This window comes from Cardinium endosymbiont cBtQ1 of Bemisia tabaci (assembly GCF_000689375.1).
Classification (GTDB): domain Bacteria; phylum Bacteroidota; class Bacteroidia; order Cytophagales; family Amoebophilaceae; genus Cardinium.
In genome coordinates this window covers 403,700-461,370 of record NZ_CBQZ010000001.1, presented here as the reverse complement: position 1 = coordinate 461,370, position 57,671 = coordinate 403,700, and the positions used below count along the sequence as shown (strand labels likewise).

General features: G+C 37.0%; 46 protein-coding genes, 1 tRNA gene and 2 pseudogenes (2 of these 49 running past the window's edge). 28 read left to right on the top strand and 21 right to left on the bottom strand.

The features are described from left to right. The 6 genes from CHV_RS02065 to CHV_RS02040 all read left to right on the top strand — a co-directional run. A protein-coding gene (locus CHV_RS02065) for a CPBP family intramembrane glutamic endopeptidase (protein ID WP_223245665.1) crosses the window boundary here: on the top strand, positions 1-173 show its 3' portion. Its footprint begins 469 nt before the window's first position; only the last 173 of its 642 coding nucleotides appear in the window; the start codon falls outside the window, past its left edge; its stop codon occupies positions 171-173. A 191-nt stretch (positions 174-364) separates the two neighbouring features. Then, positions 365-1,462, top strand: a complete 1,098-nt coding sequence (rlmN, locus tag CHV_RS02060) for a dual-specificity RNA methyltransferase RlmN (RefSeq protein ID WP_034576795.1) — start codon at positions 365-367, stop codon at positions 1,460-1,462. Positions 1,463-1,584: 122 nt separating this feature from the next. After that, the gene (locus CHV_RS02055; RefSeq protein WP_034576794.1) at positions 1,585-2,868 is read left to right on the top strand and encodes a malic enzyme-like NAD(P)-binding protein; all 1,284 of its coding nucleotides are present in this window, start codon (positions 1,585-1,587) and stop codon (positions 2,866-2,868) included. 36 nt (positions 2,869-2,904) lie between these two features. Then, entirely contained in the window at positions 2,905-5,304 is a 2,400-nt protein-coding gene (pheT, locus tag CHV_RS02050) for a phenylalanine--tRNA ligase subunit beta (protein ID WP_034576793.1), read from the top strand. Further along, positions 5,285-5,572, top strand: coding sequence for a hypothetical protein (locus CHV_RS02045; RefSeq protein WP_034576791.1), 288 nt, complete (start codon positions 5,285-5,287; stop codon positions 5,570-5,572). Before pheT ends, CHV_RS02045 begins: the two co-directional genes overlap by 20 nt. Positions 5,573-5,576: 4 nt before the next feature. Beyond that, positions 5,577-5,864 (top strand): cell division protein ZapA, encoded by a 288-nt coding sequence (locus tag CHV_RS02040; protein WP_034577093.1) that lies wholly within the window; start codon positions 5,577-5,579, stop codon positions 5,862-5,864. Positions 5,865-6,083: 219 nt separating this feature from the next. Here the strand turns inward: CHV_RS02040 and mltG are convergent, their stop codons facing one another. Then, positions 6,084-7,079, bottom strand: coding sequence for an endolytic transglycosylase MltG (gene mltG, locus CHV_RS02035; protein ID WP_034577090.1), 996 nt, complete (start codon positions 7,077-7,079; stop codon positions 6,084-6,086). A 122-nt stretch (positions 7,080-7,201) separates the two neighbouring features. Continuing rightward, positions 7,202-8,320, bottom strand: coding sequence for an HD domain-containing protein (locus CHV_RS02030; protein ID WP_034576790.1), 1,119 nt, complete (start codon positions 8,318-8,320; stop codon positions 7,202-7,204). Positions 8,321-8,636: 316 nt separating this feature from the next. Here CHV_RS02030 and rsmH point away from each other — a divergent pair, with 316 nt between their 5' ends. The 5 genes from rsmH to CHV_RS02005 all read left to right on the top strand — a co-directional run bounded on the left by rsmH (position 8,637) and on the right by CHV_RS02005 (position 14,098). Continuing rightward, positions 8,637-9,557 (top strand): 16S rRNA (cytosine(1402)-N(4))-methyltransferase RsmH, encoded by a 921-nt coding sequence (gene rsmH, locus CHV_RS02025; RefSeq protein WP_034576789.1) that lies wholly within the window; start codon positions 8,637-8,639, stop codon positions 9,555-9,557. An 88-nt stretch (positions 9,558-9,645) separates the two neighbouring features. Then, entirely contained in the window at positions 9,646-10,302 is a 657-nt protein-coding gene (locus CHV_RS02020; RefSeq protein ID WP_165393814.1) for a ZIP family metal transporter, read from the top strand. Positions 10,303-10,360: 58 nt separating this feature from the next. Next, positions 10,361-12,361, top strand: a complete 2,001-nt coding sequence (gene ligA / locus CHV_RS02015; RefSeq protein WP_034576785.1) for an NAD-dependent DNA ligase LigA — start codon at positions 10,361-10,363, stop codon at positions 12,359-12,361. Next, positions 12,358-12,912, top strand: a complete 555-nt coding sequence (locus CHV_RS02010) for a DUF6913 domain-containing protein (RefSeq protein ID WP_034576784.1) — start codon at positions 12,358-12,360, stop codon at positions 12,910-12,912. The genes ligA and CHV_RS02010 overlap by 4 nt, the downstream gene beginning before the upstream one ends. A 61-nt stretch (positions 12,913-12,973) precedes the next feature. Next, positions 12,974-14,098 carry a cysteine desulfurase family protein gene (locus CHV_RS02005; RefSeq protein WP_034576781.1) on the top strand — a complete coding sequence of 375 codons (1,125 nt, stop codon included), beginning with the start codon at positions 12,974-12,976 and terminating at the stop codon, positions 14,096-14,098. A gap of 27 nt (positions 14,099-14,125) precedes the next feature. Here CHV_RS02005 and CHV_RS02000 read toward each other — a convergent pair whose 3' ends face one another. The 4 genes from CHV_RS02000 to CHV_RS01985 form a co-directional block, all read right to left on the bottom strand. After that, positions 14,126-17,611, bottom strand: coding sequence for a sodium:solute symporter family transporter (locus CHV_RS02000; protein WP_223245664.1), 3,486 nt, complete (start codon positions 17,609-17,611; stop codon positions 14,126-14,128). Positions 17,612-17,780: 169 nt separating this feature from the next. Next, entirely contained in the window at positions 17,781-18,398 is a 618-nt protein-coding gene (locus tag CHV_RS04735) for a ComEA family DNA-binding protein (protein ID WP_051602155.1), read from the bottom strand. After that, positions 18,346-19,416, bottom strand: coding sequence for an RluA family pseudouridine synthase (locus CHV_RS01990; protein WP_034576775.1), 1,071 nt, complete (start codon positions 19,414-19,416; stop codon positions 18,346-18,348). The genes CHV_RS04735 and CHV_RS01990 overlap by 53 nt, the downstream gene beginning before the upstream one ends. Positions 19,417-19,468: 52 nt before the next feature. Next, on the bottom strand, positions 19,469-19,882 hold the full coding sequence (locus CHV_RS01985; protein WP_034576774.1) for a hypothetical protein: 414 nt from the start codon (positions 19,880-19,882) through the stop codon (positions 19,469-19,471). 317 nt (positions 19,883-20,199) lie between these two features. On the opposite strand from CHV_RS01985, the gene CHV_RS05790 reads away from it, so the two are divergent. The 9 genes and pseudogenes from CHV_RS05790 to CHV_RS05735 form a co-directional block, all read left to right on the top strand. Then, positions 20,200-20,322, top strand: a complete 123-nt coding sequence (locus CHV_RS05790) for a hypothetical protein (RefSeq protein ID WP_255346406.1) — start codon at positions 20,200-20,202, stop codon at positions 20,320-20,322. A gap of 211 nt (positions 20,323-20,533) precedes the next feature. Then, positions 20,534-21,250 carry an outer membrane protein assembly factor BamD gene (locus CHV_RS01980; protein WP_034576772.1) on the top strand — a complete coding sequence of 239 codons (717 nt, stop codon included), beginning with the start codon at positions 20,534-20,536 and terminating at the stop codon, positions 21,248-21,250. Between the two features lie 118 nt (positions 21,251-21,368). After that, positions 21,369-21,674: a DNA-directed RNA polymerase subunit omega gene (locus CHV_RS01975; protein WP_034576771.1), complete on the top strand. Its 306-nt coding sequence runs from the start codon at positions 21,369-21,371 to the stop codon at positions 21,672-21,674. A gap of 151 nt (positions 21,675-21,825) precedes the next feature. After that, the gene (locus CHV_RS01970; protein WP_165393813.1) at positions 21,826-22,530 is read left to right on the top strand and encodes a DUF4292 domain-containing protein; all 705 of its coding nucleotides are present in this window, start codon (positions 21,826-21,828) and stop codon (positions 22,528-22,530) included. Between the two features lie 385 nt (positions 22,531-22,915). Next, complete coding sequence (locus CHV_RS01965; RefSeq protein WP_051602154.1) at positions 22,916-23,794, top strand: IS256 family transposase; 879 nt, start codon at positions 22,916-22,918, stop codon at positions 23,792-23,794. A gap of 453 nt (positions 23,795-24,247) precedes the next feature. Continuing rightward, positions 24,248-25,558 carry a group II intron reverse transcriptase/maturase gene (gene ltrA / locus CHV_RS01960; RefSeq protein ID WP_051602132.1) on the top strand — a complete coding sequence of 437 codons (1,311 nt, stop codon included), beginning with the start codon at positions 24,248-24,250 and terminating at the stop codon, positions 25,556-25,558. A 132-nt stretch (positions 25,559-25,690) separates the two neighbouring features. Then, positions 25,691-25,987, top strand: a pseudogene (locus CHV_RS01955) (transposase); the annotation flags it as partial. A gap of 71 nt (positions 25,988-26,058) precedes the next feature. Then, the gene (locus CHV_RS01950) at positions 26,059-26,934 is read left to right on the top strand and encodes an IS982-like element ISCca4 family transposase (protein WP_034576767.1); all 876 of its coding nucleotides are present in this window, start codon (positions 26,059-26,061) and stop codon (positions 26,932-26,934) included. A 6-nt stretch (positions 26,935-26,940) separates the two neighbouring features. Next, positions 26,941-27,123 (top strand): annotated as a pseudogene (locus CHV_RS05735) (IS256 family transposase); the annotation flags it as partial. Between the two features lie 42 nt (positions 27,124-27,165). On the opposite strand, the gene CHV_RS01945 reads toward CHV_RS05735, so the two are convergent. The 8 genes from CHV_RS01945 to CHV_RS05850 form a co-directional block, all read right to left on the bottom strand. Then, positions 27,166-27,585 carry a single-stranded DNA-binding protein gene (locus CHV_RS01945; protein WP_034576765.1) on the bottom strand — a complete coding sequence of 140 codons (420 nt, stop codon included), beginning with the start codon at positions 27,583-27,585 and terminating at the stop codon, positions 27,166-27,168. An 80-nt stretch (positions 27,586-27,665) separates the two neighbouring features. Further along, complete coding sequence (locus CHV_RS01940; protein ID WP_034576762.1) at positions 27,666-28,541, bottom strand: IS982-like element ISCca1 family transposase; 876 nt, start codon at positions 28,539-28,541, stop codon at positions 27,666-27,668. A gap of 186 nt (positions 28,542-28,727) precedes the next feature. Then, positions 28,728-30,128 (bottom strand): D-alanine--D-alanine ligase family protein, encoded by a 1,401-nt coding sequence (locus CHV_RS01935; protein ID WP_034576760.1) that lies wholly within the window; start codon positions 30,126-30,128, stop codon positions 28,728-28,730. 151 nt (positions 30,129-30,279) lie between these two features. Then, positions 30,280-31,545 carry an ATP-dependent Clp protease ATP-binding subunit ClpX gene (gene clpX, locus CHV_RS01930; protein WP_034576758.1) on the bottom strand — a complete coding sequence of 422 codons (1,266 nt, stop codon included), beginning with the start codon at positions 31,543-31,545 and terminating at the stop codon, positions 30,280-30,282. Positions 31,546-31,564: 19 nt separating this feature from the next. After that, entirely contained in the window at positions 31,565-32,242 is a 678-nt protein-coding gene (locus CHV_RS01925; protein ID WP_034576757.1) for a ClpP family protease, read from the bottom strand. 136 nt (positions 32,243-32,378) lie between these two features. Further along, positions 32,379-33,314, bottom strand: a complete 936-nt coding sequence (miaA, locus tag CHV_RS01920; RefSeq protein ID WP_034576755.1) for a tRNA (adenosine(37)-N6)-dimethylallyltransferase MiaA — start codon at positions 33,312-33,314, stop codon at positions 32,379-32,381. A gap of 188 nt (positions 33,315-33,502) precedes the next feature. Then, a complete protein-coding gene (locus tag CHV_RS01915; protein WP_034576753.1) occupies positions 33,503-34,741 on the bottom strand; it encodes an MFS transporter in 1,239 nt (412 codons plus the stop codon). Positions 34,742-34,879: 138 nt separating this feature from the next. Beyond that, entirely contained in the window at positions 34,880-35,005 is a 126-nt protein-coding gene (locus CHV_RS05850; RefSeq protein WP_084303095.1) for an ankyrin repeat domain-containing protein, read from the bottom strand. Positions 35,006-35,351: 346 nt separating this feature from the next. On the opposite strand from CHV_RS05850, the gene CHV_RS01910 reads away from it, so the two are divergent. From CHV_RS01910 to CHV_RS01895, 4 genes are all read left to right on the top strand, one after another. Further along, complete coding sequence (locus tag CHV_RS01910; RefSeq protein WP_165393812.1) at positions 35,352-36,737, top strand: transglycosylase SLT domain-containing protein; 1,386 nt, start codon at positions 35,352-35,354, stop codon at positions 36,735-36,737. Positions 36,738-36,822: 85 nt separating this feature from the next. Continuing rightward, complete coding sequence (locus tag CHV_RS01905) at positions 36,823-37,116, top strand: DciA family protein (protein ID WP_051602153.1); 294 nt, start codon at positions 36,823-36,825, stop codon at positions 37,114-37,116. Positions 37,117-37,350: 234 nt separating this feature from the next. Next, positions 37,351-38,658, top strand: a complete 1,308-nt coding sequence (gene eno / locus CHV_RS01900; RefSeq protein ID WP_034576749.1) for a phosphopyruvate hydratase — start codon at positions 37,351-37,353, stop codon at positions 38,656-38,658. A gap of 426 nt (positions 38,659-39,084) precedes the next feature. After that, a complete protein-coding gene (locus CHV_RS01895; protein WP_034576747.1) occupies positions 39,085-40,425 on the top strand; it encodes an ankyrin repeat domain-containing protein in 1,341 nt (446 codons plus the stop codon). 271 nt (positions 40,426-40,696) lie between these two features. Here the strand turns inward: CHV_RS01895 and CHV_RS01890 are convergent, their stop codons facing one another. Further along, positions 40,697-41,995, bottom strand: a complete 1,299-nt coding sequence (locus CHV_RS01890) for an aminopeptidase P family protein (RefSeq protein WP_034576744.1) — start codon at positions 41,993-41,995, stop codon at positions 40,697-40,699. Positions 41,996-42,147: 152 nt separating this feature from the next. Next, positions 42,148-43,944: a DNA mismatch repair endonuclease MutL gene (gene mutL / locus CHV_RS01885; RefSeq protein WP_034576742.1), complete on the bottom strand. Its 1,797-nt coding sequence runs from the start codon at positions 43,942-43,944 to the stop codon at positions 42,148-42,150. A gap of 727 nt (positions 43,945-44,671) precedes the next feature. Between mutL and CHV_RS01880 the strand changes: the two genes are divergently transcribed. After that, the gene (locus CHV_RS01880) at positions 44,672-45,472 is read left to right on the top strand and encodes a hypothetical protein (protein ID WP_130721320.1); all 801 of its coding nucleotides are present in this window, start codon (positions 44,672-44,674) and stop codon (positions 45,470-45,472) included. 1,235 nt (positions 45,473-46,707) lie between these two features. On the opposite strand, the gene CHV_RS01875 is transcribed toward CHV_RS01880, so the two are convergent. The 5 genes from CHV_RS01875 to CHV_RS01855 form a co-directional block, all read right to left on the bottom strand. Continuing rightward, the gene (locus tag CHV_RS01875; RefSeq protein ID WP_034576736.1) at positions 46,708-47,583 is read right to left on the bottom strand and encodes an IS982-like element ISCca1 family transposase; all 876 of its coding nucleotides are present in this window, start codon (positions 47,581-47,583) and stop codon (positions 46,708-46,710) included. Positions 47,584-47,881: 298 nt separating this feature from the next. After that, on the bottom strand, positions 47,882-51,319 hold the full coding sequence (gene dnaE / locus CHV_RS01870) for a DNA polymerase III subunit alpha (RefSeq protein ID WP_034576735.1): 3,438 nt from the start codon (positions 51,317-51,319) through the stop codon (positions 47,882-47,884). Positions 51,320-51,533: 214 nt separating this feature from the next. Beyond that, positions 51,534-51,609, bottom strand: a tRNA-His gene (locus CHV_RS01865). A gap of 245 nt (positions 51,610-51,854) precedes the next feature. Then, positions 51,855-52,802: an Rpn family recombination-promoting nuclease/putative transposase gene (locus CHV_RS01860; RefSeq protein WP_034576733.1), complete on the bottom strand. Its 948-nt coding sequence runs from the start codon at positions 52,800-52,802 to the stop codon at positions 51,855-51,857. Between the two features lie 374 nt (positions 52,803-53,176). Then, positions 53,177-53,653 (bottom strand): hypothetical protein, encoded by a 477-nt coding sequence (locus CHV_RS01855; protein ID WP_156933589.1) that lies wholly within the window; start codon positions 53,651-53,653, stop codon positions 53,177-53,179. Between the two features lie 599 nt (positions 53,654-54,252). Here CHV_RS01855 and rfbD point away from each other — a divergent pair. The 3 genes from rfbD to CHV_RS01835 form a co-directional block, all read left to right on the top strand. Then, a complete protein-coding gene (gene rfbD, locus CHV_RS01845; protein WP_034576729.1) occupies positions 54,253-55,125 on the top strand; it encodes a dTDP-4-dehydrorhamnose reductase in 873 nt (290 codons plus the stop codon). A gap of 248 nt (positions 55,126-55,373) precedes the next feature. Continuing rightward, positions 55,374-56,684, top strand: a complete 1,311-nt coding sequence (gene der, locus CHV_RS01840) for a ribosome biogenesis GTPase Der (protein WP_034576727.1) — start codon at positions 55,374-55,376, stop codon at positions 56,682-56,684. A 150-nt stretch (positions 56,685-56,834) separates the two neighbouring features. Beyond that, a protein-coding gene (locus tag CHV_RS01835) for an MlaD family protein (protein ID WP_034576726.1) crosses the window boundary here: on the top strand, positions 56,835-57,671 show its 5' portion. 60 nt of this gene lie beyond the right edge of the window; the window shows 837 of its 897 coding nt (coding positions 1-837); the start codon lies at positions 56,835-56,837; its stop codon lies off the right edge, out of view.

Genomic DNA, 57,671 nt, shown 5'->3' with positions numbered 1-57,671 from the left:
TAGTACATTTTAAAGGAGGATTTATATATATGGGACTCGCAGCTATAGCTGGTTTTGTGTATGGATATGTGTATTACAAAACAGGTAAAGTAGTATGCGCGATGATCGTCCATTTTGGTGTAAATCTACTGCACTTTTTACTGTTTACCTATCCCATGGCAATGGCTAAATAAGATTGCTTTTTCTAAGGATACAAAGCCTAACGATGGATTTGGCCGTTTAACGCTAGTGTTTATCCGATGCATGTATGATATTTTGCATAAAATATTTCCAAACCATTAAAATGTTTTCTAATGCTTATTTTCTGATTATATAGCATAACTAATATGCTATATAATTTTAATACTTTATTTTAACCAATTTTATGTCAGCACCTTTAAGCAGCTGTTTGCCCAAGCCATCTATCCATAATTTAACTGAAAAAGAATTGATGCTTTGGTTGACAGAACAGGGTGAAAAACCTTTCCGTAGTGGCCAAATTTGGAAATGGATCTACCAAAAACGGGTCAATAGCTTTGGTGCAATGAGTGACTTAAGTATAGCCACTCGATCGCTGCTGGATAACCACTTTTCATTGACCTCCATAGTAGAAGATAAGATTCAATATGCTAAGGATGGAACGATTAAATGTTTACTGAAACTGCATGATGGCCATTTAATTGAAACCGTTTTAATGGAACATAGCTATGGGCTATCCATTTGTGTTACCACACAAGTGGGTTGTAATATTGGTTGTACATTTTGTGCCAGTGGTCTCCTACCCAAAAAAAGAGATTTAACAGCAGGCGAAATAGTAGCGCAATTGCTCCATATGCAAAAAAAGTTGGATACAGCGCCTGGGCAAAAAAGAATTAGCCATATCGTCGTCATGGGTATTGGAGAACCATTCGATAATTATGATCATCTTTTGCGTTTTATACATATTGTCAACCATGCGAAAGGTCTTGCTATTGGTGCACGACATATTACGGTTTCTACCAGTGGACTAGATCGGAAAATAAAAACTTTTGCAGATGAAGGTCTACAAGTGAATCTTGCCCTTTCTTTGCATGCAGCCAACAATATACTACGTACACAGATTATGCGGCTCAATAAAGCCATTCCCATAGAAAAACTTATGGAAGCGATAGATTACTACTTGGAAAAAACAAATAGGCGTGTAACGTTTGAATACATTCTATTAAAAGATGTGAATGACTCAGAATCATGTGCTTTTGAGTTATCCAATTTAATTTTGGCACGCAAGCAACGCCACTTGATTCATGTAAATCTTATTCCTTATAACCCAGTAAATGAATTAGTCCATTACAAACGTAGTCTGCCCAAAACCATTTATCATTTTATTTCTACCCTGCGTGCACAGGGCATTTATGCAATCGTGCGTGGAGAACATGGTACAGATATTGACGCCGCTTGTGGACAATTACGGAGTAAACAACTACAGTACAAAACAAGCCATTAATTCATGTAGCAACTTTTAGTATAAATAATTTAAAAATGGTAACTTGATAGGTCTGCTACTGATTAGCAATCAAATATTTATATTAATATGTCCAAGATTTTTTACCTAAATATCGAAATATTATGAATAAAACATCTGTTACTAAGGAACAAATTTTAGCCTATCATGCGCAATTTCCTGCTGGTAAAATAGGTACCTGTGTTACCAAATCCCTTCATACACCCCGTGATATCATTACAGCTTATACACCTGGTGTGGGTATAATTTGCGAAGAAATTGCTTCCTGTAGTGAACGTATTTACCAATATACCAATAAAGCCAACTTGGTAGGTGTGCTATCGAATGGTACAGCTGTATTAGGTTATGGACATATGGGACCTTTAGCTGCTAAACCAATTATGGAAGCAAAGGCAATGATTTTAAAAAGGTTTGCTGGCGTGGATGCCTTTGATGTGGAAATTGATGCAACTGATCCTGAGGAAGTAATACGGATTATTAAAGCATTGGCGCCTACTTTTGGTGCCATTAACCTAGAAGATATTAAAGCACCTGAATGCTTCCAGATTGAAGCATCTTTAATAGATCAATTGGATATACCGATTATGCATGATGACCAACATGCTACGGCTATTGTGGTAGCTGCTGCTTTATTAAATGCTTTATTAATTGCAAATAAAGCTATTACAGAGGTACAAATCGTTTTTAGTGGAGCTGGTGCAGGAGCCATTGCAACGGCAAAACTTTTGATTGCTTTAGGCGCCAATCCAGCGCAGATTATTATGTGTGATAGAAAAGGAGTGATTCGTCAGGATAGTGATACACTTAATCCTATTAAAGCAGCCTTTGCTACAGACCGCCCCGTGCATACCTTACATGATGCAGTAGTCGGAGCAGATGTTTTTATAGGACTCTCTTCTGGGAACATATTAATGAGCCAAAGTGTAGAGCGAATGGCTAAGGATCCTATTATTTTTGGGTTAGCCAATCCTTTACCAGAAATTTCTTACCGGGATGCTGTGGCTACTAGACCAGATGTTATCTTTGCCACAGGACGTAGCGATTTCCCGAACCAAGTAAATAACTTAATCGCTTTTCCTTACATTTTTAGAGGTGCCTTAGATGTAGGTGCTTCTGCTATTAATGGAGCCATGCAACAAGCTGCTGTACAAGCTATTCAAAAATTGGCACAAGAAGAAGTACCCGTTGGTATTCGTAAATACTATGGTGAAACCATCCATTTTGGTAAAGCATACATACTCCCCAAACCGATGGATACCCGTTTGCTTTCTACTGTTTCTATAGCTGTTGCACGCGCTGCTATGGATTCTGGCATAGCTAGACATCCTATTAATGATTGGGATGCTTATGCAGCCCAATTATTAAAACGCGTAGATCACCCAAACTAAAGGCAAGCTATTGATAGACCTGTTTATTTTTGCACTATGAAGATATCACTAAATTGGCTAAGGTCTTATATAAATTTTTCATTAAACGCTTTAGAATTGGCCCCCCTTTTAACCCAAAGGGGGCTAGAAGTAGCGCACATACACCCTACCATTAAGGGTGGTTTAGATGGGCTTATAATAGGTGAAGTGCGATCCTGTCTACCCCATCCTAATGCAGATAGATTACAGCAAACTTTAGTGGATATTGGATCAGATAGGCCGTGCACTATTGTTTGTGGTGCCCCTAATGTAGAAGCTGGGCAGAAGGTAGTGGTTGCACCAGTCGGTAGTACCATTTACAATTATGTAGACCAAACCCCTTTTCAAATTAAAAAAGTTAAAATTAGAGGAGTCTGGTCTGAGGGAATGATTTGTTCAGAAGATGAGATTGGCATCGGACCAGCACATGGTGGCATTATAGTATTATCCACTATGTTACCTGCTGGAACACCGGCCAAAGATTACTTTAAAGATCTACTAGATGAAATTTTAGAAATCGAAATTACACCCAATAGAGCAGATGCTTGCTCACACCTAGGTATAGCCAGAGAGCTAAAAGCTATTTTACACCTTCCTACGACACTTCCTTCCATAGAGGCTTTTCATACGGTGCGATCTGATCGGCCATTAAAAATAGACCATATAGATCCTATACTATGTTCACGTTATACAGGACTCTTGCTTAAGCATAATGCTATTCAACCCTCTCCCGAATGGCTTCGGGCTAGATTATTGGGCATTGGTGTAAAACCGATTAATAATGTAGTAGATGTAACCAACTTTGTATTGCATGAATTGGGACAACCCTTACATGCTTTTGATTATGATACCATTATCGGTCAGTCTCTGATGGTGCAGCTATGTCCTCCAGGTACTTTATTTACAGGATTAGATGGAATAACCAGGACACTGGCTGGTCATGAACCAATGATTTGCGATGAAGCGGGTCCTATAGCAATGGCTGGGATTATGGGTGGATACAATACACGTATTACAGAAACCACCCAACATATTTTTATAGAAAGTGCTTATTTTCATCCAACTGCTATACGTTGCGCAGCGCAACACCATCATATTAAAACGGATGCTTCTTTTCGATTTGAACGTGGAACAGACCCTAATCTTCCCCTTTATGCACTAAAAAGAGCAGTGCTATTGTTACAAGAACTGGTCCCGTCTGTAGAAGCATGTGACGTAGTAGAATATTATCCAAGTCCATTGGCACATTTTAATATTCCTATTGCTTATGCAGATATTACGCGATGTCTGGGTAAAGCAATTGAGCCAACTACCATTAAACAAATTATAACAGACTTAGAAATAGCTGTTGAAGCAGAAACTGAGCAAGGGTTTACTGCAAAAGTACCACCTTACAGAGTAGATGTAACTAGAAAAGCTGATCTAATTGAAGAAATTGCACGAATATATGGCTATGACCGGATCCCTAACCATTTAACTGCTGCTTATTTCGCTCCTGAAAGTACAATAGATAAGACCCATAAGGTGGCAGAAGAAACTAGTAAAATGTTGGTAGCCAATGGGTATTATGAAATATGTACCAATTCTTTAACCAAAGAAGCCTATACAAGTATAAGCGCTACAAAAAAAATAATCTCTATTCTTAATCCACTGAGTGCGTCTATCAATACATTACGGTCTAGTTTGCTCTTTAGTGGACTAGAAGTGATTGCCTATAATCTTGCACGCCGTCACCACGATTTAAAACTATTTGAATTGGGTACCATTTATCACCAAGATGGCAGATCATATAATGAAGAAAAAAGATTAGCCCTTTGGTTGACTGGTGAAATAGAGCTGGTAAATCAGATAAGCCAGAGAAGTCCTATAACGTTACAAAATGTTCGGGCTACTATAGAGCAACTTGTCCAAAAGTTGGGTATTATAGATGTATCGTATAAAGCTGTTACCCATCCATTCTATACACAGGGCGTTGAAGTCGTAGACAGCGGTAAATTAGTGGCAACTTTTGGCCAGGTTCATCCATCTATTACAAATTATTTTTCGTTGGAGCAACCTGTTTTCTTTGCAGATATTTGTTGGAATCAATTGTTAAAAATTAGTAGACTACATAAAATTTATCAACCTATTTCTAAATTTCCTGCCGTTAAAAGAGACCTATCGTTGATAGTAGATAATGGAGTTTGTTTCCAAGACATAAAAGATTTAATTTTAAGGAAGGGGCATAAAAACATTCAATCCATCCGTCTTTTTGATGTCTACAAAGGCCCAAATTTACCAGAAAATAAAAGCGCTTATGCCATTACTTTTACGCTTCAGGATATTGAAAAAACACTAAATGACAAAACTATTGATCAAATTATGGATCAACTGATGCAAACTTTTGAAAGTGAACTCCATGTCATTATTAGAAGATAATTCATCTAAAGAGGATCACCTCATCATAGCACGATTTGAAAAAACAGTTGCAAAGCTATTACAAGTCCATGCAAACTACCAAAAAAAAATTCTAGATTTAACAGAGGAAAATCAAATATTAAAGTCTTCACTAGAAGCGTCAAAAAGAAACCCTAGTGGACCTACAGCAAACCATCATTCCCTTCGATTGGGTCATCATTTAGTCCATCAGATTAATCAGTATATTAAAGAGATAGATCTCTGTTTGGCCTATTTTGAACAAGTCTAATACCATGGAATCACTTTCTATAAAAATTAAAATCAGTGACCGAATCTATCCTATGAAGGTACAACCAGAAGATGAAACCTTTGTAAGAAGGGCCGGTAGCATCTTAGGAGAACGGATTAGAGGATATCAGAAAAAACTTGGCATTCAGGATCAGCAAGACCTGTTAGCTATGGTGGCATTTGATTGCCTAGTAGCCTATTTAAAAGTGCAAGAAGCCGCTGGTACAAAAACCAATGAGCTGATACAAAAAATAGAATGTTGGAACGATTCTATTGAAAAAGCATTACAGTAGATAGATCGGTTCTGTTGAGCCTGTAAATCATTTTGTCTATAGTAGCCTGAAAAAATCGGACAAATTTTTATAAATTTTGTTTTCTAGTTTTGTCCATTTTCTAGCTTTCATTTTTTAAATCACTAAGATAGACTTTCATAGGTTTCTGATGGTTAATGCTAGGAAACCTTTGGTAATTGTATACTGCCGAACAGATATAAAGGATGGCGCTACTTGGCCTCAGCGCATAATTTTTAGCTTATCCAGTGCTTTGGTATATTTATGGCTATTTTTTAAATGTTCTCTATAAGAATAGGCAAAGTAATGTAACCCTGAAAAATCTTCTTTTGCTGAAAAAAATAGGTAATCATGTGGTATGTAATTCAATACCGCATCAATCATTGCCACGCTAGGCAATCCAATAGGTCCAGGTGGTAACCCTTTTCTACGATAGGAGTTATAGGGAGAATCTATATAGGTATCCTTTTCCAAGACTCTTTTAATACCAGATCCCTTTTGTTTGAGTGCATAGATAAGCGTTGGACAAGATTGAAGGGGCATATGACGTTTGAGTCTATTTAAATAGACGCCTGCAATCCTAGCGGCTTCTTCTGGGTCGTTTGTTTCTGCTTGAACGATAGAGGCTAAAATAGAAACATCTATTGCACTTAAGCCTATTTTTTTAGCTTTATTCAGACGTGTTGTATGCCAAAAACGTTGGTAAGCCAGATGGATTTTCGATAGCAACTGTTCTGCTGTAATCGTCCAGTATATTTCATAGGTATCTGGAATAAACATGGTTAATACATTTTCTGGCGTAAAGCCATAGATGGATAACTTTTCTGCATCATTTAACAGCGCCCATAATGGTTCCTTGGTGATACCTACAGAACGGACGAGCTGATCTATTAAGGAAGCCTTATTGGCCGCAGTAGAAAAAGTAAGCTTAACGGGGTGTTGGATGCCACCACGTAGCATTCTAATCATCTGCCAATTATCCATATGGTCCATTATGCTATATTGACCAGGCCTATTTTCAGGATGATACCTCAATAAATAGCTTGCCCATAAAAAAGTAGTTCCATTTTTTATGTAGCTTTCATTTTTTAGTTTTTCTTTGAGTTGGTAACGGGTACATCCCCTTGGAACCACCAGCAAACGATTGGGTGTGTTTGTGTTAGGAAAGGCCAGTATGCCATATAAGCTAACGCAAATTAAAGAACCAACTCCAATCATCCATTGCAGCTTTTTTTTTAACCAAAAAAATGGGTAAACGAAAGAAAGATTTACCATAGATGGGTTATTCATTCATAAAATAGCTGGAGTATCAAATCCTATGCACCTCGTTTGATAGGTAATTATAGGCTGGTATACTTGTATTTCCAGTGTGCTGCCTCACCATATTCTGCTATATAGTCCATGCGTTCTGTACGTATTTGTATCTCTAGTTGCCCATATTTATAGGTTTCAAAGGTGAGATGGAGCGACTCATATCTACTATCTCTTGGTATACTGATCCAATCCCTCATAATATTACATATTGGTTTATAGAGATTGCTAATGATACTAAGTATTTTCCAACAAGCTATTTTTTCTTCTTGTAATGTTTTACCATCCATATTGGTTAAAATGATTCTAATAGCCGTAAGGTCATGGACTTGATCAAAATCAATCTTTAGTTTTTGAATTTTATGCCAAATAGAATAAACCGACTTAATCCGTTTTTTTATAATAAAATCAATACCGCGTTCTTTCACAGCTGCTTGCACTTCTTCAGCAACAAGATTTAATTTTTGCTGCCTTGTTATTTTAGTCATGCCAAGCTTAGCCGTAATGGCATAGTAACTCAATGTGTCTGTATGCTTTAACCAAAAATCTGCCAACTTGGTTTGAATATCATATAAGCGCATTCTATGCGATAATGGGATATAAAAATGTTTGAGCTCAAGTAACAGTTGGGTATTGGAAGGGATCAATTCTGCATCCAGATTTTCGAATGTTACGCCACTACAATGTACGTGAATAATGTCACAAATTTGTAGCAAAATGGCTAAAATATCGTGGCAATCTATGTCAGGATAATTCGGATAGTTACGAATGGTATCGTTACGTAATCTGTAATCCTTTAACATGGCCAGTTCCTGTAGTATGGAAGCTGTTTTTAAACCAAATTGTTTTTCAATAGCTTCTTTTCCAATAAATTTTGCTAAAAAAGCTGGTGCTAAGAGGGGAACTATAACGGTAGGAAGATCTAAAAACATCTCTGTAGCAGCAATGATGGCTACTTGTAGTGAATCTTTTATACAACGTTTGCATATTGCTTTGTCCATTTTTTGTTCAACCTGCTCTGCCCATATATAGGCTGCTTGAATGGTAGACCAAGCTTGTTGGGTATCGTTTGGGTCTTTACTTACTGCTCTTGCAAGCTGATGTAAATTCCAATTGTTTACATCAGGAATTTCATGTTTTTTTATCATTTGATAGAATCAAAAAATTGTCAGGTTAACCGAATCTATAAGCTTATCTTTTTAAGATTACTGTTTACCCTCAGAGTAAATTTTCTGTTCTTAAAGTTACGAACTTATCGTGCCAGGCCCAAAAATAAATACCTATAGCAATAGCAACCTTTCAAAAACATGCATATCAATTGCACAATAAACTATATATACATTAATACAAAATAATTACTAATATTGCAAAAAGTAGTTTTTTTAAGTTTGTTAGTAGTTTATTTGTATTTTTAAAGGGTCTAATTATTTTTGTAAAGCATTTAAAGTGTACAATCTTTGATATATGGTTACAACTGTTTCAGAGTGCTATCATATACCAGTGATGGCAGATCAGGTGGTGCAAGGCTTGTCTATCGTACCAACAGGCCACTATGCTGACCTTACTTTTGGGGGAGGGGGCCATGCAAAAAGAATAGTCGAATTGCTATCTAGTGGCCATTTATTTGCCTTTGATAAGGACCCAGCGGCTGCTAAAATGGCCCAATGGTTTACTGGTAAACCTTTAACCTTCATTAGGGCACCATTCCGGTTTGTAAAGGAATTTATAAATTTTTACGGTGTTGCACAACTAGATGGTATCTTAGCAGATTTAGGCACTTCTTCTTACCAAATAGATACGCCAGAACGTGGTTTTTCTACTCGTTTTGATGGTAAATTGGATATGAGGATGGATCCAAATTCCCTTTATTCGGCCCAGCACATAGTAAATAGCTATACGGTAGAGCAATTGGCCCATTTATTGAATGGCTATGGGGAAGTAGCGGGCGCAATGGCCATTGCTGAAGCCATTATACAGGCACGCAAGTGTGCACCTATTGTAACGACCCATCAGTTAAGAACTATTCTTGAACCATTTGCGCCTAAAATAAAAGTAAATCAGTATCTTGCAAAGGTGTTTCAAGCCATTCGTATTGAAGTAAATAATGAGCTTGTTGCATTAGAAGAACTACTAAAGCGCAGTGTTGAATGTATTAAACCTAAAGGGCACCTGGCCATTATTGCCTATCATTCTTTAGAGGATCGATTGGTTAAAAACTTTTTCAATACGGGTAATGTATTGGGCAAAATTAAACAGGATGGTTATGGCAATCTATTGCGTCCTTTTGTTCCACTACAAAAAAAACCCTTTATGCCCTCTGTAGAGGAGGTAAATAGAAACAATCGTGCGCGAAGCGCACGGTTACGGATAGCGGTTCGTTTTTAACTATCATGGATTGATAATGATTATCGAGTTTTTTGCACTTTTTCTTTCCGCATTACTAGGTGGCCTTTTGGTGGTTACACAGTGTTCAATGCGCATTTTGCCACGTTTGCTAACTTTTTCAGGAGGTTACTTATTGGCCAATACTTTCTTGCATTTAATGCCTGAGCTTTTTCTGTCTAAGGTAGCGCCCCTGTATGTAGGTGGTTGTATGATGGTTGGATTTTTTTTGCAGCGTTTTATTGAAACCTTTACCGCTGGTGTGGAGCATGGCCATTCTATGGCGCCAACTTCAGGTCATGCTTGCCTAAAGAACTATAAAATGTTTTCCTTTTTAAGTTCTATTGCGTTGCATGCGCTATTAGATGGCACCCTTTTGGCCCATGGTCATTCCGGTCATGCTACCCAAAAAGGGCTTTTACTGGGTATGATGCTCCATAAGTTTCTAGAAGCTTTTGCTTTAACTAGTGTGTTGCGTGGTTTTAACTTGTCTATTACACACATCCTACGCTATTTGGTGCTATTTGCTTTGGCTTCTCCCGTAGGGTTGTGGCTGAGTAGCTATGCCCATCATTATATTTCTGATGGTGGTAGTGTGGTATTATGTGCTATTGTAACCGGTAATTTTTTGTACATTTCGGCTACTATGCTTTTTGAGGCGAGTCCCAACCATCATTCGAACCAGTTTACTTTGTGGGTTAGTTTACTTGGGGCTGGGTTGGCGGCATTGGTTGAATGGCTATTATAGTGGGTTGGTTTGCCTCTACAAAAAATAGGTTCAGTTTATAATATAGAGTGAATAGTCTATGGAGCCATCTGATATCAGTAAGGAGATCAAACGTTTGGTAGATTTAATTCGGTACTACAATGAATGTTATTTCCAAAAGGGGATTTCTGAAATTTCTGATTATGCATATGACCAATTATTGGAACAGTTAACCCGATTGGAGGAGGCCCATCCCCATTTAAAATGGCCTAACTCTCCAACTGAAGTGGTTGGAGAACGACCTTCAAAGGGTTTTGAAGTGGTTTATCACCAGACGCCTATGCGTTCTTTGGCTAAAACCTATTCAGCAATAGAGGTGGTGCAATTTGTGGAAAGGGTAAAAAAAATGTTTCCTGGTGCAACGATAGATTTTATATGTGAACCTAAAATAGATGGTGTGGCACTAAGCATCCTTTATGAAAAGGGGAGATTGGTACGTGTGGTGACACGGGGTGATGGTGAAAAAGGCGATGATGTCACACGCCATGTGGCCCAATGTTTGCCCTTACCCCAAAACATTCAAGGCGCGCCATGTGATGCATTTGAGGTGCGCGGCGAAGCCTTTATGTCCAAGGCAGTTTTTAAAGCATTAAATAGTGCACGCAAGGCAAAAGGTGAACCTTTATGGGCCAACCCCCGTAATATTACAGCTGGTACATTAAAGGCATTGGATGTAGCGGGGGTTAAAGATCGTCAGCTGGCATTTTATGGGTATGGTTTTTATGGGCCATCTTATACTTGTCCTACCCAACAAGCGGCGTTGGTGTTACTGGCTGCGTTGGGTTTTGCTGTGCCACCTACCTACAAGGTATGCCATAATGGTATGGAAATAATGGAGTATGTCGATTATTGTGCGTGGCATAAAAAGAATTTACCGGTTGAGGTGGATGGAGTGGTGATCAAGGTAAATAAGTTGGATCAACAAGATAGAATGGGCACAACTGCCAAATCGCCACGCTGGGCCATTGCCTATAAATATCAGCCACAAAGTGCATCCTCTATCTTAGAAGGCGTAACTTTCCAGCTAGGCAGAACGGGAATAGTGACTCCGGTTGCCCATTTTAGTCCAGTTCCATTGGCGGGCACTATGGTCCGTCGTGCTTCTTTGTACAATGCAGATGCGTTGGCTAGGCTTGATCTTTGTTTGGGTGATACGATTTTTGTTGAAAAAGGTGGAGAGATTATTCCCAAAGTCGTGGGGGTAGATAGAGCCCGCCGCCATACGGATGGCCAGCCTATTCGTTTTATCTCTTCTTGCCCTGCTTGTGGGACATTACTCCACCGGGCAGCAGGCGTAGTTGCCTACTACTGCCCCAATAAGCAGCGCTGTTTGCCCCAGTTAAAAGGAACTTTACTCCATTTTGCCCATCGCAAAGCGATGGATATTGATACCTTAGGCCCTCAAACGGTTGATGCTTTATTGGAGGCTAAATTGGTCCAAACGGCAGCAGATCTTTATACATTGCGTTATGATGCGGTCAATGGCTTAGAGGGCTTTCAAGCGCTATCTACGCAAAAACTATTGGCTCATATTCAAGCCTCCAAAACAAGACCTTTTGATCGGGTATTGTTTGCTTTAGGTATTCAGCATGTTGGGGAAACGGTAGCTAGGAAACTAGCGCTACACTTTAGGTCTATGGAGCGGTTGAAAGGGGCTAGTGAAGCGGAGCTATTGCAGCTACCAGATATTGGAGAGAAGATTGTGCAGGGTATACTGGATTACCTCCAAGATCCTTACCAACAAACCATTCTTAATGGGCTTGAAGCTGCGGGTGTGCAGTTTGCCTTGCCGGAGCCTGTTGATGTTTTATTACCCTTTGCTTCAAAAAACTTTGTTATATCGGGTACTTTTCAAAAGTTTACAAGGGCAGAATGTACTAAATTAATAGAGGAAGCAGGAGGCAGGGTATTGCCTGCTATTTCTACTAAGGTGGATTACTTCGTAGCAGGCAGCAAGGTTGGTCCATCTAAGTTGGCCAAGGCCATCCAATGGGGTATTCCCATTTTGGAGGAAGATGAGCTTATAAAGATGATGGCATGATGCGTTTATACTTCACTGTAAAGCTTTTTATTTTAGCCATTGTGGCCCGATTGGCCTCAAAAAATAAGACAGTCGCACGCAGCAATGTAGGCTTGAACCAAGCAACCACTATAGGTGTACTCTATAGTTATGAAAGTCCTGCCAAGCATGAGGTGGTACAACGTTTTATTCGAGATTTAAAAAATTTGGATAAGCAAGTGGGTGTGCTTTGTTACACTACAAAGAAAGATCGTATCCATACCAGTAGTCATTTGCGTTATGCTTTTGACCATCATGCCATTACTATTTTAGGGAAGGCAAAAAGTGACCGCATACAAAAATTTATAGAAACTTCTTTTGATTATTTGTTTTACTTAGATTGGACCGTCCATCCAGTGTTCGCATCTATTCTAGCCCAACATCATGCCAAATGCCGTGTGGGGCATTTTGATCCTACCTGCAAAAATTTCTTTGAAGTAATGGTTAAAGTAAATCAGACCACTCCGATTGAAGACATCAAAAGATTGGCCAGCCAGATGTTGCACTATACGGGATGTATGGAAGGCCAATGATAGGGTTGGATAATAGGAGGTACCATTCATTGACTCACCCACCTGGCTTATACACTTTATTATGGATATCTACTTAGATCATGCTGCTACTACACCATTAGATCCAGAAGTATTGAATAGTATGCTGCCTTATATGGCCCATTTTTGTGGCAATCCTTCTTCTGTGCATCGTTATGGTTGTCGTGCGAAAGCAGCAGTTGAAAAAGCTAGAAAAAAAATAGCTACTTTATTTGGTGTGGCCCCTTCTGAAATATTTTTTACTTCTGGTGGTACAGAGGGGAACAATATGTTGTTAAGGGGTGTTATAGAGGCGATGCAAATCGCCCATGTGTTGACTTCTCCATTGGAGCATCTTTCGGTTCGGATGCCTTTAGAAATCTTGGCCAGACAGGGTAAGATTAACTTATCCTATGTACAGGTGGACCAAAGTGGGGGCTTTATGTTGGATGAAATAGAAGAATGGTTAAAAGACCATCCCCATGCTTTGGTGAGCTTTATGCGGGTCAACCATGAAATAGGGAATATAACAGATGTCGTAGCCATCGGAGCGCTTTGTAAGGCATATGAGGCATGTTTTCATTCCGATACCATTCAAAGCATCTATTGCGGCCTTGCTGATTTCCAGTCTTGCCACCTTGCCCTTGGTTCTGCCCATAAAATACATGGGCCCAAAGGGATTGGCTTTGTCTATATAGATGCTAAAGCATCGGTTGCACCACTGATTACGGGGGGGAGTCAAGAGTTAAATATGCGCGGAGGGACTGAAAATGTGGCCTATATTGTTGGAATGGCCAAGGCATTGGAAATGGCTTTTGAGCATAAGACACAAGTGGTGGCACATTTATTAGCCATTAAGCAGTATATGATCGGGTTATTGAAAACAGATATGCCCGATGTAACCTTTAATGGACAGAGTGCAAGCTTAACCCAAAGCAGCCCCAACCTATTAAATATTTCATTGCCTGACTGGGATGGGCGTGATATGGTTGTCTACCATTTAGATATTCATGGTATAGCTGTTTCTGCAGGCAGTGCCTGTACAAGTGGTAGCGCTATAGGTTCATCGGTTCTATCGGCTTTGCAAAAGGGAGACAACCATGCAATACGTTTCTCTTTTAGTAAAAATACTACTTTTTCGGAAGTGGAAAAAACAGTTGATTTGCTCAGGCAGCTTTATACAAAGTAAGGTGATATGGGGAGAGGGAGGGGAGTACTAACCAACTGTATGGTGGTTTTTCTCCGATGGGTGATTGGCACAAATGGCTAGTGCAGCTTTGGCGGCTTCTTCTAAAGCTGCGCCTATCTCTGGGTTTAAGTATTTATTAGCTAATTGCACATCTATGGTCAAGGTTTCTTGTGCCATATGGTGTACCTCTGGTAGATGCACATAGCCGGCTGCATGGCGCAAATCATAGAGCCGTTCGGCTAGTTTGATAAATAGAACGGAAAGCTGTACATGCTCTTCCTTGATCGCTGCTTGCAAGCGGTTCTGTACATAAAGCAAAGAAGGATGATCTAATGCTTCTCGTTTGTCTGTATTTACTACATTCCATACAAATCCATAGACCCCTAAATTATAATGTTCCCTTACGTAAGAAAGGGGCAAACAGGTATGGCGTACCAGGTCATAGAGCAAAGAGGCATAAATCACTTTAGGAGAGTGAAAAGCCCATTCTACCACTAGTGTGGCAATCCCTACTGCCCGTACATAAAATAATTGACCTGACCCATGGCGCTTGCTGCCAAAGCGTTGCCGCAGCAGTAGCAGCAACCCTGAAAGGGTAACTAGATCGATGGGATCATTTTCATAAGCAGATTTGCAGACATAGTCATGGAATTGCATTAAAGCCATCATGGAATCGGCTTCCTCCTTAGGGCTGATAGGACCCTCTTTCGCTAAAGCATCTATAGGTAGCCCAGCTGTCATATGATTCAGAATTTCAGTAACATCAGTAGGCAATACCAGCAAGATAGTTGGTGGTATTCTATGCAGAGCAATTTCTGTGTAACCATAGTGGGCAGCTACAATAGTGGAGATGGTGGCTTGCTGAAGGTCTATCGATGGTGGACATTGCTGCTGCACTTGAGGTCCTATAGGATCTACCCTGTCATCATAGCATTTTTTTACTTTAGGAAGTGCTTCAAAAGGGGTAGCCGCTTTGCTTATTACCCAGGCAGTAGCTTCAAAAAGAATCGATAGCGGGTAATGGCTTTCAACAGCATCTGCTTGTTTAAATTGTAAAGCGGTAGTCTGGAGTTGTAGGCGGATGATAGGGGCATTCGCTAGGCTACCCACCCGTAAAACAACCTGAGTCAATAAGTAGACTACTTGGTTGATATCACATATGATATGGGGGCATAATGGCCCCATATCATTTATTTTTTCTACCAGTAGCCTAGGCGGGTCAGCCATCTCTTGAGACAAGGCAAATTCTACCTTATGGATCAGTTGGTCTATATCAATTTTAGTAGGCTGGAGCAGTGCATGCTTTTTGGCCTTTTCTCTTCTATTAAAATAGGCTACCCAATCATAAAGCCTATGGATAATACTTTGAAAATCTTGCTTATAAAGTGGGGTATTTTGATCTAAAAAAGAGATGGATTCTTCCATTTTACGAATAACTTGCCCTAGAATAGCGCCATAGCCCTTGCACTGGCCAGCTGAAGCAGCTGGTATTATAGCAGCATCATATAAAGAAGCTTTTAGTTTTTCCGCTTCTTTAAGCTGTTCTCTTTTTTCAAAATAAAGAATTTTAGTGGTAGAACGGCTTAATCTGACTTTAAAGTAAATAATAATGGCAAATATAAATAGTATCGCTATGCATAGCGGAAGTAGCGCAACTAATTCCGGCAAAGCGCATCCAATGGCCGTAGAGGCCATCAATAAAGTGGTCGCTGCTACAACTTTTGTACCTAGGTAGAGGGGTAATATCGATAAAATAATGGCGCAATGGGTCAAAGATAAGGATGCAGTAAAAGTTGGGTCTAATGCATACCAACAGTGCCAAAGCAAATCTAACGGCAAATAAATCGTTAGTGCGGTAAGTGCACCTAGGCCAATCGACCAGTTGGGCAGCATTTTGCTAAAGAAGGTTTTAGAAGCTATAAAAAGCGCACCTATACAAACTTGGCTGATGGCCCAAGAGATGCCAGTGGGTTGCATAAACCAATAATCTACAATAGAAGTAACCACCATATAGAGTCCCATTAAGCGTAGCGTAGCATCACCAGGAGCCAGCTTACCCAAGGTTACTTTTCTGTTGGCCCACGCCATTTTAATCGCTGCTCTTCGTTCCGCACGCTTCCGCGCTTGCGCTTGCCGCATTTGCTGGAACTCGTCATCTGGTTTAGACCAGCCCGCCCCTTCTGGTTGTTTGAATAGATAATGGGCCGCTACCATGGCCAAGCCATTGGCCAACATAGAGACAAAAGAACCATCCATCCCTGTGGAGGGCTTAACCCACTTGTTCCAGGCTAAAATAGTGCATGCACCGGTAGTCATACCGATTAAAGCGGTACGCGAAGTACCTCGAAAACCAAAAATAGCTAAGATAAAGGGAGCCGTTACAATAGGTATATAAAAAGCATAAGCTAAAAATAGTAATTGCAATAAATCCTTGTAATGAAAGGCTAGTACCATAGCTATTAGTCCCACCGTCAACGTGGTCCATCTAGCTATTTTAAGTTGATCTGCGTCAGAAATTTCTTTTTTGTTTTGAACGGTTTTTAGAACATCATGGCTGACCATAATCGCACAAGCATTTAAGTAAGAATCAGCGGTAGACATCGTCATAGCGAGTAAGCTAATAGTAAGCAGTCCTTTAAAAAAAGATGGAACATGAGTTACTATATATCCGAATACTGCTTCTTTTGGTAGACTTGGTGCACCTGTAAAAACAAATATGGCAATTAGAATTATAAAGAAAGTTATAATAATCTCAAAAATATTTGCATAGGCAAAAACTTTTTTAGCTTGAATAGGACTAGAACTCATATACACCCGCTGTATTACTGTAGGGTCAATAAGAGTGACTATACCAGTTAAAATTAGTAGTAACAGACTGACTAGCTGTTTATCTTTAAATAAACTAGCACATTGAAACTTAGGGTAGTTTTGGATGATAGGTATGATTTCAGCAACTGGCTTTCCTACCTGTACAAACATAAGCCAAGCTAAAAAGGGAATAATAATGGCAAAAGTTATAAACTGGAGTACGTCTGTATAAGTAATAGCCCTAATACCTCCAAAGGTAGAGTAGAAAATAAGCAGTGAGGTACAAACTATAGGTATTACGTAGGAGTTATTTAATTCGATACACATGTTAATAGCCAAAGACATTACTTTGATTTGCGTTATAATAACGAAAATAGAAAAGCAAATACCACCTAGTATAGCCATAACTTTTGGGTACTTACCATAGATATGACCTATCGTTTCTTGCATAGAGAGGTGATGCATAAATGAGCCCATACGTAATGTTAATCTACTGAAAATCCAAAGATGACAAGAATTTTTTATAAGTTGATACATTATCCACCATAAACCAAGGTCATACACACACTCTATATTACGCACTAGTCCTCCTCCTCCAAAAAACGTCGCTAATACCGTAGCCACTAAAGTAGCCGTAGCAAATTGTTTATTCCCAATTGCATATTCCCGAAAAGTAGTTCTTTTTCTACTAAAATAAATACCCATTAGAAAGGTTAGTCCCAAAAAAACTGCCACTATATATAACGGCATATTAAAATATATCATAAGATCAAGCCGTTAAAAAGTTAATAAATAGGTATAGCAGTAGTGCTACACTTTATAATACGCATTCTTATTTAGAAATCAAAAAAGGGGGAGCTGTTGTAATGGATGGCTAAAGGGAGAGATAGGGCATTATTTTTTTTCCCCAATCTGGATGGTAGCCTGGTAGGTTTTCAATGGCACGCAAGGTAGTAAATTTTCCTTTGCGTTTTCTGTAATCTATAATGGCTTGGGCCATATCATATGAAATATAGGGATGGGCGGCCAAGCGCTTAAAGGTTGACTGGTTTAAGGATATTTTTTTAGGTGGATACCCTTTTCGTATGGTGGTCTGCTCCATCAGTTTGATGCGCAGTCGGCCAGATAGGCCATATACTTCTTTGTATTGGTCCACAGAAACAAAACCGCCTAATTTGTCTCTATACCGTAGGATTTTACCGGCAAGTTGCTCGGTCATCTCTTCTATGGCTTGTAATGGTTCTGCTGTAGCACTGTTTATATCGAATGGGACCAATCTATCGGCATTTGCTTGCAATAACGCCAGCTGTTTGTCCAATAAGGCGGTGTCTGCGCAATGGTCTGGTTTATAGGTCCATTTGTAGTATAACTGTATTACTTTAGGTGCCATAACAGCTACCAGCATAAAGGTAACCATAGCTAGTAAGCTATTGCTTTCCCTATTGGAAAAGTGAAAGGCTTTTTTGATCGAATGTTTTATCTTGCGCAACATGGTCCATACGAGCGGTATTGTATTTTTCCCATTTCTCTATAAGTTTAACAAAATTTTCTGGTAAAGGGGCTTCAAAGGAGAGCGGTGCTCCGGTAACCGGGTGGTTAAAACCCAATACCGCTGCATGGAGTGGCTGGTAGGGCATTAGTTTAAAGCAGTTGCGTATAAAGGCCTTATAGGAAGCATAGCGCTGCCCCTTAACAATTACATCACCCCCATATTTGGGATCACCGAAGAGGGGGTGACCGATCTGTTGCATATGGACGCGAATCTGATGGGTACGCCCTGTTTCTAATCTACAGGCTACAAGGGCAACCTGGTGTAGGGGCTTGATGACCTGATAATGGGTAATGGCTCGTTTCCCTTGTTGGGCATCGGGAAAAGCTACGATTTTTTGATGGTGGCGGGGGTTTTTCCCAATATTTAAATCGATGGTGCCGCATCCATTTTCAGGATTGCCCCACACCAATGTATGGTAAATCCGTTTGACGGTATGGTTGTAAAATTGACGGGACAAATGGGCCAAACTCTCTGCTGTTTTCGCGACTACCAATAGACCAGATGTATCTTTATCAATCCGATGTACCAAGCCCGGCCGGGTAGGCATATCGTCTTTTAAAGGTAAATTTTTATAGCGATGGAGCAATGCATGGGCCAGCGTTCCGGTTTGATGGGCAGCATCTGGATGTACGACCATCTGCGCCGGTTTGTGGACAACCAGTAGGTGGTCATCTTCATATACAATATCCAACGGTATCGCTTCCGGAGTTAGGGTAGTTGCCTCCGTGTCAGTAGGTATATGGGCTAGGATTGCATCTTTAGGCTGAACCTTATAATTGGATTTGATAGGCTGATTATTAACGGAAACCTGTTCGTTTGCAATGGCTGATTGGACTTTATGGCGGCTTATATTTAAAAAATCTGATAGAAATTTGTCTATACGCAGGTTACAATTTTCGTTTGTAACAGTAATCAGATGTGCCTTTAAAAGCCTTTGAGGTGGGCTGTATCGTTTCATGTATAAGTAGGGGAGTATAAAAATGGCTTTGTCCAATCTGCTATAGATAGGGTCATATTATATGGTTTTTTCGTTTCATGAGTTCATGCATCAGTAATGCACTTCTAAATAATTTTCGTTTGCCGATCAAGTGGGCTTTTCGATCTACCCTGGAAGTGGGCGTGGATGATCTAGGATGAGGGGCTACTTCTTGAGGCAAAGGTGCCATTTGAGCTTTTCTGGGCGCCACTGGTCTGCCCATAGTAGAACAAGGTTGATGATTTATTTCCTGCTTTGCATCTTTTTCATCATAATCATCCTCTTTATGCTCTTTATTATAATCATCTTCATTATTATCTTTTTTTTTATGGGAGGTTGCATAATCGGAATCCTTTTGATGGCCATAGAACCATCGGATCCCCCAAAAGATTAAAATCGTAAAAAACTTAATGACTCCTTCTTTAGATAAAAATGTATAAAATTCCATTGGTTGACCTTACAAATAAGCAAAAATGTATTTCGTACAGAGCTATAATAGATCAATTTACTATAAAAAGCCTAATATACGCTTTTTTGATCAAGCAAAAAGTAGCCTATACATCCTTTAATATATCAGATTTATCCTATGAAATATTTTCGCTTCATAAGCGCATGTACCAGTAAGCCACTGCTAAATAATTTTGGATCTTTTGTTTTAAGTATGTAAATATTTTTTAAGTTTTGTTCTATGTAAACTAGAATACTTGGCTGTTTGCTCCTACTTAGACCGATCGGCACGCTAAATTAGGAAATGGGGCAATAGGCATGGATGGTTTCAAAGCCATGATGCGTCATCCAAAACTTCACACCATTCCCAAATATTTGGAAACCCCTAATGGTGCAACCATGTGGACAAAAGAAATAGAATTGCTCCGTAGTATTTATTAAATCTATAGTGGATCTATTTAAAAAAATCCAATAGAACCAGATTTTATTGCTATAAAGTAATTAATATCTAAGTATAGTTTAGTAGATTTGTACCTATTAACTGTTATGCATCTAACAAATAGATAATAAGATTAGAACAATTAGCGATTAGTGAGATTACCGTTTATTGTTAATAGCACTAGCTATAGTTTTATACCATTTGCCATTTATTATGAAAAATTATATAAATTATCTATGTTTTCGGTATAGATTTAATCGCCTGGTTGTATTACTTTTTATTTATATAGGAAATAATTTTTACTTATTTGCTAGTGATCAAGTGCATAAAGCCCAATCTTTAATTGAGCAAAAAAAAGAACAAATAGTTCGGCTTTATGAGCGAAAGCGTTATGCTAAAGCCAATGCGCAGATCGAATTGCTCTTACCTATGTTAAAAAATAGAAGAGACCGCTCAAAATTTGAATGGTATCAGGCCTATGGTAATTTTTATACAAAGAAATATCTGGTTAGTTCCAATCAGTTTCATTTGTTTGTAAAGCAGTATCCTACTTTTCCACAGGTAGAAGAAGCGCTTTTTATGAAAGGGTATAGTTTGGCTTGTGAAGATGTAGATATACGTCTAGACCAAACCGTTACTTATGATGCCATACGTTCTTTAGACCACTATTTAGCAGTTTATCCAACTGGCCTTTATCGAAGCAAGGCTTTTGATATGTTGCAAACTTTGCAAGCTCGTCTTATGAAAAAAAGTTTCCAAGCTGCTGCACTATATGCCCAGTTGCGCTACTATAATGCAGCTATTGTAGCGCTTAAAAACTTTCAGCAGGTCTATCCAGATAGTTCTTATAAGGAGCAGGTACTTCGACTCCTAGAAAAATGTTATGCGCAACTAGCTATGCAACAATCATTTAATCTAGTAAACGAGTAACCAATTATGAAGTTATTCCTTTGTGCAGCCGTGCCTATCTAAATGACAAAAAAGATAATGCAGAAAGCAGAATTTTAATGAATAAAAAATTTGTTTTTAACCAACTATATTGACCACTATGAGCTTAAATAAAAAAGTATATGTAACGCCTAAAGACATCCATAAGTTAATTGCCCCTACGGACAATATTTATGAAAGTACCGTTATCATTACAAAGCGTGCCAAGCAGATTGCTATGAATAGGAAGAGTGAATTGGACCTTAAATTAGAAGAGTTTATGTCTATTGCAGAGGAAAAAGATAGCATAGATGCCCAGCGACAATATGAGATTACCCAGCATTATGAAAAGCTTCCTAAGCCTGTGATAGAGGCTACTTCAGAATTTTTAGAAGGTGCTCTTTCCTTCCACTATATTCATGAGTAACTAGCGGTACTATTTTGGCGACGTTTTATGGCCTATATTGATCCAATCAATTATAGAGAGTGTTATGGCCCTATTATACACTAAAAAGTGTCTACAGTCCGCTTTTCTCTATATTTTCTTGGCTGTATTCTATTTGTTTGTTGGATGTAGTATGCAACAATTCAGTGACCAATCACTTGATGCAGCTAATTTATTTCCTACTTTTCCTCCTTATTTTTCTATACAGGCTGTTTTGCATTTTATCAATCCAGGCCATTCCTTTCGTGGACGTATGGTTTGCTCTGTAGCCTATGATCGACAAATTCATTTTATTGTAAAGGGTCCCTTGGGCATAGAGGTCATGCGTGGCCTTATCGATAAAAAAGGTGTCACCCTTGTCGATCGCTTGCGTCGTCTAGTCTACCAATGGGATTATAACAATCAGTCATATGATTTCTATTGTAATTATTCATTTATTCAGTCATTGCTTTTAGGTACACTTGGTAGATCTCTTGACCATAAAATATCTATACCAAATGTATTACCTGCTCCTTTAGCCTATATTTATGATCCATTTACCAGTAGGGTTATAGGCATTGAATTAGTTGATAGACAAAAGGGACATTGGTTTAGGGTTTTATATCAGTATAAAGTAATCAAGAATAAAACTTTTTTATCTGGGATTAAAATAGACTTTTCATTAAAAGATAAGAAACAGACCAATAAAGGCAGGGTAATTTTACATAAACTCGATTTTAAAGGGGTTAAAAAGCCCAATATTCGCTTAAAGATACCTGGTAATTATCGAAATGCCAGTTCTCGGAAGCGTTCAATGAACTGTGTCAAGACCTTAAAAAGTTATAGATCAAATAATTAAGACATAAAGGTTTTAGACATGGAAGAAAATAGGAACAATACTCAAAACTTGAAACTATGGAGAAACCTATATAAAATCAACTACAAACGACGAAGATCCATATAATTCTCAGATTAAATGTCAACTAATGCAAGTCGAGCAAAAGAAAAGCTGTGAGTTTTATGAAAAGTTTTAGCAAAAGTCAACCAAAGTTGTTTGCTCACTGGGAGATTGGGATGGTAGATATGGTTGTTTAAGTGGGAGCCGTATGATGGGAGACTATCACGTACGGTTCTGCGAGAGACTAAGGCTGAAATTAGAGTTTGTAAATAAAATTGTGTAAATGCTTATTTATTATTAATTAATATACCGCGTTAAAACGGTATTAATAAATGAGTCATAAGCAATGGAAGCACAACAAATACATATAGATCCAAACCTACTAAATGAATTATCGAAGTCTATTAAGAGTGAAAAAGATTTAGCTGTTCTGAGTAAGCAACTATTAAAACTCACGGTAGAACGTGCTATGGATGCAGAACTAGAATCTCATCTTGGGTATGAAAATCATTCTGTAGAAGGCAGGAACACAGGAAATAGCCGTAACGGTTACTCTCCTAAGCGGTTAAAGGGTGATTTTGGCGAAATGGAAATTAATACGCCCCGTGACCGCAACAGCACATTTGATCCTCAAATTATTCTGAAAGGTCAAACTCGGTTGCTAGAATTTGATGAACAAATTCTGGCTCTTTATGCCAGAGGGATGACCACCCGAGATATTTCAGATACGTTCAAAGATCTATACGGTACAGAGGTATCACACAGCTTAATTTTTAAAGTAACTGAATCTGTTATTGAAGAGATTACTATTTGGCAGAATCGTCCATTAGAAAAAGTATATCCCATACTATATTTAGATTGTATTGTTATCAAGTGTCATGAAGATAAACGGGTAATCAATAAATCAATTTATTTGGCATTAGCCATTAATTGTCAAGGACAAAAGGAATTACTTGGCTTATGGATAGCAGAAACCGAAGGTGCAAAATTTTGGCTTTCAGTATTAACTGAATTAAATAATCGTGGTATTAAGGATATTTTTATTGCTTGTGTTGATGGATTAACAGGATTTCCAGATGCTATTAATACAGTATTTCCAAAAACGAAAATTCAGTTATGTATTGTTCATCGCGTGCCAAGTATGGCACAGACAAAGGAGATGAAAGGTTCTCCTACCAATAAAACCTTTAAGTTGGATAGCCTGAGACAGATGCTAGCGGCGTAAGCTGCTGGTATGAAGCATGTCTGACAATGCATGACCAACACCCACTTTGGGTCAGCGGGCAAATCAATAGGTCGTAATGAAAATGAACGTAATTAGTAGCGTCGTAATTACATATCTAGCAGGTATTAGTGGGAGAGCTAGAAGAAAGAAGTGCTGATCGCCTCTGATGTACGGGTAAAGGCAGCAAGATTAGTGGAAATAAAGGTGATACCACTAGTCTACTTCTCCGCGTCAAAACGGCGACATATTGAGAATGTTTGTGCAGTAACTTGGGAGATCCTTAGGTGCACATGGATTGTAATATTTATAATGTACTGGTTATAAGGTAAAAAAATATGAAATACTAAGTACTGCATTTAAGGAAGTCGGAGGGGGCCATAATACTGATGATAGTAAGGACAACATAACCTTACAGGAAGGAAGGGCCCCTACTTTGATCAAAATTTATTAAGTATGGAGGAATTGGTGACTGCAGAGGATAAAACCTTTGCTCAAAGCGCCCTAGAAAAAGTTCGGGTACTACAAAATAAATTACATCAAGCAGCCAAGAAGGATCAAAAGAGAACATTTGGCATTCTATATGATAAGGTTTGTGAAATAGAAGTATTATGGGTTTCATGGCTTCGGGTACAAAAGAATAAAGGTGCTCCTGGGGTGGATGGCAGGACTATACTTGCAATCAAGGAATATGGTGTAATAAAATTCTTACAAGAGATTCAAAAAGAACTTCTTAGTAAGCAATATAAACCTAGCTCAGTGAAACGAGTATATATCCGAAAAAGCAATGGTAAACTTAGACCACTTGGTATACCTATTGTAAAAGATAGAGTAATACAAGGAGCGGTCAATTTGATAATAGAACCAATATTCGAATCTAACTTTCTAGAAGGATCTTATGGATTTAGGCCAAAACGCAATTGTCAAGATGCTATAAAAGCAGTAAGGAAGTGGGTAACCTATGGATATAGGACAGTAATAGACGCTGATATATCGTCTTATTTTGACACTATCAATCACGAAATTCTATTGAAGTTAATACAACGCAGAATTAGAGATAAGTGGATTATAAGAATCATTAAAGGATGGCTCGTTCATTCTGTATTCAAGCAAGATAAAACTTCTTTATCTGATAAAGGTACCCCACAAGGATCAGTTATATCACCGCTACTTGCTAATATATACCTACATAGTCTAGATAAATACTGGCGTCAGCAACATAATGAATGGGATACTCAAATAGTGAGGTACTGTGATGATTTTATAATTCTGATCAGAGATAAAGACCCATTTCCGTATATGGAATCATTAAAGCAAATGCTAAGTAAATTACGATTAACTCTTTCAGAAGAAAAGACAGAAATTACGGAAGCTGAAAAAGGGTTTAATTTTTTAGGCGTAAGGATGGTATTGAACAAAAGCAGAAGGTCTTCTGATAAACAATTTTGTTACGGTTTTCCTACAAGAAAATCCATGTCAGCATTAAGAAATAAGATCAGAAAAGAAATTGGTAGAGACTATCAACCATCCCTGGCTCATAAAATCAACTACCTAAATCCAATATTGCGAGGATGGGCTAATTATTATAATTGGCTTAATAGCGCAATACAATTTAGAAAGATAGACCGATATGTTGTTAGAAAGCTAAATCTCTGGAACCGAGTCAAACATATGGCAAAGAAAAGAAAGTATGAATGGCTATCAACCAATGAGCTACATACCCAAGGACTATACAAAGTCAGTGGTCATCTTAGCTATAGTTGGTAAGGCTTCGCATGCTGCGTGTATGTTGACATTCGCGTTGATCATCGGAAAGCCGTATGAAGGAAAACTTCACGTACGGTTTGATGAGGAGGTAGGGGAAACCGGGAAACTAGGCGCCTCTTCCTTACTCTACTTATTCATAATTCGTTACGCTATGTACCCTATAAGGACATGAAGTCCGTTGCATCGGATCTTAAAGTTATTTATCGCGCTATTTCTCTTGATCAAGCCGAAGAAGCACTTCTTATTTTTAGTGACAAATGGGATAAAAAATATCCAGCAATTAGTCGTGCATGGCATAAAAATTGGAGTAACATTATAACTATTTTTGACTATCCTGACGAAATACGAAAAATCATTTATACGACTAATGCCATAGAATCACTCAATAGTGTTATTAACGTCAGTTTTGGATTAGAAATTAAGAAAAGAGTATAAAAAGCTCCTTTGTGTTTTAAATTTGTGGGATTGAAAAATAATCATAAAAACCAAAGGAGCCGGATATGAATGTATCAAAATTAGTTGAAATATATTACGCTGTTGATGAATTTCTTATAAAATTTATGCCTTATATGGAATCACATTTGTTACCTACTTCAGATAGAAAACCTACTAGAACATGTTCACTGACTTTGAGCGAAATAATGACAATATTAATTGCTTTTCATGTAATTGGCTTTAGAAATTTTAAGTTGTATTATATTCATTTACAACAATTTCATTCTAATGACTTTTGCAAGTTAGTAAGCTATAGTAGATTTATATCCCTAGTTCAAAGAACAGTAGTTCCATTTTACTTTTTTTCTCAAAGTCTTTCTAAAACGAGAACAGGCTGTTATTTTATGGATTCAACCGCTATAAAGGTTTGTAATATAAAAAGAGCTTATGCTCATAAAGTATTTAAGACAATTGCTAGTAAAGGTAAAACTACTACTGGATGGTTTTACGGAATCAAATTAAACTTGATTATCAATGATTTAGGAGAAATTATGAATTTTTCTCTTACTACAGGTAAGTCCAATGATAGATGGCCAGTAGAAAACTTATGTAAAAATTTGATCGGAAAAGTATTTGCTGATAAAGGCTACTTGAGTAAAGAATTATTTGAAAAACTTATGGGAAAAGGCATAGAACTGATTACTCAAATCAGAAAAAATATGAAAAATGCTTTCATGCCTATCTGGGATAGGCTAATGCTTCGAAAGAGATCTATCATTGAAACCATTATCGATCAGCTTAAAAATATTAGTCAGATAGAACACTCCAGGCATAGAAGTATACCTAATTTTATTGTCAATTTAATAGCTGGTATTACAGCTTATTCACTAAAAGAGAAAAAACCGGCTATAGCTAATATATATACAACTGGTTTACAATAAGTCTAATCCGAAACTGACGTTATTAGAAAATCAATCAATAACCGTAAGATTTTTCCTAATGACCAATCTGCATTAAAAGTAGTATATTTAGCCATACAAAAGGCATCACAAAAGTGGACTATGGCTTTACATGATTGGAGAGCGGCTATGAATCGATTCGCTATAGAATTTGATGAACGATTCTACTAAAAACGGCACTTACACAAAATCATTTACAGGCTCTCAGTTATTCTATAGTGGCAGTTCCCCCATATCATCATGGTCTTCTAGTTTATTTTGTGGCACATGATTGATAACATGGACCCCTTGGTTTTTAGCTTTTATACCACCTAATAATACCAATTGTTGACCCACAATTTGTACAATATATTTTTGCGTACCATCCTTATCTGTATAGCACCTGTGTATTAATTTTCCTTCTATATATACCTGTTGACCTTTGGTTAAATATTGAGCTGCTACTTCTGCATGAGGGGTCCAAAGTACTATTTCATGCCAATCGGTATGATTTATTTTTTGACCTTCTTTTGTTTTGTAGCTATCATGCGTTGCTACAGTAAGTTGTACCCGCATGCGCCCATTTTCTAAGTGGCGTACTTCTGGCGCTTTACCTAGGTTACCCAAAATAATTACTTTATTAACACTTGCCATGTCGGTTGTGCATAATAGAAAAAAATAGTTTTTATACCTGGTTAATTTAAGACCTTAATAACCTGAACTCTGGATTAGAATTATTGTAAACCAGTTGTATATATATTAGCTATAGCCGGTTTTTTCTCTTTTAGCCCATAAGCTGTAATACCAGCTATTAAATTGACAATAAAATTAGGTATGCTTCTGTGTCTAGAGTGTTCTATTTGGCTAATATTTTTAAGCTGATCGATGATGGTTTCAATGATGGATCTCTTTCGAAGCATTAATTTATCCCATAATGTCATAAAAGCATTTTTCATATTTTTCTTGATATGGGTAATGAGCTCTATTCCTTTTTCCATAAGTTTTTCAAATAATTCTTTGCTGATATAGCCTTTATCCGAGAATACTTTACCGATTAAATTTTTGCATAAACTTTTTGCAGGGAATCTATCCTTGACCCTACCTGGGGTAAGTGTAAAATTCATAATTTCACCTAAATCATTTACAATCAAATGTAACTTGAACCCAAAAAACCAGCCAGTCGTTGTTTTACCTTTAGTAGCTATTGATTTAAATACTTTGTTAGAACAAGCCCTTTGTACCTTACAAACTTTAATGGCTGTTGAATCTATAAAATAACAACCTGTTCTTGTCTTAGAAAGACTATGCGTAAAGAAATACATAGGAACTAACGTTCTTTTTACTAGTGATATGAATCTATTATAGCTCACTAATGTTCTAAACTCACTTGAGTGAAATTGCTCTAAATGAAGATAATACAACTTAAAATTTCTAAAACCTATTAGATGAAAAGCAATTAGTATAGTCATTATTTCGCTTAAGTTAAGAGAACAAGTTCTAGTGGGTTTTCTTGTGGGCTCTGTTAACAGCTTTTTCTCCATATAAGGCATAAATTTTATTAAAAACTCATCTACCATATAATATATTTCTACTAATTTGTCTACATTCATAAGCGGCTCCTTTAGTTTTTAGAGGTAATTTTCAATTACCTAAATTTAAAACTCAAAGGAGCTTCTTTATACGCAAATATGAAAATCTAATCCAGAGTTCAGGTTAATAGGTAAGCAGCAACTCCTTAGTGGTAGCTTAGAAGGCATTTATATCGCTTGTCTTTAGAAAAATAACATTTGGAACCGTCATTTTTTGGTTTCAATCCTTTTCAAAAGGGTGTCAGCAATAAGGTATCCTTGATCTTTTCTTACTTCAAGTGAACGTTGGATAATAAAAGTAAGCAGTTGAGTAGGGTGGAGGCCAATTTCTGCTGCTTGATGGAATAAAAAGGAAGCGGGATGCATACCGGCCGTAGTATTGGGATCATTTAGTATAATTTCATTATCATCGGTGATAAAGCCATCTATACGGGCATATACTTGACAATCTAGCAGTTGAAATAAGTCAACAGCCTGTTTTCGGATGCGCTTCAGTAAGGAAGTAGATAAGACCATAGGAGTTTGTTTCCGTACTATACCGGGCAAATATTTTGCTCTATAATCAAAATGGACCTTTCCCTTGATCATTTCAGTTGGGGGGAGCGCAATCGGATTTCCTTTTTCTGCTTCTAGTACCATGCAAGAAAATTCTCTTCCTTGAATAAAGGCTTCAATTATTATGGACGTTTCTGCTTGTGTACTCATTAATACAATAGGCGGCTGTTTCTTTTGAAAATAAAGTTCTAGGTAGTTTAGTAAGGTATGAGGCGTATAGAACATTTGGTCAGCGATCCATAAGGGAAATCCTATGCCTTCGCGTACATCTATAAGGCTAATCAACCAATTTTTTATCTCTTTTCGTCTATAATTTTTCCATTGATCATAGCTTATTGCTTCGATAAAAAATGCCTTATGCACGGCATGGATAAAGGAATCAAGTACAGAGTGCTCCACAATGGTAACGCCTATAGAGGAGCCTTGTCTACTGCTTTTCACCACGAAAGGTAAGCCAAGGGCAGCCGTTATTTGATCAAATAGCTTTTTTTTGTCATCTGTACCAAGCCATTCTTTTTGGGTTAAAATGACAGAACGGGGTAGTACAAAACCTGATTGCTGTAAAAGCTTTTGTTGAAATATTTTGTTCATGGCTAGTGCAGCTGGTAGGATATCAGATCCTGTATAGGGAATTTGATACCATCTTAATAGTCCTTGTATGGTTCCATCTTCTCCATAAGGACCATGTAAGCAGAGAAAAGCTATATCAAAATATTTGGAAAAATCAGTGGGATCTATTTTTTTCCCTATCTTTTCTATATATCGCCTATGGTTTTCGGTAGTAGGCAATGATTCTATGTAAAGGGGAATCCCCCAAAAGTTGGCTATAATAGCAGATGGATAAAATTCCCGAATGGTACCCTGGTAGAGGTATTGCTTATGAAGCAGAATAAAGTTCCCTAAACTATCTACAAATATAGGGAGTGGCTCAAATTTTTTTCGATCTAAATGGTCATAAACGGTACGCCCCCCTGCAAAGGAAATTTCACGTTCTCTAGATGGCCCTCCAAAAAATATAGCTACTTTGATCGGGGTTAACAAAGAATTCTGCACAAGAAGATAAAATTAGAATCAATGGGTAATATTACTTTGTGCGAATTTAGAAGTCGGTGTACCTTGGTCAGTAATTTTTTTACAACTATCTGTTTTATTTTCCTGAATAGGCTTAGTTCATACAACCATTTGCTGGCCATTTTTATAGCAGTTACGCCATTTTTTTTAGCTCAGATGCTTGGCTGTTTTTTTCTATTTGCTTAAGTAATTCTATTTGGGTTCTACCCAGTTGTTCCAGTGCATAGGCTTTATCAATAACTAATTTTTGTTGGTCTTTTAGGGATGGAGCGGTGTACATTACTTCACTCATAATGCTTTCACAAATAGAACGCAGTCCCCTAGCTCCCAACTTTAATGATATAGCTTGTTCAGCAATCAAATCAAGTGTTTCTTCTGTAAAAGTTAGGGCGATTCCATCTATTGCGAACAATTTAGTATACTGCTTTACCAAAGCATTTTTAGGTTCTGTGAGAATACGGCGAAGGTCAGATTTAGTAAGTGGTTCAAACCCTCTTACAATTGGAAGACGACCTACTAGTTCAGGAATCAAACCATATCCCTTTATATCTGATGAAGAAACATATTTAAGTATATCCTTATCATCTACTTTGGGTGTACGTTTTGCACAAAACTCGAATCCTATGCTATTAAAGTTAATGCGATTGCTAATGGTTCTAGCAATACCGTCAAAAGCCCCTCCACAAATAAATAAAATCTTTTCTGTATTGACAGCTGTTAGCTTCTGATCTGGATGTTTCCTTCCACCATGGGGCGGTGCATTTACAATTGAACCCTCTAATAACTTCAGTAAAGATTGTTGAACCCCTTCACCACTTACATCGCGGGTGATGGATGGATTGTCCCCTTTACGTGCAATTTTATCAATTTCATCTACATATACAATCCCTCTTTCAGCTGCCGTTACCTCATAATTAGCCGCATGCAATAAACGACTAATGATGCTTTCTACATCTTCTCCTACATAACCTGCTTCTGTCAAGACGGTTGCATCTACAATACAAAAAGGTACTTCCAGCATTTGTGCCAAAGTACGGACCAAATAGGTTTTACCTGTTCCAGTTTCTCCAACCAATAATATATTGGATTTTTCAATGACTACATCATCTTCTATATTTGCTGGGTGAGATAAACGCTTATAATGGTTATAAACAGCAATAGACAATGCTTTTTTAGCTTCTTCTTGTCCAATTACATATTCATCTAAATAGGCTTTAATTTCTTGCGGTCGTAATAGATTTACTGGTTTGATGTCATTTATGATATTATCTTCTTTTTGAAGTTGAATAATCTGTGCAGCTTGTGTCACACATTGGTCACAAATGCGTCCTTCTGGACCGGTTACCATCATACTGACTATCTCACTAGCTTTTTTACAAAAAGAACAATGGGTTTTCATAGTAGTAGTAATTATATGATTAATTTTTTTTCTCTTGCTCTAATACGAAATCAATAATTCCATATGCTTTAGCCTGACTTGCACGCATCCAGTAGTCTCTATCTGAATCACGCTCTACAGAAGCATAATCTTGGCCTGTATGGGTGGAGAGAATGTTATAAATATCTTTTTTAATTTCAATCATTTGCTGCATGGTAATTTCCATATCAGCAGCTGTGCCTTTAGAGCCTCCTAGAGGCTGGTGAATCATAACCCTAGCATGTGGCAGAGCAGACCGTTTGTTTTTAGCACCTCCCGTCAATAATACTGCAGCCATAGAAGCAGCAAGGCCTGTGCAGATGGTCGCTACGTCAGGCGAAATATATTGCATGGTATCGTAAATACCTAAGCCTGGGTATACGGAACCGCCTGGACTGTTGATATAAAGCAAGATGTCTTTTTTTGTATCGACCGATTGTAAAAAGAGTAATTGTGCAATAATGACATTGGCAATATTATCATCTACTTGTGTACCAAGAAAAATAATTCTGTCCATAATCAATCTAGAGAAAACATCTACTTCTCTAAAGTGACCGGGACGCTGCTCAATAACAGACCGCGTCATGTTTTCTATATCTGATACGTAATTATATATTTGTGAACCAGTTGCATAGCCATTTTTAACTGCAAATTTTTGAAATTCTTTTTGATCTGGCATAAATAATATGGAAGGTGAAAGGCATTTTTTTTACCTGTTTTTACTCTATGGCATAGAATAAATAAGCAACTTTTTGAAATTTAGTATAAAATAATATATTAAGCAAATAACATATCTATAATACTTTGTCCAACAATCATTGTTTAGTATTATAGTAGTCTATGATTGAAGCAATATGGGCTTGTAAGTTAGATAAGTCATAGGGTGTAAACCAGCTTATATTCTTGTCTTTTTTAAACCAAGTCATCTGTTTTTTTGCATATTTTTTCGTATTTATTTTAATCTGGTCTATGGCTTCTGCTAAGCTCGATTGGCCTTCCATATAGTTGAATAATTCTTTATAGCCTAATGTTTGCAAGGCATTGGTTCCTTTGTAAGGATATAGTTTTTCAACTTCTTGGAGCAATCCTTGTTCCATCATAGCATCTACACGTAAGCTGATCCGTTCATGTAGTAATGCTTTTGATTGGGTTAGACCTATCATTATAATATTAAATTTTCTTGTTGCTTGTGTCTGTTGTTTGCGTAAGGTTGAGTAAGGTATGCCTGTACCCAAGCAAACTTCTAATGCTCTGATGACTCTTTGGGGATTTTTAAGATCTACTGTGTCATGGTATATGGGATCTTTTTCCGCCAGTAGTTGGGTCAGGTAGGAAAGTCCTTTTTCTGCTAAGGCATTGTTTAAATTGGTACGTAGACTGGATGGCAGGATAGGTATTTCCGCTAGTCCTTCACAAAGCGCTTTTAGGTAGAGTCCAGAGCCACCTGTTGCTATTACAACATCTTGATCTATAAAAAGGTTATCGAGGGTTTGTAATGCTTCTTGGGCAAATTGCCCAGCTGTATAATTGGCTTGAATGGGTAAAAAAGATAAAAAATGGTGTGGAATGCCCCTCATTTCTGCTTGGGTAGGCTGTGCCGTACCAATCACCATGTCACGATAAAATTGTCTGGCATCAACAGATATAATCTCTGTTTGCAGCGCTTCAGCCAGTTGAATGGATAGTGCGGTCTTGCCTATAGCAGTTGGGCCTACTATAACGATTAAGTGGTTGGTATGGGTTTGAGTCATTAGGAGACCGTTGTTATAGATGGTTATTACGTTTTTAAATACCTAAGATAGACCTGCATAGGTTTTTGATCATTATACTTAGTAATGTAACCATTTAGATCTATTTATATTAATTTGATGAAAACATACTATCGAGCAACAAATCTAGTTTTTTTGTCCTAATTTTTCAGTCCACTATACCACCAATCTTATTCTGATGCAGAGTCAGCCATAACCAGTGTAGCCAGAAAAGCCAAGAAAGCTACATAACAGGCAGGGGCTATAGGGCTATCATATCTATAAAAAAGATAGAAACAAATGGCAGTAGTAGATTTTCCAAATAAACTGGTACCCAATACGGTAGCCAATCCTATGGTAATATAAGGTGTTTCTATAGCTACTTGTTCTTTTGACCAAATGGTCAAAAAACAGCTAAAAATAACCCCTAAAAAAATGAGCCAACAGCGTACTACTGTTATATAAAATATAGAAGCGTTTTGTAATCCTGCAAAAAGGGGAATAATCGATAAAGCGATTAGTCCACTGGCTACTCCCATAAGATTATTGTGGTCATATTTTTGACCAACTTTACCGATCCAGCTCATGAGCAAGATATCCAATACCATAAAGATGGGGAGATATTCCATCATAGTTCCATAGGTAACTCTAGTAACCATAGGTACAAAACTACTCATAAAAAGAAAGGGAATCGTATAGACCACGTAACCAAAGCCAGCCACTATAGCGATGCGCATAATGGCTTTACGTGCTTTCCAAAGTGGTAGATAGGAGCATACTTTTGGCGCCATAAAGTTGCATTTTTCTCTCTTTTCTGTTGATTTTTTACTAAAAAAAAGAATATTGCATAATGTAAATAGAGCAGCTATTAAAAAGGGCAAACGCCAATATGGAAGAGGATCATCGATCCATCCAAAACAGACGCCTACGGCACCAGCTAATGAAATACCCATCATTGAAGCAACTTCATAAAATGGTGCTAGCTTTTTAGCCTGTTGCAGGGTTACACCTTTAATTAGATAGATTTTGGAAATATTATATGCGCCAGCTGCACATAATTCTGCGCAAGCCCTAGCGAACCATAATAATACAATAGTCCATAGGGGTCCCCCTTTATAGGTGGGCAAACAACCTATTCCCATTAAACTGATCCCTATACCCAAAAGGGTATAACGCAATACAACCATTTCTTTTTTGTGATGGGCCATGTTGCTAAAAAAGAGAAGACCAAAAGGCTTGGCGACAAAGGAAATAACAAAAGGGCTATAGCCCCATATTAACTGGACCAATAGCTCTTTTTTGGGGAAAAAAAGAGGTGCCATAATCGGTACTAAGTAACCATATAACGCATTATCAAAATGGATCAAGAGATTTGCTACTCCTATACATAGTTGTTCTTTGGATAAAAGTAGCTTCCGTCGATCTGCCATTGTAGAAGTGAAAATTTGATTGTAACCTACTTATCTATTCTTTTTAGCGTCTTTTCTATAATCGCAACGCATCCTAAGTGGTTATTTTCCCTAGCTAAATCAATAGCTGTTTTCCCATTATGGTTTTTTAGATTCACCTTAATACCTATCAACAGACAGTAACGCTTTTACCACTTTTAGATTACGATTTAATGTTGCGCGATGTAACAGCGTATTGCCATTATGATCTTTTTCATTAACCAGGATACCTTTATTGGCTAGTATGGTTTAACTATTCTTATTATCACCTTTATATGCTGCTACATTACTCTGTTTAATTGCTATATGAAGCTTATATACGTCTATACTATGCATTTAGTATAGTGATCTGTTATGTTATACTCTTGTAATTGTTACTTACCTTGTTAACTAGAACTTTATACCGACTCAATATTAAGGAATATATTATATATAATATAGTAGTGGACTAAAAAATTTATTAATTTTGTTTCTTTCTTTTTGGGCCCACTATAAAAATAAGAGCTAAAAATCCCAGCTATTTTTTTGTCGCTATAGTACTAGTGCTGTGGCACCAATTTTAAAAATAATTTGATCTATGCGTTGGTTTGTTATGGCAATCGCTTTGGTGCTATTAAGTGGATGGTCTGTTGATGCATTGGAGCCGATTGTGGTGCCAAAGGCAATGAAGTTTGCCGGTATACATTTAAAATTTACAGATGGTGCCCGTAATCGTATACAAGAAAAAGTCAATCAGTTAACAAGACCAAGGAAGATTTTTAGTGAAATATTAGATAGAACCCATCTTTTTTTCCCACTTATAGAAAAGACTTTAGCGGAAGAAAATGTTCCAGATGATTTTAAGTTTCAGGCTTTACATGAAAGTATGCTGATAGGAGATGCAGTGAGTCATACCCATGATGTAGGTTTTTGGCAAATACATAAAGTAGCTGCTCTAGACTTAAAATTAATGATTGATCATCCTGTAGATGAAAGAATGCATTTGATTCAATCTACCAAGGCAGCAGCCCGTTTTTTAAAGAGTCATTGCCAATATTTTGATAGTTGGTTGGGGGCATTATTGGCTTATAATAGGGGTAGGACAGGGGCAATAAAACTGTTTCCTAAGGAATACCGTGGGGCCACGGTAGTACGATTGAATGATAAAACAGATGGGTATATCATTGCAGTTGTAGCTACTAAGATTGCATTTGGAAAGATAGCTGGAAAAAAAAAACATTCCACATATAAGCTATGTGTCTATAATCAAGGCCATCATGGTCAAAATTTAAAAGATCTTGCTGCCCATTTCAAGATCGAAGAAAAGTTGTTATCAAAACATAATCAGTGGCTTAGGACTTCTGTGGTACCAGGTCATACAAAATGTGCTTTATTGGTACCATTGTTATATACGGATGCCTCTATGCGTTCTGTTTTAGAGTTACCCAAGCCAGTAAACAGTGTATTGCCTAAGGATAAAAAAGTAGTTTCAAATAGGCGATCTAGACAGGGCCAATCGCATCGTATAGATTATGCAAAGTACTTACAGTCTGCTAAAATCTTTCCGGAGGTGAGTGCTTTAAAGGATAGCCGCTCTAGTAGATTGATTAAAGCCAATGGAAGACGGGCTATTGTGGCCCAAAAAGGAGATACCGTTGCCTATTTAGCGCAGTTGGTAAACATCTCTATAGATAAATTTCTTCTTATAAATGAAATTAAAAAAATAGACCAACTGATTCCAGGCCATATATATTATTTTAGCCCAAAAGGTAGTAAAGCAGGTATACATTATCATGTGGTAGCATCTGGGGAAGATATATGGTCTATTGCACAACGCTATGGTATAAAGCAATCTGCTCTTTTGGAAAAAAATCGTATGCGACAGCCAGAACCCCTAGAAAAGGGACGGATATTATGGCTGCGTTTTATTAGGCCCTCTAAGGTTCCAGTGGAATATTACAATCTAGATCTATATTCAAAGAAAAATGGCATATCATAGCAAGTTGCTAAACAACCATTTTTAGAGCCACTTTGTATGATTTTCTGTTGATCTTTAGAAATAAATTTTAAAAATATAATTCATCATGAATGGTTTGCAACAGGCCAAAAGCCTTAAAGAATTGGTGGATAGGTTTCTTGAAACTTCTCCTTTTCAAAAACAATTGACGGCAGCTATGGTACGTACCGCATGGCATAAAACCATGCCTAAAGTGGTTTGTAATCGGACAGAAAAGCTCTATGTACATCACAATAAGGTATTTTTAAAAATAACTTCTGCGCCTTTGCGCCATGAGCTAAAGCTTAATAAGGATAAAATCCTTACTACACTTCATGCAGAGATGGCTCATACCTTTTTACAGGATGTTGTTTTTTTATAAAAAATTAAGGGTTGGTAATAGAGAATAGTTTTGGTAAGCATAAATGCTTTACCATCAGGTATCTATAATTCTAGAAAGACTTTTAATTTAGAATTGCCCATAATGATTGATATAGAGATTTGTAACATTATGATATATATTTGTTAGCGGCAAAGGTTAATTTTTCTGAAATATCCATAAAAATATTTATAAAAGCTAAAAGCGACAAAACTTTTTTAATTTAAAATAGTAAAGATGTCAAAGATTCGTGCCATTAAGGCGTATGAAATTTTAGATTCCCGTGGTCATCCAACCATAGCAGCTGAAGTACATCTAGTATCAGGGGAAACAGGATATGCCAGTGTGCCCTCTGGTGCTTCTACAGGTTCCCTTGAAGCATTAGAACTAAGAGATCTAGATGTCAAGCGTTATCATGGAAAAGGGGTGTTACAAGCAGTCGAACATATACAAACCATCATTGGTACAAATTTAGTTGGTAAAAATATTGATGATCAAGTCGGTTTGGATAGCTTAATGATAGCCCTTGACGGTTCGTCCAATAAGCAGCATTTGGGTGCTAATGCTATTTTAGCTGTTTCTTTAGCAATTGCTAAAGCAGCTGCTTTACATTTCCGACAACCTTTATATCAATACTTTTCTAATTTAGTAGGTGGGCCATCGAATGTGGCTTATAGAATGCCAGTGCCTATGATGAATATTATAAATGGCGGTTTGCATGCAGATAATCCGCTTGCTATGCAAGAGTTTATGATTCTACCCTTAGGATTTAGTTCTTTTAGTGAAGCATTACGTGCAGGTGTAGAAATTTTTCATGTTTTAAAACATTCTTTTAAGCAAAAAGGGTTAAGTACAAATGTGGGCGATGAAGGTGGCTTTGCTCCTAATTTATATAGAACTACAGAGGCGATTGAATCTATTTTAGAAGCCGTTATCCAAGCTGGTTATACCCCTGGTGAAGATATCTATTTGGGTTTAGATGTTGCCAGTACTGGATGGTATCATCCAGACGGATTTTATTATATAGAAAACAAGCAGTTTACTAGATCCGAATGGGTAGCTTATTTGGTAGATTTAGTAGATCAATATCCTATTCTAAGTATAGAAGATGGTATGGCTGAAGCAGATTATATGGGTTGGAATCAACTAACCCAAGAATTGGGTGAACGGGTGCAATTGGTAGGGGATGATCTATTTGTCACCCATCCAGACCTAGTAAAGAAAGGCATAGAGAAAAATTTAGCTAATGCAGTGTTGATTAAATACAATCAAATAGGAAGTTTAACAGAGACTTTGCAAACTATTGCGCTGACCATAAAAGCCCACTATGCTGCTATTATTTCCCATCGGTCTGGAGAAACAGAGGATACTACGATTGCTGATCTAGTTGTTGGAACGGGGGTTGGGCAGATTAAAACAGGTGCAGTTTGTCGTACAGATCGAGTGGCCAAATACAATCGTTTATTGCGTATTGAATCTGATTTAAGAGATAAAGTAAGTTATGAAGGGCGTAATGCTTTTGCTCGTTTCTTAAATAAAAAATAAGAAACGATAGACTGGCTGTTTAGTCTCAGTAAGTAGTAGTTTGGATGCCTACTAAAGTATTCTATATTTTTTATTTATATTATCCAATAAAGCCTTCTGAACTTCAGTTGGTAGAGCGTTTAGATTTGTATTACTAACTAAGTGATGCTATATTTGAGTGAGGGGGGTATAACTTGTTTGTAACAAACAGTCGCTGCCTTTATTGGCTTTATATGCTTAGGCCAATTTTTTGCTTAAAATAACAAGAAGTAACAGCCTAAGTTGAAATTTTCAATCAGCTATTGCGCTGTAGGTTACAGCTTTGTTGATGCCTATTTGTTTTATAAAAGCAGATTATCTTAATTAAGTATAGAAAAGGATCTATTGCTAATCCAGGAACCATAGTATACTATTGTTCCTTGTAATTTTTATAAAAAAAACAAAAAAATGAATAAAAATTTAAAACAATTTAGTCATATTAAGCACTCTAACTCCTTATTAAAACGAGTTACAACGTTTTCATTTTTAGCTGCTTTACAACTTTCCTCTTGCATAAGTGGTCAACGTCAAGGATTTACGGATCTTAATAAACCACGTTCTATTGACTATTTGTTATTAGATGCATATAGGGACGTTGATACATTCAAACAGCTGCAGTGCAAGACACGTGATACACTTTTCCAGCACGCACCTGATTTAAATGGGCGAAACGCTTTACGCAATGCCATCAGTAAAGGTGACTTAGTCTCCGTTAAATCCTTATTGCATGGTAAAAGTATAGATCCCAATGCACTGGGGAATGGTTTAACTTCACTTGTGTGGGCGCTTAAGTGTAAGCATGAAAAAATATTTTATTTTTTATTGGCACATCAGGATATAGATATCACCACTGCAGATCGGGAAACAGGTATGACGCCGCTCCATTTAGCTATTATAAATGGATGGATCCCTGGAGTAAGGGCGTTGGTGGCCCATTTGCTTCAAGAGGATTTATTGGTCAAAGATAACAGGGGAAGAACGCCGTTAGATCTTACGATGCTCGATGGACGGAAGGATTTACTTATGTTGTTGGTGGATATATTTCCTGCACAAGCTTTACGTGCCAAAGATGAAAATGGCATGACACTATTGCATATATGTATGAGACGTCAGTTGATTGATGCTACCGCACGCTTGATCCATAAGCTTCCTAATGAAGATCTATATCAAAAAGATAAAATAGGTATGACACCGCTCCATGTAGCAGTGAAGTATTTGCCTAAGGATATACTACTGTTGCTGGTAAATAAACTTCCTGTAGAAGCTTTAGCGAGCCAAGATAATAAAGGAAGAACACCGCTACACTTAGCTGCCCGTATTAAAAAGAAAAATGGCTTTAAACTATTATTGGATCAAATAGTAGATCGTTCCGGTAGAGATCAGGCAGTTGCAGCATTGTTTAAAGCGAATAACAAAGGCTATTCTGTATTTCAGTGTAGTTATTTACCTAAACATAGGGATTTTTCAGCCTTATGGCATAACAGTAAGGTCCAAATTCCAACTGTATCTATTCAGGAAAAGCAGATGTTTAAGTATATGTTAGAAACATTACCTAGCTGCTTAACTATTCAACAGCTTGCTACTATCGTCCGCGAAATTGATGAAGTTGAGGATAGCTGTGTAATCAGCAAGCAACTTGGTGCTAAACTGCGCGGTATGGTAAGGGACTCTATCAACAAGCAGCGATATGGTAGTGAAGTAGATAAGATTAGGAGGCAGGTAGCGCAAGCAAGAAGTCGTAATGTCTAAAAAATTGTTATAGGTCATTCTGTTCTGTAAGCTACAGCAAAAAGTCCGTTTTGCTGGATAGGGTAGGAGAGGTGCTAATGGGCTGCCTTACAGAACAGATTACTAGTGGTTTTTATACTTTTTGGCATCCATTTCATATACTGGCAAAAAGCAGTTTCAAGACCTACTTTAGACCAGTTCTTTAGCCTAAAGGTAAAAGTTTTACAAACCATTTTATGCTATTTTTATCAAAAGAAAGTCTAATATAAAGTTTTTATTCTTTTTCTATGAATTAGTCTAATTTTTTACACATTAAAGCCTCTATTGCTTCGGCTTCTATAGGAATATTTTCTGTTAAATTTTGAACGCCATCTGTTGTGATTACTACATTATTTTCTAATCGTATACCTATTTTTTCTTCCTTAATATAAATACCTGGTTCTATTGTTAAAACCATATTGGGTAAAATCAGACCATGGGTATCGCCTAGGTCATGTGTGCTCAGTCCGAGATGATGCGAGATGCCATGCATGAAATATTTTCTGTAAGCTGGTGCCTCTTTAGGCTGGTTTTTAATATCTGCAACCTTTATAAGGTTAAGTGCAACCAGTTCTTCTTCTACCCACCCACCAATTGCGTTATGATAATCTGAAAAGGATAACCCTGGCCGCAGTAGCCTTTCTGCAGCTTGTAATATGCGTAGTACACCATTATATACTTTTCGTTGTCTGGTTGTGAATTTTCCATCAATAGGTATAACGCGTGTTATATCAGCAGAATAATTAGCATATTCTGCACCTATATCCATCAATAATAATTCGCCTGGTGGGCAACGCTTATCATTCTTGGTATAGTGTAAAATGCAACTATCTACACCACTGGCAATAATAGGCGCATAAGCAAATCCCCTTGAGCCCCTCCGAAGAAACTCATATGAGAGCAATGCTTCTATTTCATACTCCATTAATCCAGAATGGACCATTGGTATAGTAGATAGAAATCCATCCGCTGTAATGTCGCAAGCCGTTTGTATAAGGGCAATTTCTATTTCATCTTTTACCCCACGTAGTTTTTGCATAATCGGCGCTAGCCGTGCATATGCATGCAAGGGGTATTGGTGCTGGCACCAGCTAATAAAACGTCTGTCTCTAGTAGCTATAGGGGAGTTTGCTCTTGCATGTTCATTCGTATTAAGATATATCTGATCGGTCAAACCCATTAGGGTATGAAAAATTCGCTTAAATTCACTCAACCAGTGCACAGTCACAATCCCACTTACACAGCTTGCTTCTTCTTTAGTATACTTGTTTCCTTCCCAAACAGCCAATACCGGATTTGTTTCTTTGATAAATAAAATTTCTTTCCATTCCATTTTAATGGCATCTGGATACAGAAGGAGAATAGTCTCTTCTTGGTCAATACCAGAAAGATAAAAAAGATCACTATTTTGCACAAATGGCATTGTGCGATCTGTATTTTTGGCCATTAGATCATTGGCATGTAACACTACCAAGCTATTGGGATAAAGATAGGGTTCCAATTTTTTTCTATTCTTTATGAATAGATTTGGATCAATGTTTCTATAACGCATAGGATTGTATGTAGTTTACGTATACGCCGTGTAGCTGTTCAACCATGCTTTCTATAATCTATTTAATATTTTGCTTAATTTCTTATAAGCAAAAAAAACAATACGATTGGGTTCTCTTTACACCATTGGTATCGGTCGATACCATGCAGCGGTTATTTAAGCAAACTTACCAAATTGTCTTTTGATAACTTTGTACATATTTTTCTTCCATCTGGTGTATACATGGTGTTAGTAGATGAAAATAGTTGTGCCAACAGTGCGTCTATTTCGATTCCACTTAATTTTATACCATGTGGTATACTAGCTTTTTTGGCCAATGCCCTGATAAAACATTCTGAAATTTCTAATTTTTGCTTGTTGTTGTTCCATTTAAATTGTTCTATTACTTCTTCCAATAATTGCTTTGGTGAATGGTGTTTTAGTTCAGCTGGACAGCCATGAATAATAATAGTAGATTCCCCAAATGGGTCTATGATAAAGCCCAGTGAACGCAAAATAGCTTTATTGTCTAATAGAACCATATAATCTACACTGTTTAAGCTTAGATATTCTGGCATAAGTAACTGTTGAGATGCACCATTTTTATTTTGAAAGTGGTCTATAAACTTATCATACAGTACCCGTTCATGAGCAGCTTGTTGATCAATTAACAGTGCACCAGACTGTACTTGAATTATAATATAGCTGGTATACAGCTGTATAGATTTTCCTACCCCATCTTCGTAATGGACCGTTCCAATGTTTTGACTTAAAGAAGAAACCTCAGTATTTGTTTTGTGGTCGGGAAATAAACTTTGCCAATCTTTAGGTGATGTAAGGGATGTAGTAGAACCATCTACTTTAAATTGTGTATAATTTCGCTCTTTTGTTGAATGTGTAGAGGCTGATCCTACTTGGATAGGATTGCTAAAACAGAGCAAAGAAAAATTAGTATCTTGTTCAAAATCTAAAGAATCGACTACATGATGGGTAGCTAAACTTTTTTTAATTGCTGCTTGCAAAATTGCATAAAGCGCTTTTTCATCTTGAAATTTAATTTCTGTTTTAGTAGGGTGTACATTTATATCAATGAATTGAGGGTCAATGGTTAAATAGATGGCATAAAAGGGGAAACTATCTGTTGCTAAGAGTCTATCGTATGCCTGTTTAATGGCGTAATTTAAAAATGGACTTTTTACAAAGCGCTGGTTTACAAATAAAAACTGTTCCCCTCTTGTTTTTTTTGCTTGTTCTGGTTTTCCGATATAGCCTTGTATAACCACAATATTGGTAGTTTCTTTACAGGGGATCAGTTGTTTTTTATAGCTTTCCCCAAAAAGATGCACCATTCTATGGCTTAATTTTTCTGGTGATAGGTTATATATTTCTATATCATTGTGGTAGAGTCTCCATCCAATTTCTGTTCTAGCAAGTGCTGCATGTTGGACTTCTTCTAGGATATGTTTGAATTCTACTGGATTAGATTTTAAAAAGTTTCTTCGTGCTGGAACGTTATAAAATAGATTTTTTACACTAATCTTAGTGCCTGGTGATGTAGCAATTGCTTCTTGTTTTTTGATTTTAGATCCCTCTATCGCAATGAAAACTCCAGTAGTTGATTCGTGTAAACGGGTTTCCATTTCTACCTGTGCTACTGCTGCAATAGAGGCCATCGCCTCTCCTCTAAAACCCATGGTTTGGATTTTAGATAAATCATCTGTATGGACAATTTTGGATGTAGCATGTTTTTCAAAACACATTCGAGCATCTATTTCATCCATTCCTATGCCATCGTCAATCACTTGAATAAGTTGTTTACCAGCATCTTTTATAATAATTTTTATATTTTTGCTTCCTGCATCTATTGCATTATCTAGTAGTTCTTTGACTACAGACGCAGGACGTTGTACTACTTCTCCAGCTGCTATTTGATTAATCAGTAAGTCAGAGAGCAGGTGAATGGTATGCATGGTAGTAATCGAATAGGATAAAGGATATGTGTGATATTAAAACAAAATTTATCTGGCCAATACCTTGAATTTTTTGATGACTTATTTGGATTATATGATTGACTATTATGCTATATGGTGTGGCGTTTTGCTAGATACGATCGAAAAAATTTAGAGATGCCACTTTCCAAAAGTAATAGCTTATCGGCAGATAAACCATTAAAAATTTTTCTGCTATAAAACCGACCTATGAAGCGTTAGGCAAGATTTTAGCTAAAAGCTTATTATAAGTTTGTATCTTCTAAATTTTTTTAATACTATTAAACCATGGCCTTTTTGAATAAAAGGTAGTGCGCTCGGAAGATAAAGCACAAGTTGAACTTTCTAGATGCTTTAGGTTATTTGGGAGGATTTAATATAGCCTCTTCTATTAGCGCCCTTGCGGCCTACTCTCTATACAAGTAATGGTTTTTATATACAGTGTTATATAGGGCGCTATATATTATAGATTATACACTTTTAATCCATTTGTTTTTAATTCCAGCTTACATATAGCAAATGGACTAGACTATTCACCCAATGGCACCATGCGATTTGCATAATGGCGGTTAGAAAAACCCTAGCTTATGTGGGGCTGGTTTAAAATTTTATTGTTCACAACAAAACAAATTTACATATGCACCGCAATATAAATAAAGTAAAATTAATATGCAAAGGAAATATGAGCAGAAGCCTATTTTTATCTACTATGGGTACATTTTTACTTGCTTTTAACTGCGATAGAGGTATTAATGATTTTCGTGCGAAAGCAATTCAAAATCGTTTACATCCTGATTTAAAATTATTAAATAACCCATCAGCAGATTATTTTAGTTGCTCTTCTTCTATAAAAGAGGAGCAAGATAGGGAGACTGTTTATAATGGTGCTATACAACAAATAGCTGATTCAAATCCAAGTAAGATGGCTGCAGCAGTAGTGGCAGCTACAGATGGTTTGGAGGAAGAGTCTGAAACGTGTAGTATACCAATCCAAACAGATGATTTGTTAGAAGGGGCTGAAACTTCTAGCATAACGGATCAAAGGGGTGGAACGTCTAGTATACCGATCCTAACAGATGATTTAAAAGAACATGCTAAAACTTCTAGCGTAGCGGATCAAACGAATGGTTTGTTAGAAAATACTGATTGTGATGGTCATGAAGATGAATCTTCCTATGGTGACTGGGACCATACTTTTGATATAGGTAGTAATACCTATCCCGATCAAGATGAAGATGAAGATTTTCCTGTTGATGAGCTACCATTTGATGAGCAATCAGATTTGGTTAGTGAATGGTCTTATTCTTTTGATAACAATCCACTTCAAAATGATGATAACCATTCTATGATACAAGAGGATAACCAAAATGATCTTGAAAATGTGAAGAATATGCAGGAAAGTCCAATCCATGCTATTGTACTCCCAACTATACTATCGGAAGATGATAGGGATGCAAGAGGATCTGATAATATCGATAAAGATCAAAATCAAAATAGGGCTGTAGCTTAACCATGTTGGCGTCCTATTGCGTCCATGTTCGTTGTAGGATAGGAGAAATGCAAAATGAAGTCTGGGAAGTGTGTAATGAACCATAGACGTCAAGTTAAGAGTATTTTAGCCATAAACTTAATGATAAGGTCTATAATCTCACATTCCGAACCAAATTTTCCATTGGTTATGAGAATAATATAAAAATTTCTTAATTTATAATTAATTTCTAGATAACTGATTTTCAATGCAAAATTTTTACTCTATAACTAAAAATAAGAAAACATACCATTTTTTTTAAAAAATCATAATTCTTATAAAACATTATTAATCAATAGAAAATAATTAAATAAGCAAATATTTTCTGGTTCGGAATGTGAGATAATGATACCATATAAGGTATAAATTTTATAAGAAATTCATCAACAGCGTAATATATTTCAACTAATTTTGATACATTCATTAAGAGGCTTCTTTGCTAATTTGGTTTTTTTGCATTTCCAAATTTACAAGACAAAGGAGCTTTTTAAAGCTGTTTTTCTAATCACCCTAGTCTAGAATTGACGTTTATAATATTTCTTCTAAAGTGGTAGTTGACAAAATACCGTCTACACAGTAATCAGGTAACTTATAGACTTATCATGGAATCGCGTCCTATGCCACTTTTCATATCTTGTATGCTCTTCTCGACACGTCTACAAGATTTCAGTTTTATTCATCTTTCTAATTCTAACCTGCTGAATTTATTTCCAGATTTTCCTTTTGCGCTCGCGATCATCAGTCTTAATGACAGCCGCCTAAGGTGGTTTGAGACCTGATCCTAAAATCCGATCTCGAAGGGCCTTCATTCATCTTATATGAAGCTTTTATTATCAATCCCTTTTTTTTCATGATAATACTTATCTACGACACACGACGCGACAGAGCCAACAAGAGAACGGACTATATAAAATTAACTAAAAATGTGACGGAACACTGTAAAAGGGTGTACTGAACTATAGCGTCAATGACAATATGGAATTTTACTTACGAAAGTACTTATCTCTTACATAATGAAACAACAAGTAATTCATTGCTATCATGTATAGCACTATGAAGATTAAAAAACCAACTTTAAATGATACCATAGATGAAAAATAATAAAGCAATAAATTAAAGGCAACAACAACCTGAATCTATAATTATTATTGAAATAATCCAAATATTGTTATACATGTAGACTAGATACCCTTATATACCTGAACTCTGGATTAGAATTATTGTAAACCAGTTGTATATATATTAGCTATAGCCGGTTTTTTCTCTTTTAGCCCATAAGCAGTAATACCAGCTATTAAATTGACAATAAAATTAGGTATGCTTCTGTGTCTAGAGTGTTCTATTTGGCTAATATTTTTAAGCTGATCGATAATGATTTCAATGATGGATCTCTTTCGAAGCATTAATTTATCCCATAATGTCATAAAAGCATTTTTCATATTTTTCTTGATATGGGTAATGAGCTCTATTCCTTTTTCCATAAGTTTTTCAAATAATTCTTTGCTGATATAGCCTTTATCCGAGAATACTTTACCGATTAAATTTTTGCATAAACTTTTTGCAGGGAATCTATCCTTGACCCTACCTGGGGTAAGTGTAAAATTCATAATTTCACCTAAATCATTTACAATCAAATGTAACTTGAACCCAAAAAACCAGCCAGTCGTTGTTTTACCTTTAGTAGCTATTGATTTAAATACTTTGTTAGAACAAGCCCTTTGTACCTTACAAACTTTAATGGCTGTTGAATCCATAAAATAACAACCTGTTCTTGTCTTAGAAAGACTATGCGTAAAGAAATACATAGGAACTAACGTTCTTTTTACTAGTGATATGAATCTATTATAGCTCACTAATGTTCTAAACTCACTTGAGTGAAATTGCTCTAAATGAATATAATACATCTTAAAATTTCTAAAACCTATTAGATGAAAAGCAATTAGTATAGTCATTATTTCGCTTAAGTTAAGAGAACAAGTTCTAGTGGGTTTTCTTGTGGGCTCTGTTAACAGCTTTTTCTCCATATAAGGCATAAATTTTATTAAAAACTCATCTACCATATAATATATTTCTACTAATTTGTCTACATTCATAAGCGGCTCCTTTAGTTTTTAGAGGTAATTTTCAATCACCTAAATTTAAAACTCAAAGAAGCTTCTTTATACGCAAATATGAAAATCTAATCCAGAGTTCAGGTATATAGGTGATAATATGGAATATTGTAGCAACATAAATTTAAATCATGTAACTGAACAAAATCAAACCTTATTGGGTAATATGACAAGTACAGAGTCAGTGAAAATGTTCAATAGATCGGAGTATTACCAAAAGATTGCATAAAGGAACCTTTTAGGGGTAATAGGAAAAATCAACTGCAGATGAGACAGTCCTCTAAGTACATAGGCAAAAATCTATAGAGAGGCCATGCAATAATCCAAATAGTTCGTTGGTGGGTTCCACACGGTATAGGGTAGAAAGGGTTGGAATGGTGATTTGGGCTTCATGATCTATAATGGATATCTTTATAAAAGATTTACCTGGATAACGTTTGATGCAAGCTTCCAATTCGTTTACCAGCTGTTGGTTAATATGGTCTTGCATCAGCTTTAAATGAATTCCTTTCGCCATTTTTTCCCGTATCTCTTCCAATAGGTTAATCGTTCGGGGCTTAAAGGTTTGCACCTCTTGGTTGCCATAACGTATGGCTACATGTCCAGTAAGGAAAAGTAATTTTCCAACTTCTAATAGATGCTTGTATTTTAAATAGTCTTCCCCAAAAAGTGCAAAATGTAACGATCCATGGTAATCATCTAATGTGACTAGCGCAAAAGGATTTCCTTTACCATTTTGCTTAATGGTAGAAGCAGTAAGTATACCTGCTATAGTTACAGTTTTTCGACTAGCAGTTAGTATATTTTGTGTAGTTACATTGCAAAAGCTTTCTATATCTATTTTAAATGGATCTAATGGATGGCCAGAAATATAAAAACCAACCAGTTCTTTCTCTATACGCAGTTGTTCCAATGGATGATAAGGGTCACAATCAACGGGTTCTGGCCTTTTAACTTGACTATAGCCACTAGCTGCAAAAAGAGACTGCGCAGCTTCTATCTGTTCTTTTTGTATACGATTGCGATATTGGATCAATTTTTCTATAAAACTGCTACCCAATGCTTCATAGAGATACTGTCTTCTATGTAACCCCTTCAAGCTATCAAAAGCACCCGATAAAGCAAGTGATTCTATCGTTTTTTTATTGAGGATTTTAAGATGAATGGATTCGACAAAATCAAAAATATCTTTAAACGTTCCTTTTTCCTTTCTTGCTGCTATAATAGCAGTGACCGCTGCCTCGCTTGTTCCTTTGATCGCGCCTAGTCCAAACCTTATTTCTTTATGGAGGCCTGCACTAAAATTGACTTGGCTGGCATTGATATCAGGGCCCAATACAGCTAATCCTTGCTGTCGACTTTCTTCCATAAAAAAAGCAATTTTTTCAATATCACCCTGGTTATGGGTTAATACAGCGGCCATATATTCGGTAGGGTAGTGGGCCTTTAAATAAGCCGTTTGATAAGCAATGAGGGAATAGGCTGCTGCATGTGAACGATTAAAGCCATATTGTGCAAACTTTTCCATAATTTCAAAAATAGCCAATGCTTTTTCTTTAGGGATTTTATGTTTTTGAGCCGCTCCCGTTATGAAAATATCACACTGTTTGGCCATTTCTGTTGCATTTTTTTTCCCCATAGCCTTGCGCAGCAAATCTGCACTACCTAGGGTATAACCCGCCATGGCTTGTGCAGTTTGTATGATTTGCTCTTGGTAAATCATAATGCCATAAGTGGGCTTTAGAATAGTTTCTAAAATTGGATGAGGGTATTCAATAGCTTCTTTACCATGTTTGCGGGCAATAAAATTAGGAATAAACTGCATCGGGCCTGGCCTATAAAGCGCATTCATCGCAATCAACTCTTCCATCGTAGTGGGTTGCAGTTTAATCAACCATTGACGCATCCCTTCTGACTCAAATTGAAAGGTCCCTTTTGTATGACCGGATTGATATAGTTTAAAAGTAATCGGGTCATCTAATGGAATTAGATCTATATCTATGGAAATGGCTCTATTTTGTTGGATCAATTGCAATGTATCTTTAATAATACTAAGCGTCTTTAAGCCTAAGAAATCCATCTTTAGCATGCCGATTCCTTCAAGTACCGACCCATCATATTGGGTAACCAATAAATCAGAATTTTTATCTGTTTTTACTGGAATATATTCCACAATATCATGAGGTGCTATGATGATGCCTGCTGCATGAATACCTGTATGGCGGACCAACCCTTCTAATCTTTCCGCTAAATCCAATACGTTACCTTCTGGTGTGGTAAGGGCTTTCTTAAGCTCAGCCAGTTCTTTTACTTCTTCAAAAGCTTCTGATAAGGTAATCCCTAGTTTATCGGGTATCAACTTGGTCATATAGTTGGCCCGTGCCAAAGGTACCCCCAACACACGGGCTACATCCCGTATGGCAGATTTAGCGGCCATACTACCAAAGGTGATAATGGAGGCTACTTGGTTTTTACCATATTTTTGAATCACGTAATCAATTACTTTCTTACGTCCTTCATCATCAAAATCTACGTCTATATCAGGCATAGAAACCCGTTCTGGATTCAAAAAACGTTCAAAAAGCAGATTATAGCGTATGGGATCTATTTTGGTAATGCCGATGCAAAAAGCCACTAGGGAGCCTGCTACCGACCCTCGACCTGGCCCTACCACCACACCTAATTGTACAGCCGCCTGAATAAAGTCTTGTACAATTAGAAAATAGCCAGCAAAACCGGTCTGGGCAATAATGGCCAATTCATAGTTGAGTCTGTGCTCTACCTCTAGAGGAATAGTCCCATACTTGGCATGTGCTCCAGAAAAAGCCAAATGGCTTAGATAGAGATTGGTATCTGAAAATCCACTTGGAAGTTTAAAAATAGGGAGCAGCACATCACGTGTTAAGGAAACGGTTTCTACTTTTTCCACCAAGGCTAGGGTATTGGTAAGGGCCTCTGGTATATCTGTAAAAACTGAAGCCATTGCTTCTGGTGACTTTAAAAAAAATTGATCGTTGTTAAAACGCATCCGATTGGGATCGTTGTAATCTTTTCCTGTCTGTAAGCAGAGCAATACATCTTGTGAAAGACTGTCCTGTTGCGCAACATAATGGACATCGTTGGTGGCAATCACTTTCACATTATATTTTTTAGCCCAACGGAGCAATAGGCCGTTACAGATTTCTTGTTCTTTGATGCCATGTCTTTGTAGCTCTATGTAGTAATCTTCACCAAACAGCTCAACCCATTCTAAAAAAAGCTTTTCTGCCGCTGCTTCACCATGGCGTATAATGGTTTTAGGAATCTCTGCACTTAAACAACAGGTAGTGGCAATTAACCCTTCTTTATACTGTTTGAGTAAAGCTTTATCAATACGTGGTTTATAGTAATAGCCTTCTAAAAAACCTAAGGAGCATAACTTGGTAATATTTTGATAACCTATTGCATTTTTAGCCAGCAACAACTGATGGTAACGGGTTTTGTCTTTATGATCGTGCCGATCAGGTGCCATATAAAACTCACATCCTATAATGGGTTTTATCCCTTCCTTAGCAGCTGCCGCTACAAAATGGGGGACCCCAAACATATTCCCATGGTCGGTAATGGCCAATGCATCCATGCCCAATTGTTTATTGGCAGCTATTAAACGTGTGACCTTAGCAGCTCCATCTAATAAAGAATATTCTGTATGACAATGTAAATGGCAAAAGTTAGACATGGCGGTATGATATTGTATAGATGGCCTCCTATTATAGAAGTATTAAAAGTAGCTTTAACGGCCTTATTTCCTGTAGGGGGGCGGGAGAGGCATACACATACCTAATTTTTTTGATACAGCAAACACGAAGATACGGAAAGCGTAGGTTACCGCAATACAGCTGCCCAGAATGGGCGATCTAAAAAAATGCGCACTATATTAGGTAAAAACATCAGGGTGAAAGACGGGATTCGAACCCGCGACCCTTGGTACCACAAACCAATGCTCTAACCAGCTGAGCTACATTCACCATAAAAACAGATCTATCAAGCTATTGAGCGGATAGATAACTTAATGGGTCAAATATAAGCAAAAAAAATAAAAATTGTATACAACGGCTCTCTCTATCTAAATCATCATAGAACAAGTGATGATAAAGCACCAGCGCATATTAGAATGTATTATACAAATCAAAATAAATAATGGTATTTTCAGTTTGCATACATGATGGGTACAAAGTTGCAATTAGACTTATTGTAAAAAAGTATTATTGTGTTTATATAATAGACTGAATATCATCCATAGATAAACCAGTAATAATCAAGATATTTTCCATAGGATAACCTTGTAAAAGCATAGATTTAGCGATTTCTAGCTTACCCTCTAGCTTACCCTCTAGCTTACCTTTTTCTTCGCCTATTCGGATGCCTTCTTGTCTCCCTTCTTGTCTCCCTTTTTGCTCTCCTTCTAATCTACCTTTTTGTTCACCTTCTCTTCTATATTTTTCTACTGTATTGGCTTCTATTCTCAACCATTTCAAGTGATCTTCATAAGCCATTCTTTCTTCATCGGTCAAGTTTAGCGTATCTAAAACGTGCAATGCCTTTTTCAGGGTATGGATGGCCAACGGTCCTGGTAGGTTATCCTTATTCAGCAAATCATGACGCGTAAGAAAGGCAGTCCAAATGTCTAAAGAAGTTTTGATCTTTTTCAATAAACTATTTAGATCTTCCTCTGGATCTTTACTGAACTTTGTTAGCTCTACAGTATGTAATTCTAAATCCTTAAAATAGGGGAGACCGCTCTCTTGTTCTGTTATACGAAATACATTATGATACTTCAGATTATTTGTTATAGATACAAAGTTAAGAATATGAATACCTATCGCTTTATGTAAAGTAGCATAATCCTGAGAACGCTTTAATTGATCTGTATACAGCTTAGCCCAATAATATAAGGCTCGTTTATCATAATCTGCTTCATCGGTGATTTGGATTTCTATATTAAACCTTTTGCCTGTTTCACTAATTGCTTTAATATCTAGGATAGATAGTTTATCGGTTCTAAAATTTTGGGGATTATAAGGGTTTAATAACGTAACATCTACTACCTGATCTTCATTTGAAACCGTAGCGTTGATCAGAGCCATTAATAGATCTTTATTTTCCTCTACTCCAAATATTTTTTTAAAGGCCAGGTCTACTTTTGGCGTAATTTTTTCCATAAATGATTGCTCGTTATTGCTTTTTCATCAAAGCTATATAATACAATTTTACACTACACAATATACACACTTATTTATAATATTTAGTAAGGGCATTTTACCTTATATATTTGAAAGGAGGGGACTTACTTGGCTATGAAAAATTATCGTACCTTATCCATCTTAATAGATACTAGATTTACATCAGGAGGGTCATAAGCAATAAATTGCTTATGACCGTTAAACAAATAAGATAACACCAAAAGTAAGGGCTAAATGGCTTTAGTCTAGTAGCGTATTTTAGATAAACGCTTTTTGTTTTTTTGAATCACTAAAGCTAGTTGCCGGAATGTATATTGTAAAGGCTAGTTTGAAAATATATTTTTAGCGTTTATTTATTTATTTTTCTTCTTAAAATATTTAGCAAGCCTCTTTATTGTCTTGTTTACTTCTTTCTTCTTGTTTATTACCTTGATTGTATTATCATCATCCATTGTTCTAGAACCAGCTTCTTTATTACTTAAATCTATAGATTGCTTATCTTCTTTTGTTGTAAATACATGTTCCCCTTCCCCAGATTGATCGTTTTGAGTAGTTTCTCTGTTTTTTGATTCTTGTATACTTGGTATAGTAGCTTTAATTTTGGGTCCCACCATTGGTTTACCATTGCTTTCTTCCTTTTTCCCATCTAATTGTGCCTCAGTAGTTACAATATGAGTTAAAGGCATTGCATCGGCAACAGCTTCCGTTTTGCTAGCCGAAATGGTAGAGGAGTTTGGTTTAACGTTTCCGTTTTTACTACCAGTGCATTTTTCTGCTGTTAAGACAGGTAAAAATAATAAAAAAATTAGTTTGTTTGTAGATCTGGACATAATAATGTAAATTTGGTTTAAATAAAACTTAAATTGTATTATGGAGTATGCCATCAGCATGTTTCCATAATTAGTTTGGTATTGTGTCTTGCATATAGTATATTTCTTTGGTTATGCATAAAAAAGCAATACATTAAAAACAGTTTATCAAGTATATCTATTTCTTTATATACGATTGGCTCATGCATCTACTGGAATGGGTTTAAGCAGCTTAGTAGATATAAAATAGTCATTAGGTCTTTTATCCATATTGGCGTACTCACCTGGATCATTCATTTAGATTTTTGTTTTTGTTTTTTTATATATCCTAAGCCCTACTACATTGCAGCTAGATTTATATCTGCCAAAAAGCAGCTAAAACTGTTTTTTGGGTAGCTAAGTTTCTTAGCAACTTCTAGCTTTAGTTGGCTTATGCTTATACTTAATGGTAATAAAAAAAATATATTATTGCAATTTTTTTGAATTCAATCTTTTTGGATCTAATAATGGTGCTTGTCTGTGCTTTTTACATTTTTTTAAAATAAACTTTCATGTAAGGGAGAACAAAACCTGCTCCTTTGCCCCATTGTTTACTTGTATAGGCCATCTTACCAAAGGCTATGTCTGTTGTTTTAGTTACTGGTTCAGGAGGTCAGTTGGGCGTTGCTTTACAGGATACTTTTAAAGCGCGGCCTTTCTTTGCGCCCATTTTTTGCAGCAAGTTCATGCTGGATATTACAGATGGTAGCCAAATAGAGGCTTGTATCAGAGCCCATTCCGTTCGCTACATTATAAATTGTGCGGCTTATACAAATGTGCAACGGGCAGAACAAGAAGCAGCAACCTGTTTTAAGGTAAATAGCTTAGGTGCAGGCTGCTTGGCAGCATTGGCGGCAAAGTATGGTATTGTGCTCTTCCATATTTCAACAGACTATGTATTTGGCCTTACAAAAGGCCGTCCATTAAGCCCTAATGATCCCACCGATCCGCTGAATCAATATGGTCAATCCAAACGAGCTGGCGAACAAATGGTGGCAGCACGGGCTACCCATTTTTATATCATTCGAACCGCATGGCTATATGGTGAAAAAGGAGATAACTTTTTTACCAAAATGGTCGCATGGGCCCAGAAAGGGGATGTTATAGAGATGGTAGATGACCAAATAGGCAGTCCTACCTATGTCTATGACCTGGCAGCAGCCATTTGGGAAATAGTCGAAAAAATAGCAAAAAATAATCTAGCCGACTATCCCTCTGGCATCTATCACTATACCAATGAAGGAGTAGCCAGTTGGTATGATTTTGCCTATGCTATTGCTGCTGCTTTACCCAATCGTTGTGCCGTAATCCCCCGATCATCTGCTACAGTAGGACTTAAAAGGCCTTACTATAGTGTATTAAATAAATCTTCTTTCCGAACTGTATTTCAAGTCAAGATCCCCCATTGGCAAGATAGCCTGGCCCTTTGTGTAACAAAATGGCAAAACCAATAATGGATTGGTTACCATCCAGCGCTGCCGTTTAATAGGCAGGCTAAGCTCTTTTCCCTCTTATAAGTAGGTTGCTTTTGGGTAGGATTTATATTAAATTTAGCCCTTTATTTTAAAGCTTGCTCGTACGTATCCCCTATACGATTCTGCGGTATCCTGGTGCCTTATATAAAGTGATCGGGTGATCCACCAGAGCTATTGGGCTGTCGAGAGGGTACGGTAGCTTCAGATTTTTAATTTTACTTTAATGTATGGCAAATGTAGTGGCCATTGTAGGCAGATCTAATGTAGGTAAATCTACTTTTTTTAATAGACTGATCGAAGAAAGACGAGCCATTATGGACGGTTCTGTCCACACTACCCGTGACCGACACTATGGTTATGCACAGTGGAGCAATAGATTTTTTACCGTTATTGATACGGGGGGATATATGTCTGGTGCCGATCATACTTTTGCCCATGGTATTCGCGAGCAGATTCAGCTTGCATTAGATGAAGCCAACTTGGTACTCTTTATGGTAGACTGTATAGAAGGACCAACCGATCTAGATAAAGAATTTGCCCATCTATTGCGGAAAATAAATAAGCCTGTTTTTTTAGTAGCCAATAAATCAGAAGGTCTAATGGCTGAAATGGCTGCATCTAGTTTCTATGCTTTAGGGCTTGGTCCCCCATTTCCTATAGCAGCGATAAATGGTTCTGGAACAGGTGATTTGCTAGATGCCTTGTTGCCCCACTTAAAAGAGCTACCCATTACAGAAGCCCCATCAAATAAGCTCCCTAGGTTTACTATTTTAGGCCGCCCAAATGTAGGTAAATCTTCTTTTTTAAATGTATTATTAGATGAAAAAAGGAGTATGGTCAGTCCGCTCTCTGGTACGACCAGAGATGCAATAGATACCCCATACAACCGCTATAATAAAAAGTTCATCCTAACCGATACAGCAGGCATACGGAAGAAATCAAAGGTACGCGATGCCATCGAATTTTATTCCGTGTTGCGTGCCGTAAAAGCCATGCAAGACGCAGATATTTGTTTGATCATGATAGATGCCCAACATGGCATAGAAGCGCAGGATATTTCGCTTATTGCACTAGCACAGCGGTATAAAAAAGGTATGGTTTTAGTAGTAAATAAATGGGATTTGATCGATAAAGAGGCTACAACCGCTGACAGCTATAGAAAACATCTATTGCACAAACTGGCTCCTTTAGACTATTTGCCCATTGTATTTGTTTCAACTGTAAAAAAACAACGGGTCTATCAAACCATTGAGAAAGGGCTTGCTGTTTATCAAAATAAAGTAAAAAAAATTTCCACTTCTGAGTTAAACAAAGCCATCTTACCTATTATTGAAAAAAACCATCCCCCTGCTGTAAAAGGGAAGCATATCCAAATTAAGTATTGCACGCAAGTTACTGGACATGCCCCTACATTTGCTTTCTTTTGCAACCACCCGACCTATATTCAGCCTAATTATAAAAGCTATTTGGTGAATCAACTCAGGTCCCATTTTGACTTTGAGGGTGTGCCTGTTCAGGTAGTATTTAAGAAAAAGTAATCTTTCGGTATAGATTTGCAGCCAACCAATGGCTATTCAAGCCATTGGTTGGCTGCAAATAATTGAGTTATTTTGTAAATTGCTTTATTACAAAATAATTTTTTTACTTTATATTATTTTCTCTTACCCAAACATGCAAAAGATACCAATATGAAAATAAATAAGAACTATACGATAGGCTTATTAGTGCTATCTTCTTTGGGCACTTTGTATTATGGTTTTTCATTTCTAAAAGGCCATAATGTATTTTCTACATACAATCATTACCAAGTTTCTTACCCTGTAAATAAGAACTTATGCGTTTCGGCGCCTGTTAAACTAAAAGGTCATGTGGTAGGCATGGTCACAAAAGTAGAAATTCAGCCTAAACAGAATTATAGCACACTGGTTACCATTGAGGTAGAAAAACAATTTCCTTTAACCGATACCAGTAAAGTTATGTTGAATAATGCCGGTATGATGGAAGGTAATGCCTTAGAAATTGAGCTCCAAGAAGGACGTCCTATCGGTAGGCAAGACATTATCATTGGCCAGATTCATCCAGATTTTAATGATGTTGATCTTAAGGCAATGACGGCACAGATTGCAACGGTTACTCAAAATCTGATTAAAACGACTGAAGGCGTAAATGCCATTCTACTCAATTTTGAAAAAACAAGTGCAATCTTAAACAGCACTATGGGTCAGCTTGAATCTAACATAAACACTATTGCAAAAAATATAATTGCTATTTCTTCACTATTGGCAGATCCTAAAAAAGGTATACCGGCTATGCTTCCTACTATAAATAGCCTAGTTATGGAGATGCAATCTATTCCATTTAAGGATATATCTTTTAGAGTCAATCATATATTACAAGATCTGGAAAAATTCATACAACAGACCACTAGTGGTCATGGCAGTTTGGGGTTGCTTATAAATGATCCAACGCTCTATCATAAATTTAATCATAGTGTAGAAAATTTGGATGCATTGCTCTTTGATCTA

Excerpts from the sequence above, each read along its gene's own strand:
- CHV_RS01875 (WP_034576736.1), bottom strand. The coding sequence starts at position 47,583 with ATGAATGTAGACAAATTAGTAGAAATATATTATATGGTAGATGAGTTT.
- CHV_RS02020 (WP_165393814.1), top strand. The coding sequence starts at position 9,646 with ATGCGCATTTTGCCACGTTTGCTAACTTTTTCAGGAGGTTACTTATTG.
- clpX (WP_034576758.1), bottom strand. The coding sequence starts at position 31,545 with ATGAAAACCCATTGTTCTTTTTGTAAAAAAGCTAGTGAGATAGTCAGT.
- CHV_RS01905 (WP_051602153.1), top strand. The coding sequence starts at position 36,823 with ATGAATGGTTTGCAACAGGCCAAAAGCCTTAAAGAATTGGTGGATAGG.
- CHV_RS01945 (WP_034576765.1), bottom strand. The coding sequence starts at position 27,585 with ATGGCAAGTGTTAATAAAGTAATTATTTTGGGTAACCTAGGTAAAGCG.
- CHV_RS02010 (WP_034576784.1), top strand. The coding sequence starts at position 12,358 with ATGATGCGTTTATACTTCACTGTAAAGCTTTTTATTTTAGCCATTGTG.
- CHV_RS02055 (WP_034576794.1), top strand. The coding sequence starts at position 1,585 with ATGAATAAAACATCTGTTACTAAGGAACAAATTTTAGCCTATCATGCG.
- CHV_RS01915 (WP_034576753.1), bottom strand. The coding sequence starts at position 34,741 with ATGGCAGATCGACGGAAGCTACTTTTATCCAAAGAACAACTATGTATA.
- pheT (WP_034576793.1), top strand. The coding sequence starts at position 2,905 with ATGAAGATATCACTAAATTGGCTAAGGTCTTATATAAATTTTTCATTA.
- CHV_RS01965 (WP_051602154.1), top strand. The coding sequence starts at position 22,916 with ATGGAAGCACAACAAATACATATAGATCCAAACCTACTAAATGAATTA.
- CHV_RS02045 (WP_034576791.1), top strand. The coding sequence starts at position 5,285 with ATGTCATTATTAGAAGATAATTCATCTAAAGAGGATCACCTCATCATA.
- miaA (WP_034576755.1), bottom strand. The coding sequence starts at position 33,314 with ATGACTCAAACCCATACCAACCACTTAATCGTTATAGTAGGCCCAACT.
- CHV_RS01880 (WP_130721320.1), top strand. The coding sequence starts at position 44,672 with ATGGGTACATTTTTACTTGCTTTTAACTGCGATAGAGGTATTAATGAT.
- CHV_RS01925 (WP_034576757.1), bottom strand. The coding sequence starts at position 32,242 with ATGCCAGATCAAAAAGAATTTCAAAAATTTGCAGTTAAAAATGGCTAT.
- CHV_RS01980 (WP_034576772.1), top strand. The coding sequence starts at position 20,534 with ATGAAAAATTATATAAATTATCTATGTTTTCGGTATAGATTTAATCGC.
- CHV_RS01940 (WP_034576762.1), bottom strand. The coding sequence starts at position 28,541 with ATGAATGTAGACAAATTAGTAGAAATATATTATATGGTAGATGAGTTT.
- eno (WP_034576749.1), top strand. The coding sequence starts at position 37,351 with ATGTCAAAGATTCGTGCCATTAAGGCGTATGAAATTTTAGATTCCCGT.
- CHV_RS04735 (WP_051602155.1), bottom strand. The coding sequence starts at position 18,398 with ATGTTGCGCAAGATAAAACATTCGATCAAAAAAGCCTTTCACTTTTCC.
- CHV_RS01950 (WP_034576767.1), top strand. The coding sequence starts at position 26,059 with ATGAATGTATCAAAATTAGTTGAAATATATTACGCTGTTGATGAATTT.
- CHV_RS01890 (WP_034576744.1), bottom strand. The coding sequence starts at position 41,995 with ATGCGTTATAGAAACATTGATCCAAATCTATTCATAAAGAATAGAAAA.
- CHV_RS02000 (WP_223245664.1), bottom strand. The coding sequence starts at position 17,611 with ATGGGTATTTATTTTAGTAGAAAAAGAACTACTTTTCGGGAATATGCA.
- CHV_RS01910 (WP_165393812.1), top strand. The coding sequence starts at position 35,352 with ATGGCAATCGCTTTGGTGCTATTAAGTGGATGGTCTGTTGATGCATTG.
- CHV_RS02040 (WP_034577093.1), top strand. The coding sequence starts at position 5,577 with ATGGAATCACTTTCTATAAAAATTAAAATCAGTGACCGAATCTATCCT.
- rfbD (WP_034576729.1), top strand. The coding sequence starts at position 54,253 with ATGTCTGTTGTTTTAGTTACTGGTTCAGGAGGTCAGTTGGGCGTTGCT.
- der (WP_034576727.1), top strand. The coding sequence starts at position 55,374 with ATGGCAAATGTAGTGGCCATTGTAGGCAGATCTAATGTAGGTAAATCT.
- CHV_RS02030 (WP_034576790.1), bottom strand. The coding sequence starts at position 8,320 with ATGATAAAAAAACATGAAATTCCTGATGTAAACAATTGGAATTTACAT.
- mltG (WP_034577090.1), bottom strand. The coding sequence starts at position 7,079 with ATGATTGGAGTTGGTTCTTTAATTTGCGTTAGCTTATATGGCATACTG.
- CHV_RS01990 (WP_034576775.1), bottom strand. The coding sequence starts at position 19,416 with ATGAAACGATACAGCCCACCTCAAAGGCTTTTAAAGGCACATCTGATT.
- dnaE (WP_034576735.1), bottom strand. The coding sequence starts at position 51,319 with ATGTCTAACTTTTGCCATTTACATTGTCATACAGAATATTCTTTATTA.
- ltrA (WP_051602132.1), top strand. The coding sequence starts at position 24,248 with ATGGAGGAATTGGTGACTGCAGAGGATAAAACCTTTGCTCAAAGCGCC.
- ligA (WP_034576785.1), top strand. The coding sequence starts at position 10,361 with ATGGAGCCATCTGATATCAGTAAGGAGATCAAACGTTTGGTAGATTTA.
- mutL (WP_034576742.1), bottom strand. The coding sequence starts at position 43,944 with ATGCATACCATTCACCTGCTCTCTGACTTACTGATTAATCAAATAGCA.
- CHV_RS01970 (WP_165393813.1), top strand. The coding sequence starts at position 21,826 with ATGCAACAATTCAGTGACCAATCACTTGATGCAGCTAATTTATTTCCT.
- CHV_RS05790 (WP_255346406.1), top strand. The coding sequence starts at position 20,200 with ATGGATGGTTTCAAAGCCATGATGCGTCATCCAAAACTTCACACCATT.
- CHV_RS02005 (WP_034576781.1), top strand. The coding sequence starts at position 12,974 with ATGGATATCTACTTAGATCATGCTGCTACTACACCATTAGATCCAGAA.
- CHV_RS01855 (WP_156933589.1), bottom strand. The coding sequence starts at position 53,653 with ATGTCCAGATCTACAAACAAACTAATTTTTTTATTATTTTTACCTGTC.
- rsmH (WP_034576789.1), top strand. The coding sequence starts at position 8,637 with ATGGTTACAACTGTTTCAGAGTGCTATCATATACCAGTGATGGCAGAT.
- CHV_RS01985 (WP_034576774.1), bottom strand. The coding sequence starts at position 19,882 with ATGGAATTTTATACATTTTTATCTAAAGAAGGAGTCATTAAGTTTTTT.
- CHV_RS01860 (WP_034576733.1), bottom strand. The coding sequence starts at position 52,802 with ATGGAAAAAATTACGCCAAAAGTAGACCTGGCCTTTAAAAAAATATTT.
- rlmN (WP_034576795.1), top strand. The coding sequence starts at position 365 with ATGTCAGCACCTTTAAGCAGCTGTTTGCCCAAGCCATCTATCCATAAT.
- CHV_RS01975 (WP_034576771.1), top strand. The coding sequence starts at position 21,369 with ATGAGCTTAAATAAAAAAGTATATGTAACGCCTAAAGACATCCATAAG.
- CHV_RS01895 (WP_034576747.1), top strand. The coding sequence starts at position 39,085 with ATGAATAAAAATTTAAAACAATTTAGTCATATTAAGCACTCTAACTCC.